This is a genomic window from Ornithinibacillus caprae (assembly GCF_009728145.1).
GTDB lineage: Bacteria > Bacillota > Bacilli > Bacillales > Amphibacillaceae > Ornithinibacillus > Ornithinibacillus caprae.
Genome location: NZ_WOCA01000019.1, coordinates 1 through 57,671, shown reverse-complemented (window position 1 = coordinate 57,671; position 57,671 = coordinate 1). Strand labels below are relative to the sequence as shown.

60 protein-coding genes and 1 riboswitch are annotated in these 57,671 nt (G+C 35.3%); of the genes, 30 read left to right on the top strand and 30 right to left on the bottom strand.

From position 1 onward, the window contains the following. The first annotated feature begins 88 nt into the window (after positions 1–88). The 5 genes from GMD78_RS18155 (at position 89) to GMD78_RS18135 (ending at position 6,141) form a co-directional block, all read left to right on the top strand. Positions 89–1,300 carry an NAD(P)/FAD-dependent oxidoreductase gene (locus GMD78_RS18155; RefSeq protein WP_155670934.1) on the top strand — a complete coding sequence of 404 codons (1,212 nt, stop codon included), beginning with the start codon at positions 89–91 and terminating at the stop codon, positions 1,298–1,300. A 240-nt stretch (positions 1,301–1,540) separates the two neighbouring features. Then, positions 1,541–2,407 carry a VanW family protein gene (locus GMD78_RS18150; protein ID WP_155670932.1) on the top strand — a complete coding sequence of 289 codons (867 nt, stop codon included), beginning with the start codon at positions 1,541–1,543 and terminating at the stop codon, positions 2,405–2,407. A gap of 115 nt (positions 2,408–2,522) precedes the next feature. Beyond that, entirely contained in the window at positions 2,523–3,107 is a 585-nt protein-coding gene (locus tag GMD78_RS18145; protein WP_196493861.1) for a nitroreductase family protein, read from the top strand. Between the two features lie 11 nt (positions 3,108–3,118). Next, positions 3,119–4,114, top strand: coding sequence for an ABC transporter substrate-binding protein (locus GMD78_RS18140; RefSeq protein WP_155670928.1), 996 nt, complete (start codon positions 3,119–3,121; stop codon positions 4,112–4,114). Positions 4,115–4,119: 5 nt separating this feature from the next. Further along, positions 4,120–6,141: an iron ABC transporter permease gene (locus GMD78_RS18135; RefSeq protein ID WP_155670926.1), complete on the top strand. Its 2,022-nt coding sequence runs from the start codon at positions 4,120–4,122 to the stop codon at positions 6,139–6,141. A gap of 60 nt (positions 6,142–6,201) precedes the next feature. Here GMD78_RS18135 and GMD78_RS18130 read toward each other — a convergent pair whose 3' ends face one another. Further along, positions 6,202–6,738, bottom strand: coding sequence for a YceI family protein (locus GMD78_RS18130; protein ID WP_155670924.1), 537 nt, complete (start codon positions 6,736–6,738; stop codon positions 6,202–6,204). A gap of 545 nt (positions 6,739–7,283) precedes the next feature. Between GMD78_RS18130 and GMD78_RS18125 the strand changes: the two genes are divergently transcribed. The 10 genes from GMD78_RS18125 (at position 7,284) to GMD78_RS18085 (ending at position 17,547) form a co-directional block, all read left to right on the top strand. Then, the gene (locus tag GMD78_RS18125; RefSeq protein WP_155670922.1) at positions 7,284–9,074 is read left to right on the top strand and encodes a M3 family oligoendopeptidase; all 1,791 of its coding nucleotides are present in this window, start codon (positions 7,284–7,286) and stop codon (positions 9,072–9,074) included. Between the two features lie 157 nt (positions 9,075–9,231). Further along, positions 9,232–9,336: riboswitch (TPP riboswitch) on the top strand. 120 nt (positions 9,337–9,456) lie between these two features. Beyond that, on the top strand, positions 9,457–10,032 hold the full coding sequence (gene thiT, locus GMD78_RS18120) for an energy-coupled thiamine transporter ThiT (RefSeq protein WP_155670920.1): 576 nt from the start codon (positions 9,457–9,459) through the stop codon (positions 10,030–10,032). A 194-nt stretch (positions 10,033–10,226) separates the two neighbouring features. Further along, positions 10,227–10,364 (top strand): hypothetical protein, encoded by a 138-nt coding sequence (locus GMD78_RS21435; protein ID WP_196493860.1) that lies wholly within the window; start codon positions 10,227–10,229, stop codon positions 10,362–10,364. Between the two features lie 29 nt (positions 10,365–10,393). Beyond that, positions 10,394–11,095 carry a hypothetical protein gene (locus GMD78_RS18115; protein WP_155670918.1) on the top strand — a complete coding sequence of 234 codons (702 nt, stop codon included), beginning with the start codon at positions 10,394–10,396 and terminating at the stop codon, positions 11,093–11,095. A gap of 66 nt (positions 11,096–11,161) precedes the next feature. Continuing rightward, positions 11,162–11,656, top strand: coding sequence for a hypothetical protein (locus GMD78_RS18110; RefSeq protein WP_155670916.1), 495 nt, complete (start codon positions 11,162–11,164; stop codon positions 11,654–11,656). 111 nt (positions 11,657–11,767) lie between these two features. Next, the gene (locus tag GMD78_RS18105) at positions 11,768–13,183 is read left to right on the top strand and encodes a hypothetical protein (protein WP_343042427.1); all 1,416 of its coding nucleotides are present in this window, start codon (positions 11,768–11,770) and stop codon (positions 13,181–13,183) included. Between the two features lie 322 nt (positions 13,184–13,505). Further along, positions 13,506–15,257, top strand: coding sequence for a carbon starvation CstA family protein (locus tag GMD78_RS18100; protein ID WP_155670914.1), 1,752 nt, complete (start codon positions 13,506–13,508; stop codon positions 15,255–15,257). 70 nt (positions 15,258–15,327) lie between these two features. Further along, on the top strand, positions 15,328–15,585 hold the full coding sequence (locus GMD78_RS18095) for a cory-CC-star protein (RefSeq protein WP_155670912.1): 258 nt from the start codon (positions 15,328–15,330) through the stop codon (positions 15,583–15,585). Between the two features lie 31 nt (positions 15,586–15,616). Further along, the gene (locus GMD78_RS18090) at positions 15,617–16,567 is read left to right on the top strand and encodes an ArsA family ATPase (protein WP_246187696.1); all 951 of its coding nucleotides are present in this window, start codon (positions 15,617–15,619) and stop codon (positions 16,565–16,567) included. Continuing rightward, positions 16,564–17,547, top strand: a complete 984-nt coding sequence (locus tag GMD78_RS18085) for a zinc-binding dehydrogenase (RefSeq protein ID WP_155670910.1) — start codon at positions 16,564–16,566, stop codon at positions 17,545–17,547. The genes GMD78_RS18090 and GMD78_RS18085 overlap by 4 nt, the downstream gene beginning before the upstream one ends. 28 nt (positions 17,548–17,575) lie before the next feature. Here the strand turns inward: GMD78_RS18085 and GMD78_RS18080 are convergent, their stop codons facing one another. From GMD78_RS18080 to GMD78_RS18020, 13 genes are all read right to left on the bottom strand, one after another. Further along, positions 17,576–17,734, bottom strand: coding sequence for a hypothetical protein (locus GMD78_RS18080; RefSeq protein ID WP_155670908.1), 159 nt, complete (start codon positions 17,732–17,734; stop codon positions 17,576–17,578). A 1-nt stretch (position 17,735) separates the two neighbouring features. Next, positions 17,736–19,007, bottom strand: coding sequence for a Ger(x)C family spore germination protein (locus GMD78_RS18075; protein ID WP_155670905.1), 1,272 nt, complete (start codon positions 19,005–19,007; stop codon positions 17,736–17,738). Next, complete coding sequence (locus GMD78_RS18070; RefSeq protein WP_155670903.1) at positions 18,982–20,091, bottom strand: GerAB/ArcD/ProY family transporter; 1,110 nt, start codon at positions 20,089–20,091, stop codon at positions 18,982–18,984. The genes GMD78_RS18075 and GMD78_RS18070 overlap by 26 nt, the downstream gene beginning before the upstream one ends. An 11-nt stretch (positions 20,092–20,102) precedes the next feature. Then, entirely contained in the window at positions 20,103–21,626 is a 1,524-nt protein-coding gene (locus GMD78_RS18065) for a spore germination protein (protein ID WP_155670901.1), read from the bottom strand. A gap of 109 nt (positions 21,627–21,735) precedes the next feature. Continuing rightward, positions 21,736–22,593 carry a DUF421 domain-containing protein gene (locus tag GMD78_RS18060; RefSeq protein WP_155670899.1) on the bottom strand — a complete coding sequence of 286 codons (858 nt, stop codon included), beginning with the start codon at positions 22,591–22,593 and terminating at the stop codon, positions 21,736–21,738. 15 nt (positions 22,594–22,608) lie between these two features. Further along, the gene (locus GMD78_RS18055; protein ID WP_155670897.1) at positions 22,609–22,812 is read right to left on the bottom strand and encodes a DUF1657 domain-containing protein; all 204 of its coding nucleotides are present in this window, start codon (positions 22,810–22,812) and stop codon (positions 22,609–22,611) included. A gap of 52 nt (positions 22,813–22,864) precedes the next feature. After that, the gene (gene spoVAE / locus GMD78_RS18050; protein WP_155670895.1) at positions 22,865–23,215 is read right to left on the bottom strand and encodes a stage V sporulation protein AE; all 351 of its coding nucleotides are present in this window, start codon (positions 23,213–23,215) and stop codon (positions 22,865–22,867) included. Beyond that, a complete protein-coding gene (spoVAD, locus tag GMD78_RS18045; RefSeq protein ID WP_155670893.1) occupies positions 23,212–24,228 on the bottom strand; it encodes a stage V sporulation protein AD in 1,017 nt (338 codons plus the stop codon). The genes spoVAE and spoVAD overlap by 4 nt, the downstream gene beginning before the upstream one ends. Beyond that, the gene (gene spoVAC / locus GMD78_RS18040; RefSeq protein WP_155670891.1) at positions 24,228–24,707 is read right to left on the bottom strand and encodes a stage V sporulation protein AC; all 480 of its coding nucleotides are present in this window, start codon (positions 24,705–24,707) and stop codon (positions 24,228–24,230) included. Before spoVAC ends, spoVAD begins: the two co-directional genes overlap by 1 nt. Positions 24,708–24,727: 20 nt before the next feature. Then, positions 24,728–25,189, bottom strand: coding sequence for a hypothetical protein (locus GMD78_RS18035; RefSeq protein WP_155670889.1), 462 nt, complete (start codon positions 25,187–25,189; stop codon positions 24,728–24,730). 79 nt (positions 25,190–25,268) lie between these two features. Next, on the bottom strand, positions 25,269–25,475 hold the full coding sequence (locus GMD78_RS18030; protein WP_155670887.1) for a DUF1657 domain-containing protein: 207 nt from the start codon (positions 25,473–25,475) through the stop codon (positions 25,269–25,271). Positions 25,476–25,592: 117 nt separating this feature from the next. Next, positions 25,593–26,336 (bottom strand): oxygen-insensitive NADPH nitroreductase, encoded by a 744-nt coding sequence (gene nfsA / locus GMD78_RS18025; protein ID WP_155670885.1) that lies wholly within the window; start codon positions 26,334–26,336, stop codon positions 25,593–25,595. A gap of 142 nt (positions 26,337–26,478) precedes the next feature. Beyond that, entirely contained in the window at positions 26,479–27,081 is a 603-nt protein-coding gene (locus tag GMD78_RS18020; RefSeq protein WP_155670883.1) for a hypothetical protein, read from the bottom strand. Positions 27,082–27,460: 379 nt separating this feature from the next. Between GMD78_RS18020 and GMD78_RS18015 the strand changes: the two genes are divergently transcribed. Continuing rightward, positions 27,461–27,874: a YwpF-like family protein gene (locus GMD78_RS18015; protein ID WP_343042426.1), complete on the top strand. Its 414-nt coding sequence runs from the start codon at positions 27,461–27,463 to the stop codon at positions 27,872–27,874. A gap of 44 nt (positions 27,875–27,918) precedes the next feature. Here the strand turns inward: GMD78_RS18015 and GMD78_RS18010 are convergent, their stop codons facing one another. The 3 genes from GMD78_RS18010 to GMD78_RS18000 all read right to left on the bottom strand — a co-directional run bounded on the left by GMD78_RS18010 (position 27,919) and on the right by GMD78_RS18000 (position 31,855). Beyond that, complete coding sequence (locus GMD78_RS18010; RefSeq protein WP_155670964.1) at positions 27,919–29,241, bottom strand: (Fe-S)-binding protein; 1,323 nt, start codon at positions 29,239–29,241, stop codon at positions 27,919–27,921. Beyond that, entirely contained in the window at positions 29,241–30,653 is a 1,413-nt protein-coding gene (gene glcD / locus GMD78_RS18005) for a glycolate oxidase subunit GlcD (RefSeq protein WP_155670881.1), read from the bottom strand. The genes GMD78_RS18010 and glcD overlap by 1 nt, the downstream gene beginning before the upstream one ends. 92 nt (positions 30,654–30,745) lie before the next feature. Continuing rightward, complete coding sequence (locus GMD78_RS18000) at positions 30,746–31,855, bottom strand: CdaR family transcriptional regulator (RefSeq protein ID WP_155670879.1); 1,110 nt, start codon at positions 31,853–31,855, stop codon at positions 30,746–30,748. 200 nt (positions 31,856–32,055) lie between these two features. Here GMD78_RS18000 and GMD78_RS17995 point away from each other — a divergent pair, with 200 nt between their 5' ends. Both GMD78_RS17995 and GMD78_RS17990 read left to right on the top strand, forming a co-directional pair. Continuing rightward, the gene (locus GMD78_RS17995) at positions 32,056–33,420 is read left to right on the top strand and encodes a TrkH family potassium uptake protein (protein WP_155670877.1); all 1,365 of its coding nucleotides are present in this window, start codon (positions 32,056–32,058) and stop codon (positions 33,418–33,420) included. A 36-nt stretch (positions 33,421–33,456) separates the two neighbouring features. Further along, complete coding sequence (locus GMD78_RS17990) at positions 33,457–35,403, top strand: EAL domain-containing protein (protein WP_155670875.1); 1,947 nt, start codon at positions 33,457–33,459, stop codon at positions 35,401–35,403. Positions 35,404–35,634: 231 nt separating this feature from the next. On the opposite strand, the gene GMD78_RS17985 is transcribed toward GMD78_RS17990, so the two are convergent. The 3 genes from GMD78_RS17985 to lepB all read right to left on the bottom strand — a co-directional run bounded on the left by GMD78_RS17985 (position 35,635) and on the right by lepB (position 38,881). Then, the gene (locus tag GMD78_RS17985; RefSeq protein ID WP_155670873.1) at positions 35,635–36,780 is read right to left on the bottom strand and encodes a S1C family serine protease; all 1,146 of its coding nucleotides are present in this window, start codon (positions 36,778–36,780) and stop codon (positions 35,635–35,637) included. Between the two features lie 15 nt (positions 36,781–36,795). Beyond that, positions 36,796–37,959 carry a zinc ribbon domain-containing protein gene (locus tag GMD78_RS17980; RefSeq protein ID WP_155670871.1) on the bottom strand — a complete coding sequence of 388 codons (1,164 nt, stop codon included), beginning with the start codon at positions 37,957–37,959 and terminating at the stop codon, positions 36,796–36,798. Between the two features lie 388 nt (positions 37,960–38,347). Further along, positions 38,348–38,881: a signal peptidase I gene (gene lepB / locus GMD78_RS17975; protein WP_425495063.1), complete on the bottom strand. Its 534-nt coding sequence runs from the start codon at positions 38,879–38,881 to the stop codon at positions 38,348–38,350. Positions 38,882–39,121: 240 nt separating this feature from the next. On the opposite strand from lepB, the gene GMD78_RS17970 reads away from it, so the two are divergent. Beyond that, positions 39,122–39,298, top strand: coding sequence for an aspartyl-phosphate phosphatase Spo0E family protein (locus GMD78_RS17970; RefSeq protein ID WP_155670867.1), 177 nt, complete (start codon positions 39,122–39,124; stop codon positions 39,296–39,298). Positions 39,299–39,356: 58 nt separating this feature from the next. Here GMD78_RS17970 and GMD78_RS17965 read toward each other — a convergent pair whose 3' ends face one another. From GMD78_RS17965 to GMD78_RS17955, 3 genes are all read right to left on the bottom strand, one after another. Continuing rightward, the gene (locus GMD78_RS17965) at positions 39,357–40,520 is read right to left on the bottom strand and encodes an aminotransferase A (RefSeq protein ID WP_155670865.1); all 1,164 of its coding nucleotides are present in this window, start codon (positions 40,518–40,520) and stop codon (positions 39,357–39,359) included. Between the two features lie 146 nt (positions 40,521–40,666). Then, positions 40,667–41,362, bottom strand: a complete 696-nt coding sequence (ric, locus tag GMD78_RS17960) for an iron-sulfur cluster repair di-iron protein (protein ID WP_155670863.1) — start codon at positions 41,360–41,362, stop codon at positions 40,667–40,669. Between the two features lie 68 nt (positions 41,363–41,430). Next, positions 41,431–42,351, bottom strand: a complete 921-nt coding sequence (locus tag GMD78_RS17955) for a DMT family transporter (RefSeq protein ID WP_155670861.1) — start codon at positions 42,349–42,351, stop codon at positions 41,431–41,433. A 145-nt stretch (positions 42,352–42,496) separates the two neighbouring features. Here GMD78_RS17955 and GMD78_RS17950 point away from each other — a divergent pair, with 145 nt between their 5' ends. Beyond that, a complete protein-coding gene (locus GMD78_RS17950) occupies positions 42,497–42,862 on the top strand; it encodes a hypothetical protein (RefSeq protein ID WP_155670859.1) in 366 nt (121 codons plus the stop codon). A 28-nt stretch (positions 42,863–42,890) separates the two neighbouring features. On the opposite strand, the gene GMD78_RS17945 is transcribed toward GMD78_RS17950, so the two are convergent. The 3 genes from GMD78_RS17945 to GMD78_RS17935 form a co-directional block, all read right to left on the bottom strand. After that, positions 42,891–43,364, bottom strand: a complete 474-nt coding sequence (locus GMD78_RS17945) for a YkyB family protein (RefSeq protein WP_155670857.1) — start codon at positions 43,362–43,364, stop codon at positions 42,891–42,893. Positions 43,365–43,521: 157 nt separating this feature from the next. Continuing rightward, positions 43,522–44,103 carry an SCO family protein gene (locus GMD78_RS17940; RefSeq protein WP_155670856.1) on the bottom strand — a complete coding sequence of 194 codons (582 nt, stop codon included), beginning with the start codon at positions 44,101–44,103 and terminating at the stop codon, positions 43,522–43,524. Between the two features lie 508 nt (positions 44,104–44,611). After that, positions 44,612–45,463 carry a metallophosphoesterase gene (locus tag GMD78_RS17935; protein ID WP_155670855.1) on the bottom strand — a complete coding sequence of 284 codons (852 nt, stop codon included), beginning with the start codon at positions 45,461–45,463 and terminating at the stop codon, positions 44,612–44,614. Between the two features lie 146 nt (positions 45,464–45,609). On the opposite strand from GMD78_RS17935, the gene fadH reads away from it, so the two are divergent. Continuing rightward, complete coding sequence (fadH, locus tag GMD78_RS17930) at positions 45,610–46,377, top strand: 2,4-dienoyl-CoA reductase (protein WP_155670853.1); 768 nt, start codon at positions 45,610–45,612, stop codon at positions 46,375–46,377. A gap of 30 nt (positions 46,378–46,407) precedes the next feature. On the opposite strand, the gene trhA is transcribed toward fadH, so the two are convergent. The 3 genes from trhA to GMD78_RS17915 form a co-directional block, all read right to left on the bottom strand. Then, positions 46,408–47,043 carry a PAQR family membrane homeostasis protein TrhA gene (gene trhA, locus GMD78_RS17925; RefSeq protein WP_155670851.1) on the bottom strand — a complete coding sequence of 212 codons (636 nt, stop codon included), beginning with the start codon at positions 47,041–47,043 and terminating at the stop codon, positions 46,408–46,410. A 65-nt stretch (positions 47,044–47,108) separates the two neighbouring features. Continuing rightward, complete coding sequence (locus GMD78_RS17920; RefSeq protein ID WP_155670849.1) at positions 47,109–48,017, bottom strand: cation diffusion facilitator family transporter; 909 nt, start codon at positions 48,015–48,017, stop codon at positions 47,109–47,111. Beyond that, positions 48,017–48,331, bottom strand: a complete 315-nt coding sequence (locus GMD78_RS17915) for an ArsR/SmtB family transcription factor (protein WP_155670847.1) — start codon at positions 48,329–48,331, stop codon at positions 48,017–48,019. Before GMD78_RS17915 ends, GMD78_RS17920 begins: the two co-directional genes overlap by 1 nt. 189 nt (positions 48,332–48,520) lie before the next feature. On the opposite strand from GMD78_RS17915, the gene cbpB reads away from it, so the two are divergent. The 9 genes from cbpB (at position 48,521) to GMD78_RS17870 (ending at position 57,477) form a co-directional block, all read left to right on the top strand. Continuing rightward, positions 48,521–48,976: a cyclic-di-AMP-binding protein CbpB gene (gene cbpB / locus GMD78_RS17910; RefSeq protein ID WP_155670845.1), complete on the top strand. Its 456-nt coding sequence runs from the start codon at positions 48,521–48,523 to the stop codon at positions 48,974–48,976. 451 nt (positions 48,977–49,427) lie between these two features. Further along, entirely contained in the window at positions 49,428–50,144 is a 717-nt protein-coding gene (dapD, locus tag GMD78_RS17905; RefSeq protein WP_155670843.1) for a 2,3,4,5-tetrahydropyridine-2,6-dicarboxylate N-acetyltransferase, read from the top strand. A gap of 12 nt (positions 50,145–50,156) precedes the next feature. Then, on the top strand, positions 50,157–51,278 hold the full coding sequence (locus GMD78_RS17900) for an N-acetyldiaminopimelate deacetylase (protein WP_155670841.1): 1,122 nt from the start codon (positions 50,157–50,159) through the stop codon (positions 51,276–51,278). 75 nt (positions 51,279–51,353) lie between these two features. Further along, positions 51,354–51,596: a YkuS family protein gene (locus tag GMD78_RS17895; RefSeq protein WP_155670839.1), complete on the top strand. Its 243-nt coding sequence runs from the start codon at positions 51,354–51,356 to the stop codon at positions 51,594–51,596. A 200-nt stretch (positions 51,597–51,796) separates the two neighbouring features. Then, positions 51,797–52,339 (top strand): peroxiredoxin, encoded by a 543-nt coding sequence (locus GMD78_RS17890; protein WP_155670837.1) that lies wholly within the window; start codon positions 51,797–51,799, stop codon positions 52,337–52,339. Positions 52,340–52,461: 122 nt separating this feature from the next. Next, complete coding sequence (locus tag GMD78_RS17885) at positions 52,462–52,914, top strand: TlpA family protein disulfide reductase (RefSeq protein WP_155670835.1); 453 nt, start codon at positions 52,462–52,464, stop codon at positions 52,912–52,914. 173 nt (positions 52,915–53,087) lie between these two features. Further along, on the top strand, positions 53,088–54,839 hold the full coding sequence (locus tag GMD78_RS17880) for an ABC transporter ATP-binding protein (RefSeq protein ID WP_155670833.1): 1,752 nt from the start codon (positions 53,088–53,090) through the stop codon (positions 54,837–54,839). 13 nt (positions 54,840–54,852) lie between these two features. Further along, positions 54,853–56,691, top strand: a complete 1,839-nt coding sequence (locus GMD78_RS17875) for an ABC transporter ATP-binding protein (protein WP_155670831.1) — start codon at positions 54,853–54,855, stop codon at positions 56,689–56,691. Positions 56,692–56,808: 117 nt separating this feature from the next. Then, entirely contained in the window at positions 56,809–57,477 is a 669-nt protein-coding gene (locus tag GMD78_RS17870; protein ID WP_155670829.1) for a potassium channel family protein, read from the top strand. 102 nt (positions 57,478–57,579) lie between these two features. Here GMD78_RS17870 and GMD78_RS17865 read toward each other — a convergent pair. Further along, on the bottom strand, positions 57,580–57,671 hold a 92-nt coding region (locus GMD78_RS17865; RefSeq protein WP_155670827.1), incomplete at its 5' end, for an IS3 family transposase.

Below are 57,671 nucleotides of genomic sequence, written 5' to 3'. Positions count from 1 at the left end.
ATATTGGTATTCATTGGAAATTAGCACACATATCTTTACAGTTAAGAGAATGTAGTATAACTATTAAAATTAGAAAGGATGGGAATGAATGAATTCTAAACCGAAAATAGTTGTCCTAGGTGCAGGCTATGCTGGTATGATGACGACTAAAAAATTGATGCAGAAACTACATCCAGAAGAAGCAGATATTGTATTAATAAATAAACATAATTACCATTATCAAACTACTTGGTTACATGAGGTTGCTGCTGGTACGATTAACCACAATCTAGCAAGAATCATGATTAGTGATATTATTGATCCTAATCGCGTCCGTTTGATATATGACAGTGTAGTTGAAGTTAAACGGGAACAGCAGCAAGTTGTTCTAGAAAATAGTGAAGTGAATTATGACTATCTAGTTATTTCCCTTGGATTTGAAACAAACACATTTGGGATTAAAGGGATGGAGGAGCACGCCTTTTTCATTCAAGACATCGACTCAAGTCAATTAATACGTGAACATATTGAATATCAATTTGCTCAGTACAAAAATAGTGAAGCAAAAGAGGATCACAGTCTAACGATCTTAGTTGGTGGAGGCGGCTTTACTGGTGTGGAGTTTGTAGGAGAACTAGCAGAACGCGTTCCGCAGCTTTGTAGAAAATATGATATTGACCGCAATATCCCCAAAATTATCAATGTAGAGGCTTCTCCATCGATATTACCAGGGTTTGACGAAGAGTTAGTTGCTTATGCGAAAAAATCATTGGAATCCCGAGGTGTTGAGTTCAGAGAAGGTGCCAAAATTCAATCCTGCACGAAAGAAGGATTTATTGTTGGTGAAGGAAATGAATTAATTAAAGCAGGTACTGTTGTTTGGACTGGTGGGGTTACCGGGAATTCAGTATTAGGTAATTCTGGTTTTGAATTAACTCGTGGAAAAGTAACGGTAAATAGTGATTTACGTGCACCCGGAGAGGAAAATATATTTGTCCTAGGTGACTGTGCTTGGGTAATGAATGAAAAAGAGGGTCGTCCATACCCGCCAACAGCTCAAGCTGCAATGCAGCATGCAACAACATGTGCTAATAATATAAAAGCTTTATTGCATCATCAGCCACTAGAAAACTTTGTCTTTAGTGATAAAGGTACTGTGGCATCCCTTGGTGTCACTGATGCGATGGGAACTGTTTTCGGAGGGACAAAATTATATGGTAAACCTGCAGCAGCCATGAAAAAGGTTGTAGATAATCGTTATCTATTTTTATTGGGTGGTTTAAACTTATTCTTGAAAAAAGGAAAAATTCGTCCATTCTAAAATACAGGACTCCTAAAGGAGGAATAATTAATGAAACGAACTTGTTATTGGATAATTGCTGGACTAGCTTCATTAGTTGGTTATATGTTGGCTAGTAGAAGGATAGAAGATAAACGAGATTTTAGATAATATATTTTAAGCGCTGGTAAAATCGATTCCACGATTTTACCAGCGTTTTTTCTTATACTTTTGTACATGCTTTTACATATCGGATTAATACTAACAAGAGGAGGTGTTGATATGTTGAAAAAAGTTTTTATTTGCATACTTTTGGTCCTATATGTAACTACAACTACGGTAACAGCCAATACTTTAGTCATAAAAGATGAACAGGTTAGTGAAACAATTGTACGTGATCATTTTTCTATTGATACGGTAGAACCTCTATTTATCGATCAGGATAAGTTGGATATACTTTTTAAACGGATCGAAGAACAAGTATATCAAGAACCGAAGAATGCTTATATTAACGATCGAGAGGAAATCATTCCTGAAAAACCAGGGTTAGCTCTAGATCGGAGGAAGCTATATGAGCGGTTTCATGACTTTTTTTATTCAGATGTGTCTTTTCAAATAAGTGTACCCCAAAAAAAGATTTATCCTAGGATAGATGGGGAGTTGTTATCTGAGATACGTAATCATTTATTGGGAAGTTATACGACTTATTTTAAGAAAAGTAATAAGGAAAGATCTCATAACATTGAACTTGCTGCAGAAGCAATTAATAATACGGTTGTTTTTCCAGGTGAAGAATTTTCATTTAATAAAGTGGTTGGGAAACGGACAAAAGAAAGAGGCTATAAACGAGCTCCTGTCATTGTAAGGGGTGAATTGTCGGAGGACATCGGAGGTGGTATTTGTCAGGTATCATCAACGTTATTTAATGCAGTTGATTTAGAGGGTATATCGATATTAGAGCGTTATTCTCATAGTAGAAATGTGCCGTATGTTCCACCTGGTAAAGATGCAACAGTTAGCTGGTGGGGGCCGGACTTTACATTTAAAAATGAATATAACCATCCAATCTTAATACGTGCTAAAGCAAATGAAGGGAGAATTATTATTCGAGTATTTTCTTCAGAATCCGTCGAAAGTAAAGCAGAATAAGGATACATCGCGTGTGATATTCAACAAAATTTTTATTGACATATGTATCATATGTATATAATATAAATGATAAAGATTCTCATTATCATTTAAGTAGGTGAGTGAAATTAATTTAGTGGATATTATCAGGGGTAGAAGAACTATATTAGATTATAAACCTAAGAAAGTAGAACGAGATTTATTAGTAGAGCTGCTAAGTCATGCTTCCTACGCCCCAAATCATCATATGAAAGAGCCGTGGAAACTTAAAATATATGAGGACGAGGCTCGATCTGTTTTTGGTGAAAAGGTAGTAGATAGTTACATAAGATTAGGTTTGTTAAAAACGTTGAATGAGGAGAAGTTAAGGAAAGCTCGAAAAGCGTATGATCGCTTTTTTAATTCTGTTCCACACCATATTCTTTTTTATATGGACAAGGAAGATGATGGTGGTTATATAGATGATGAGAATTATGCAGCTATCTGTGCATTCATACAAAATTTTCAATTATTAGCTTGGGAAAAAGGGATAGGAACGATGTGGACTGCAAAGGAAACATTACGGGATGAAGTATTCATACGTGATATTGGTTTAAATCCTCATAACCAACGTTTAGTTGCAGTTGTTCAGGTTGGTTATCCGAACAAATTACCTAAAGGGAAAGAGAGAACACCAATTACAGAATCCATGGAGTGGATTCAAACATCAACCATTAGATAGGAGAAATGAAAATGAAAAAATTAATCAGTCTATTGTTTATGATTGCGTTAACATTACTGGTAGCATGTGGTGGAAACGATACCACAGAGGATGACGAAACAAATGATACAAATACAGATCAAGATCGTACAGTAACCATTGAGGATGCAATAGGAGAACAAACGATCACAGGAATACCTGAAAACATTGTAGTATTGGAATGGTCGTATGCAGAGCACTTACTTGCTTTAGGAATTCAACCAGCAGGGGTTGCTGATTTAGATGGTTTTCATCAGTGGGTGAATATTGATGCAGAATTTGATGAAAGTGTAGAGGATGTTGGTACACGTCAAGAACCTAATTTGGAGGCAATTTCAAGACTTAACCCCGATTTAATTATTGCGGTGGATTTTAGACATGAACAGTTTTTAGATAGTTTAGGAGATATAGCACCTGTCGTTACGTTTGCTCCATATGGAGAAGAGGCGATTCAGGATCATTATCAAAATATGATTGATGAGTTCCAAACCGTTGCTACAATCGTTGATCAGGAAGAAGAGGCTGAAAGCGTGTTAGCTGACTTGGAACAATTTTTGGAAGATCAAAAAGAACGTGTTGTAGAAGCAGACTTAGAAGGCGCAACATATATCGCAACCCAGGCATACTCTGCCCAAAACACACCCGTAATTCGACTCTTTACGGATAATTCCATGGTAGCTCAAGTAATGAATAATTTAGGGTTTGAAAATGCGTATGAATCTGATACAGTTGAAGTATACGGCTATAGTGAAGTAAACGTTGAAGCATTACAAAATTTCCAAGAGGAAAACCTTCAATTCCTATATATTGTACAAGAAGATGACAATATCTTTGAAAATCAACTAAAAGGAAATCCAGTATGGGAAAATCTGAGCTTTGTTCAAGAAGGTAATACACATCAATTACCAGGAGATACGTGGACATTTGGTGGTACATTATCAGCGAAAGTACTTACAGAAACATTAGTCGATGCTATGGTAAATGAGTGATCTAAATGAATGCAAAAGTTAATCAAATATTGACAGCGGTTCTTACCTTTGGTGGTGGAACCGCGCTTTTATGCCTTTTTATATTTATACATATTAATCAAGGAAATGTGTCTATACCAGTTGATGCTATATTGGCGGCAATTTTCAACCCTCAAGATATATTAGAACATCATACGGTAAGATATTTACGCTTACCAAGGGCCATGATGGGAGTTATTGCAGGAGGGGCACTTGCTGTTGCGGGTGTTGTTTTACAAACTGTAACCAAAAACCCACTAGCTTCAGCAAGTACACTTGGGATTCATTCTGGTACTTATTTTGCTGTCGTATGTGCTACTGTATTATTCCCTACCGCATTAATAGGGAATGGAATTGTTGCTGCATTTTTAGGTGGAATATCTACCTTCCTACTCGTATTTATTTTATCTGGAGGAAATAATGCCTCTCCCGTTCGGATGGTATTAGCAGGAATGATTGTAACCTTCTTGTTTTCATCACTAACAAGTGTCTTACAAATCTTCTATGAAAATGAGACGGCAGGATTGTTTCTGTGGGGATCTGGTACGCTTATACAAAACAATTGGAGCGGTGTACAGTTTTCATTGCCAATAGTTACTATAGGTTTTTTTGTGTTACTCGCTATGTCTTATAAATTAGATACGCTGACACTAGGTGATGATGTTGCAATAGCGTTAGGTCAACAAGTTAGCCGAATTAAATTCATTTCTGTGATTCTTGCAGTTTTATTAACATCAGTTACCGTTAGTGTAGTTGGACCGATTGGTTTTGTTGGATTAGTAGCACCGCATATTATTAAGTTAATCGGATATCGAAAACATTTTCCTTTACTTGTTGCTTCCTTTATTTGGGGAGCAAATGTCTTACTACTTGCAGATATTTTGGCGCGTATCATCGATCCATCATTTTCTGAACTTCCAGTTGGTGCAATCACAGCGTTAATTGGAGCCCCGTGGCTAATTTATTTGGTATTACGTATGAAGAAGCATAAATATGGGTCCGAAAACGCTTCTATTATTGCTGGAAAAACAACGATGAGGCTACCTCTAAAGGTTGTCGTACCAATACTATTATTCGTTATTTTTGTTACATTGCTTATTAGCATGGCTTCGGGAAATTATGGTTTTGAACCGATCGTAACGATGCAAGCATTATTTGGTGAAAATGAATTTATGAAAAATCTGGTGTTAAATTTACGATTACCACGTGCATTAGTAGCCTTACTTAGTGGGATGATCCTTGCTGTTAGTGGATTGATTTTTCAAGGAGTGCTTCGAAATCCACTTGCAGATCCTTCGGTGATTGGAATAACATCTGGTGCAGGCGTCGGAGCACTTTTAACAATGTATGTAGTCGGTGTCTCAGCGATTTGGATTCCAGTAGGAGCGATGATTGGGTCAATTGTATTTTTTATTTTTGTAATGCTTTTAGCAATTCGAGCAGCATTTCAGCCAGCAATTTTAGCATTACTAGGTATTGGAGTGTCTGCTTTTGGATCAGCAATCATTCAAATATTAGTTGTACAAGCGGATATGGGAGTGGCATCAGCACTTACATGGCTATCAGGGACAACCTATGCAAGGGGATGGTCTGAACTAGCTCAGTATTTAATTTGGCCAGTAATTATTCTTTTCCCTATCCTACTAATGCGTATTCGCCGATTAGACACGTTATCGTTAGGTGACGAAGCTGCTACGGGTTTAGGTTTATCTGTAATGTCTACGAGATTTCAATTAGCATTATTAGCAACATTATTAGCTTCATTTAGTGTTGCTGCTGTTGGTGCGATCGGATTTGTTGGCTTAATTGCACCGCATTTTGCAAGGCTATTAGTAGGGCCATCAAATCAACGGCTCCTTCCTGTCACCATGTTAATAGGGGGACTATTACTAGTAATAGCAGATGTTTTAAGTCGTACGTTATTAGCACCGAATGAAATTCCATCAGGAATATTAGTAGCAATTATTGGTGCTCCGTATTTCTTATGGTTGATGAAGCGGAGTGGATAATCTATAGTAATAGAAATTATAGATCATAAGAAAAGGCGCATCTTACCATGCGCCTTTTCATTATGCTTGTTTATGTGCTTCAATTTCAAAGTTGATTTTAACTTCTTCTCCTACTAGAACTCCACCAGTTTCAACAGCAACATTCCACGTTAGACCAAAGTCTTTACGATTAATTGTGGCTTGACCACTGAATCCAGCAACTTCGTTTCCGCTCATTGGGTCTTTACTTACACCTTCTAGCGTAACATCTACTGTAACAGAATTTGTAGTTCCACGAATCGTCAAGTCTCCAACTAGGTCAAAATTGTTATCAGATTTTTTCTTCACATCTGTAGCAACAAATGTCATTTTAGGATGATTTTCAGCATCAAAGAAATCAGCTGATTTTAAATGGTTGTCACGATCTTCATTTCGTGTATTAATGCTATCTAAATCTACAGTAACCTCAATTTTTGAATCAGTTAAATCATCAAGATCAGCTTCAATTACTGCATCAAATTTTTCAAAAGTACCTTTTACTTTTGAGATCATCATATGTTTTACAGAAAAACCTAACTCACTATGCGCTGCATCTACATTCCAAACTGTTTTTGTCATTGTATTTCCCTCCAAATATAATTTTTAATACGTAAGTTACTTTATGTTACTTAGTATATATTCATAATTAGGAGAAGTCAAGTAAATGTTTTTTGTTTTTAGAGGTTTTCTACCTTTCATCAAAAAGTTTGTAGGGTAAGGGGATTGAACGGAACGCGGCTTCATTTAATACTTAACAGATTCTTATTTTGTTAGATGCGCAAAAGATATCGAATACGCAGAAAAAAGGTTTAGAATACACATTGTTAATGGCCAAGTAACAGCAACGTGATTTCCGCTTTGGGCAGTTGCTTTCACTTCCAGCACAAGGGCGACATCTGTCAAGCTCCTTACAGTCACTGTGAAAGCGAAATGCATTTCCGTAGCGGGGCAAAGCGGCTAACCATAATATTAAGCATTTTAATCAAAAACGAAACACTTTACAAACATCTAATTGGAAAAAATTAGTTAAAAAATATTTCGATTTTCTAAATAAATGTAGTGAAAAATTATAAAGAAATTGTTATTATAGAAAATATACTGATTTTTTTAAAAGGAGAGATTAGATGCAAGGCACGAAAGAATATAGCCAAACATGGGATTTGGATGTGATTTTCCCAGGTGGAAGTGAGTCTAAAGAATTTCAAACATACTTACGTACTGTACAAGATGAGATCAAGAAGCTTGGTACATCTGTTGATGATTTTGATCCGGGTAATAGCGAAACACGCACTACCAAATTAGTGAATATAACGAAGCAATTAGAAAGCACAATGAAAAAGTTACGTGAATCTTTTGCTTTTATTAGCTGTTTAAGTGCACAAAATGTAAAAGACGGAGCAGCAAATTTATTAGTCGGAAAACGTAGTGCATTAAAGGCAGAAATGGATGCAGTGAAAACAAATTTTGACCAAAAGCTTGTAGAACTTGATGATGAAGCTTGGGATGAATTAATTACTGATGAACGTCTTCATGAATTATCTTTTGTGTTAAGTGAAACAAGAAATAAGGCAAAAGAGTTACTATCCGGTGACCAAGAGGTATTAATTAATGACTTAGCTGTGGATGGATATCATGCATGGGGACAAATGTATGAAACAATCGTTGGAAATATGACAGTAGAAATTGAAGAAGATGGACAAGTTAATTCCTATTCTGTTGGACAAGCAGCCAACAAAATGAGTAATCCTGATCGAGAAGTACGTAAACATGTCTTCGAACAAATCAGTAAGGCATGGTCTGATCATGCAGATTTATTTGGACAAACATTGAACCATTTAGCCGGATTCCGTTTGCAGACATATAAACATAGAGGATGGGAAAATGTACTTAAAGAACCATTAGCCATTAACCGTATGGAAGAAGAAACATTACATGCAATGTGGACAGCTATCTCTAATAACAAGCAGCATTTTGTAAAGTTTTTAAATAAAAAAGCTGAATTGTTAGGCTTAGATAAGCTAAGTATTTATGATGTGAATGCCCCAATTTCTAAATCTGTGAAAAAATCTAGTTATACAGAAGGTGCTAACTTTATCGTAGATCACTTCCGTGAATTCAGTCCCAAAATGGCTGACTTTGCTGAAATGGCGTTTGAAAAACGTTGGATTGAAGCAGAAGATCGCCCTGGTAAACGACCGGGTGGATTCTGTACAAGTTTTCCAGATAGTGAACAAACTCGTGTGTTTATGACCTACTCTGGTACTACCTCTAATATTTCAACATTAGCACATGAATTAGGACATGCATATCACCAACATGTAATGAACGATATCCATGGTTTAAATCAAGGCTATGCAATGAATGTTGCAGAAACAGCTTCAACATTTGCAGAAATGATCGTTGCCGATGCATCTGTTAAGAGTGCTCAGAATAAAGAAGAAAAACAAGCATTGCTTGAGGATAAAATTGGACGTAGTGTTGCATTCTTCATGAATATACACGCACGCTTCTTATTTGAAACTCGCTTTTATGAAGAGCGTAAACAAGGATTAGTTTCTGTTGAACGTTTGAATGAATTAATGATAGAAGCGCAAAAAGAAGCATATAGTGATGCACTAGGTGAATATGACCCAAACTTCTGGTCATCTAAATTGCACTTCCATATCACTGGGGTACCTTTCTATAACTTCCCGTATACATTCGGTTACCTATTTAGTCTAGGAATCTATGCGCACGCAGTTGAAAAAGGTGGAAGCTTTGAAGATGACTATATCGCATTACTACGTGATACTGGTAGTATGAAAGTAGAAGACTTAGCGAAGAAGCACTTAAATGTAGATCTAACCAAACCAAATTTCTGGGAAGAAGCAATTGCATTATGTGTAAAAGACGTTGAAGAATTTGTAACTTTATAATTTGAGAGTATCCCCCAATTCTGTGGTGAATTGGGGGTTTTCTTTGTTGCCAAGGTCGATAATTCCAAAAGAGAAGCGCTAGAAAAAGGTCAAATAATCTTTCATTGTAAATATCTGAAAAGTAGGTTACAATACTTGTAGCAAAAAAAGTGAATGTAAAGCCTACAGGGGGAGCCGAATGGCTGAGAGTGAACATGAGTAATGTTCTGACCCTTTGAACCTGTTAGTTAGTACTAGCGTAGGGATGGTGGCTTTTTTGATGGATTAAAAGCAATGTGAGCGGATTCCCCATCAGGAAGCTTCCCCTCGGCATTGCTTTTTTTGTGTTTAAAAATCTAGTAGTAGACTAGATTTTTAGATTACATGAAGGGGAGGAAATTACATGAATTCGAAAAAAACTTTATTTTTAATTGAGGTGGCCATTTTTGCTGCTTTAGCTTTAGTACTTGATATTATTCCATTATCGTTTAAGATTTGGGCGCAAGGTGGGTCTATCTCATTTGCAATGATTCCAATCTTTATTGTAGCATTCCGCTGGGGGATAAAAGGTGGACTGCTTGCGGGCCTTATTTGGGGAGCATTACAAATTCCGTTTGGCGCATGGATTATGCACCCAGTTCAAGGTTTTCTAGATTATATTGTAGCATTTACCGTATTAGGATTTGCTGGTGTCTTTGCTAAGCAAATTAAAGAAGCTCTTAAAGAAGGGCAAACGAAAACCTATCTAACATATATAACATTTGGGATTATCATAGGTTCTATGTTACGATTTGCTGCGCATTTTGTTGCAGGAGTTGTTTTCTTTGCAGAGTATATGCCACCAGAATTTACAAACATCTGGGTATATTCATTAATTTATAATATCTCTTACATTGTGCCGTCAATCATTTTATGTACGGTTGTTGTCTTCTTCTTATTTAATAAGCAACCAAAAGCCTTACTAAGTACGGCAGCATAAAAACAATTCCGCTCACAAAAGGATAGCTTCTCAAGAGGCTATCTTTTTCTTTTGGTAGGGTAAGAAATTTTCTTATCCTACATAATTGCTACTAAGGCATTCATCATAAAGGCTTGGTGAATGCCGAGTTTTATTCCAGACTATTTCATAAATTAGTCATTTATTCTATACTGTGGAAAAAGGAGTGTTTATTAATGCGTGAATTAGTTGGGGAATGTGAGAAATGTGGCAAAGAAGTATACTGTGAAAATGGTTTTTTGAACGGTGTTCACGAAAGTGGAGAATTATTCTGTCAGGAATGTTCAAGTGAAGCGAATTCATCTTCAATATAAATCTTATGTGTTCATGAAGGGGGTATTCCATGGGTAAATTGTCCTCTAAAACGGATGAATTTAATAAAAATCAGCGTAAAAGGATAAAGAACGTCTCTAAAGGATGGATTTCTGCTGTAATTTTGATTAGTGTACTTATTCTTTTCTCTATGTTCTATGATAGTGAAAAATTAACTGATAATATAGCTGAAGAAGATATATTACTGCTTCCCAAGGGAGATGAAGAGGTATTACAGATTGAAATAGGTTTAGTGGGAATTCATGCAGAAAAGTACGACCCATGGTTCAGTGAAGATATTAATGAAGAGGATGTAACAGAGGAAGAGATCCAACCAATTTATCTAAGATATGAACTTGGACTAACTAATTTGTGGGATGACCCACTTGGTAGTATTAAAGGTTTTGATCCAAAGGATAAGATCTATGAAAATGGTGTAAAAGTTCATCTAGAGCCACAGGAAACAATGAAGGATGTGATGGACGAAATGTTTAGATATAACTTATTCACCGAAACAAGTGGTTATCAAGGTAATCCTGTGATTTCTACAATTCGTGGTGGTTGGTATACACTAGCATATGAACTTAATACAGAAAAACAAGAAATTTCCGAAGAAGATAAGGATCGCCTCTTAAGTCATTCAACGGATGTTGATGTTGTAGTTACGTTGAAAAATAAAGAGATTGGACGTTTTTATTTAAAAGATGAAATGCATCAAGTAAATAAAGAGTAGTATTGCTTTTGATAATAGAGAGGGAAGAGTATTGGAATATCGTGTGCAGGTTAGGGAGGTGTAGGAATGAATCAACAAAAACTTTTATTCGGACTCCTTGGGATATTATTTTTTGTGGTAGCAGCTAATCTTGTAATGGGCCAGAATGAACATGAAAAAAATGTTGAACAGGAAGAAGGTGACTATTATAAAAAACTTGATTATAAATATGTCGGTGAGAGTGAACATTGGAGGGGAGAGTATGTAATAGAAGGTGAAGAAGTGATGTTCGAACTAGACGGAAGGATGGAACGGGATTATTGGCATGAGGATGAAAGTTTTGTTGAATATAAAGGAGATATAAATGACTTAAAGTCAGTGGAACATTTGGAAATAAAACTAGGATCTAGGAGTTCTAGGAGTACGTATGAAGATGAATCACCTCAAGACACCGTTTTCAACCTAAGTCATGGTAGTGATGATGTCTTTAATAATCCTGAAAAATCAATAGAAGTTGAAGTTATATGGAATGGACAAAGTGAATCATTTCAATTAGTTCGTGAAGATTTACAACAAGAATGAACCTCAAAGTCTCAGCAATTACTGTTGACTTTGGGGTTTTAATTTTCCTTTCACCGCTTGACATAGTCATGCATAGGCTATAGCACAGTCAACTTAGAAAGGAAGATACATGTGGAACTAACGGTTTCCCATTGGTTATATGGATTATTTACACTGATCATTATTGGGACGATGATTTTTCGTAAAGGGGTCGTATTACCCACATTACTTGGAACATTCATCATTGCTTGGGTGTATAAAGGAAGTTTAATTGATGGGTTTACAGCAATTTTTAATGCCAACTTAGTTGCAGCTCAGGAATTGTTTAGTATCTTTTTAATCATTACCTTCATGTTGGCATTGCTTAATTCCTTAAAGGACTTAGGAGCAGATGTACGTATGATCCAACCGATTCAAAAGATGATGGTAAATGGTCATGTATCATTTTTCGTACTCATTGGGGTTACGTATGTTATTTCTTTGTTCTTCTGGCCAACGCCAGCAGTGCCATTAATTTGTGCGCTGTTAGTACCAGCAGCAATTCGAGCTGGATTACCTGCAATGACTGCTGCGGTTGCGATTGCAATTGCTGGGCAAGGGATGGCACTATCCTCAGATTACATTGTTCAAGTTGCTCCAAGTTTATCTGCGTCTACAACAGAAATTGATGCAGGAGCTGTTGCCGATCAAGCATTAATTTTATCATTAATTGCTGGTGGCGTGGCAATACTACTTGCATACCTGATGTATCGAAAAACAATCCGGTCTAAACATGATGAAAGAAATGAACTTGATTTACAATTGTTACAAACTCAAGAAAGGTCTACTAATAAACCGAAGACTGAACATCTAACCACGTGGAGTAAGATATTCGCGATATTAGTTCCTTTATCTTTACTTGCAGTTGTAGTCTATATGTTATTTAATAAGCTATACTCTGGTAGTGATGGATTAGCAGGTGGAGACGGGGCTGCATTTGTAGGCGGTGTAGCAGTAATTTTATTATTACTTTCAACCATTGCGTTTGGAAAACATCAAGCACTTGATTATATTACCAATCATATTACCGACGGCTTTGTCTTTGCGTTTAAAGCAATGGGACCAGTTATTCCGATTGCAGGTTTCTTTTTCTTAGGAAGTACCGACTTTTCAGGGAATATTTTAGGGGTAGAAGAGGGACCTTCATTCCTTTTTGGTTTAGTAGAAGCAACCCAAAGCTTTTTACCTCAAAGTGCAGTGCTTGCAGCATTTAGTCTGCTAATCATCGGAATTATTTCAGGCTTGGATGGTTCAGGGTTTTCAGGACTTCCATTAACAGGTGCGTTAGCATCATCTTTAGAAACTGCTTCAATCGATGCCACCACTTTAGCAGCAATTGGACAAATGGGGGCAATATGGACTGGTGGAGGAACGCTCGTAGCTTGGTCTTCTTTAATTGCAATTGCTGGATTGTGTGGAGTTTCAGTAATGGATCTCGTACGGAAAAACTTCTTCCCAGTAATAGTAGGTTTAATTGTTATGACAGTGGTAGCAGTATTCATTCTTTAAGTAAAATATTGTAGAATCTAACTCTTCTACGTACTGTAGAAGAGTATTTTCTTGGCGGGAAAAGAATTATACACTTTCCTATTCTGCAAAAGTGCAACTAAGGCATTCACCATAAAGATTTGATGAATACCAAGTTTTCTAACAAGAAAATCGATGAATATTAAAAATATTTACTTTTTGTAATATTTAGTCTACAATAAAAAATGTACTAAAGTTAAACGCTTTCACATAGCGTTTAATTAGGATTAGTCCATAATACATCTTAGACTGACTCTAGTTTTTTAGGTGGCAAATCCACACAAAAATAGGGGAGGTAGAGAAGTTGAATGGTATTTTAATAGCAGTAATCGGTTTGGTAGTTTATGCAATAGGATTTCGATTTTATTCGAAATTTGTTGCAGAAAAGATTTTTCGTTTAGATCCAAACTATGTAACTCCTGCACACCGGTATAAAGATGGAGTTGATTATGTACCTACAAATAAATTTGTCTTGTGGGGTCACCATTTTACATCTGTTGCAGGGGCAGCGCCAATACTTGGACCAGCAGTTGCGGTATATTGGGGCTGGTTACCAGCCTTACTATGGGTTGTATTAGGAACGGTATTTGCAGCTGGGGTACATGATTTTGGAACATTGGTATTATCTGTACGGAATAAGGGGCAATCAGTAGGAACGTTGGCTCATAAATTAATTGGTCAGCGTGCAAAGATCTTGTTTTTATTTATTATTCTTATTCTTGTTCTAATGGTTAACGCGGTGTTCGCTTGGGTAATTTCAAATCTATTTATCTCGTATCCAGCAAGTGTCCTTCCAGTATTTATTCAAATTCCATTAGCTATATGGATTGGATATGCTGTGTACAAACGAAAAGCTAAAATGCTCATTCCATCATTGCTTGCATTAGCGGTAATGTATCTGACAGCTGTTATTGCAAGTAATGTAGATTTCCTGCAAATTGATCTAGTAAGGTATATGGGTGGGGAGGATGGAGCTGGCCTATTTGGACTTGGAGCTGTTTCATCTGCTTTCTTGATCTGGATTGTTATTTTAATGGTGTATGTGTACATTGCGTCTACATTACCAGTATGGAAATTATTGCAGCCAAGGGATTTTATTAATTCTCATCAATTGGTTGTTGGATTATTAATACTATACTTAGGATTATTGTTTACGAATCCTCAAGTAACAGCTCCAGCAATAAATGGAAGTGCTAATGATGTATCCTGGTTCCCACTTCTATTCATTACGATTGCGTGTGGAGCGATATCTGGATTCCATGGGTTGGTTTCTTCTGGTACTTCTTCTAAACAATTAGATAAAGAGACAGATGCTCGTTTTGTTGGATATGGTGGAGCAGTTGGGGAAGGTATTCTAGCATTAGTGGCAATTATTGCTGTTGTAACCTTATTTAATAGTGAAGAAGCATTTGTTGGTGTTTATAGTAGCTTTGGAGATGCGAATGCATCTGGTTTAGGAAATTTTGTTGAGGGGGCAGCTGTTCTTGCGCAAGGTCTAGCTATTCCACCGGAAATCGCAACAACCATCGTATCTATTATCGTTGTAAGCTTTGCAGCGACAACTCTTGATACTTCTGTACGTTTAATGCGTTATATTATTTCTGAGCTTGGTGTAGAGTACAAAATGCCTGCACTAACGAAAACACATGTAGCAACTTCAGTAGCTGTTATTTCCAGCGGAATATTAGTGTTGTTACCTGAGGGGTCTAGAGGATTCGGTTCAGGTGGATATTTACTATGGCCACTTTTCGGAACTTCTAACCAATTACTAGCTGGAATCAGTTTATTATTAATCTCAATTTGGTTAAAACGACTAGGCAGAAACTATGCGGTTACCTTAATACCAATGATATTCTTAATGTTCATGACATTATGGGCTATGTTCCAGCAGGTTGTTTTCCAATGGTCATGGTTTGGTAATGACTCCAACACACTATTATTTGTATTAGGTGCGATTATCTTTGTCTTTGCTGCCTGGATTGTTTTAACGGCTTTCCAAGCATTGGCTGGTAAATTTGATCCACCTATAGATCATGAGAATAAAGATGCGATGTAAGAAATAGCATGAGAAAGGGATCATAAAGATACATGATCCCTTTCTCTATTACATAAATGAGGTGTTGAACATGCTTGATAAAGTAAAAAAGCTTATAGAGTATTATGAAGAGGTTTTGAGCATGCCACATCGACAGGAAATTGCTCGAGAGCTACGTAATGAAGATGATTTATTTTTATTATTACTGTATTCCGAGATGATTGGCATTCCAAATCCGGTTTACTATTATACATTAGAGCTTTATCCATATATGATTGAGAAATTTCATGATTGGCATTTACGTATGGGGATGGAAAAATCTCCATTAACAGGCATCCGTTGCTGCTAGACTTAAAACTTACTAGATGATGAGGTGTGATATGATGCATGATGAATTAGACAAAAAAATTATTTTTGTGGGAGGAAAGGGTGGTGTAGGAAAATCTACATCAGCTGCAGCAATCGCATGGAGAGCGGCACAATCTGGATGTAATACGTTACTAATCTCTACTGATCCTGCCCATAATTTAGGTGATATTTTTGGACAGGATATCGGTGGAAAGATAAAAAAAGTTGCGGACAATCTATCAGCATTAGAGATAGATCCCGATGTTGAAACATCAAATTATATAAAAACGGTAAAAGAAAATATAAAGGGTGTCGTTCACTCTCATATGATGGAAGAGGTCCATCGTCAGTTGGATACTGCCAAGGCTTCTCCTGGAGCGGATGAGGCTGCTTTATTTGATAAGCTTATCTCTATCATTTTAGAAGAAAGTAAGCATTACGATAAATTAATATTTGATACGGCCCCAACTGGTCATACGATTCGTTTACTGTCATTACCAGAATTAATGGGAATCTGGATTGAAGGCTTGCTTCAACGAAGAAGGAAAACCAATGAAAATTACACACAATTGTTAAATGATGGGGAACCAATTGAAGATCCGATATATGATGTATTGCATGAGAGGCAAAAGAGATTTTCTAAAGCTCGTGAAGTTATGCTTAATCCGAAGGTGACGGGTTTTATTTTTGTGTTAAATCCAGAACGCCTTCCAATCCTAGAAACTAAAAAAGCAATCGAATTACTTGATAAATATCATTTACATGTGAAAACATTAATAGTAAATAAAGTGCTGCCTGAACAATTGGATGGGGAATTCTTTTTAAAAAGGAAAGAACATGAAAAGCAATATACTGCAATGATTGAGGACATGTTTATCAAGCAGAACATGATCTATATTCCATTATTTCCATATGATATAACGAGTAAGGAACAATTAGATCAGTTCAGTCAGCATTTCGTAGAGAGGATGAAACAATCATGAAAGCCTTAGTGCATGAATATGGAGAATTAAAAGTAAAGGAAATGCCTGATCCGGTTCCGAAAAAGGGAGAGGTAGTTGTATCTTTAAGGTTTGCCGGTTTAAATCGACGTGATCTTTATATTCCGAACCGTCGTGATGATAATGAAGAAGCGTTGATTATAGGTTCAGATGGGGCTGGTATCATTGAGGCAATCGGTGACGGGGTTATATCGTTTCAAGTTGGAGAAGAAGTAATTATAAATCCTGCCTTACGTTGGTACGAAAATAGTGATGCTCCGCCAGCAGGCTTTGATATTTTAGGAATGCCTGACCATGGTACATTTGCTGAGAAAATTGTATTATCAGCAGAACAGGTAGAAAGAAAGCCAGCATACCTCTCATGGGAGGAGGCAGCCGTTTTAGCCTTACCCGCTTTAACAGGTTATCGTGCACTATTTACTAAAGGCCAAATAAAGCCAGGGGATACCGTCTTTGTACCAGGTGCAGGAAGTGGAGTTGCAACATATGTAATTATGTTTGCTAAAAACATAGGGGCGAAGGTAATTGTGACATCTAGAAGTAAACATAAACGTGAACAGGCATTAGAAATTGGTGCAGATAAGGCAATCGATACAAATAGTGATTGGGTCGAGGAGCTGAAAAATGAAACGATTGATCTAGTAATTGAGAGTATTGGTAGAGCAACTTTCAATCGATCCTTAGAGGTGTTGAAAAAAGGAGGACGTATCGTTACGTTTGGGGCAACTACGGAAGATACGATTACATTTGATCTACGTTCCTTTTTCTATGGTCAATATCAACTGTTTGGCTCTACCATGGGGAGTAGAGAAGAGTTACGTGAGATGCTAAAGCATATGGAAAAAAATGATTCACATCCAGTTGTTGATCGAACCTATTCATTAGATGAAGCACAGGCAGCATTTGAATATCTTGAGCAAAATAAGCAATTTGGAAAAGTAGTATTAAAAATTAGTGAATAAATGCTAGGCTCACTGAGAGCCTAGCGTTTTACCTTAACACAGAGAAAAATGGCGTAATAACGATAGCTACAGCAACAACAAACATAGCAATTGCTCCTACTTTGCTATCCCCCTTCCATAAGGTGATAGAAAAACCAATGGTGTAAGCATTAACTATGAGAATAACAAGCCAAATGATTATGGTCATCTTAATCTCTCACGTCCTTAATGTTTAACATTTCACCTTGTCTACCGAAGTTTCCAAGTCTGACCTCTGTAGACACATTTATTTCTATATCAGGATAGGTTTTCATCCAATCAAATGATTCCCAATCGGAAATCCTTAAAAATTCTTTTCGGGCAACTAATGACCAGCCAAATGGTTCTGTTCCATATTCATCTTGAGTTTTTTTAATTAATTCCTCAAATTTTTTCGTTATTCTGTCTTCAAATGATTCTTTTAACTTGATTCGTTTTTCGCTATCCTTCGCAAAATTTGTACCACTATGATTCGTTAGTACTTCAATGATTACTGGAACCGTGACATCTATACTTGGGGTTTCTTTTTTCAAATTCATATCAAACTTTACTTGTCCATTTGGTCTTATTCTAGTTGCAATTTGATATTCTTCATTAAATGGGTCTGGTAGGTTTGTTAAAATAGCTACAGGATTTTCGGTGGGATGTAATAGAAACATTAGCCTTGTTTCTTCTATTGTGAGGGTATCGATCATGATCCCTTCTTTAAACAAAGCTGAACCAGCATATTGTACTGTATTCGTTTCTCCGCCATATTGCAATTCACCTGCTATAGCTTGTTCTGGGTCTTTATTTTTTCCACTAGAATTGTCATTTTGTTGTGCAGTTCCATAGGCAGCAGCAAATAAATCAGCATCTGCTTCTGTAATTCGGAAAAAGGTTAATAAGTCAGAACTAGGAACCATACCAGCTTTTTTCCCTCGATTAAATAACATTTCAAAATATTCATGGGGTCTTGTTTCAAGTAATGGTTGATTGTCAATCATGAACGAACTTGTTTGTTCCTTAGTAACCAAGATCTTTATGTCTCTTCGGATTTCTCTTTCTTTGGTAGCATCGTAAAGCCAACGTAAGAATTTTTTATTTTTAGCGAAGTCCTCTGATACGACAAGGATACGTAATAAATCATACGTTATTTCCTTAGCAACTACCGTATTTGCTAAATTTCTAGAAGTAATAAAGTCATCTGCAGTAAAACTAATTATTTCTCTAGGAGGTTCCTCCCCAGCAGCACCCCCGCCTTGAGCCAAGGACCCCACTTCAGGGTTGGAAATTAAATAGGTTATCTTCACTCGATTCTCATCTTCCTCATCTTGATCCAGACCTATTGCGACAACATAGGCCATTTTTTCAACTTCTTTTTGATCCCAACATCCACTTAATAATAGGAGGAGAAAGCTAAGTAAACATAGCATTTTAAATAGACTCTTTTGCTTTGTCATGTTTCAGATCTCCTTTAAACTTTGCTACAATCCATATAAGCAACGGTAAAATGATATAAATAGGAGTTGATACATCAATAAGTCTTGCTCTAATTTCAAATATAGATTGAGTAGGGCTCTCTGGTATCGACCCAACAAACACAACTAAAGTTGCCAGTGCAGGAATCGCATATTCAAACTCCTTTATCTTAAATAATCTACCAAAGAGCATGGCTGCGATGTACATATATACAGTAAACCTAACAAAAGAAGCAATAAGCCAAAAAGGAAAAAAGAATGTTTCCATATTTGTTAAAAAACCCAATTGTACGGTACGGATTAATTCATGATAAGGGTAATTAAGCATCATCACGGATTGATAATCAAACATGACCACATAGATCATCATTGCCAACGTAACTTCGGCAACGATAATACATAAGGAAATCCACACCCCTCTATTAAAATCCTTTGTACTTTTAATAAAGGGAACTAGAATAAAAATAAATATGAAATCACCAAAAATGGATAATTTGAGAGAGCTCTCCTTAATTACCTCCCATTCTCCTGGACCTAAAATAGGAAATAGATAAGATGTTTGGCCTTGAAAGAAGGATAAGACTAATGCAATAAGTACAGAGACTTTGATATAAGGGAGTACCGCCCAGGAAATGGAACCTATTTGTTCAAATCCTTTTTTACCCCCGTATGCACATACAGCCATTAGCAAAGCATAAATAGCGATTGTTGGTGTTCGTGAGTAGTACATTGTACCGATAATATCCGTATAAATCGCTGTATCAATGATGAGTGCAAAAAATGATATACCCCATAAAATAAAAATGATGAGAAATCCAATAAATCTACCAAATAAATGATCAATCACTTGAATTAAACCTTTATCTTGGTAACTTGTTACGACTCTGATCAAAAGGGCAATAGGGATAATGGATAAAGCCCCAACGATAAGGGGGGCTATCCAACCGGCATTCTGTAATTCTTCATAGATAATGGCAGGTGTATCGTCTGCTAATTTTGTTCCAGTCATTAATATCGTTAAAGCGATAAATTCCTTTATCCCAATTTTTCCCTTTGACTGTTCCATGAGTGATCACCTTATTTCTTCTTGATATCCTTTGGTTTCACATAACCTGGTCTATACATTTCGTATTGTAATACTCTTCTAAAGATGGTATCTCCAGAGGATACATATTTTGGTGTAAGTGGTGCCAAGTAGGGGACACCAAACGACTTGAGTGATACCAAATAAAATATACCGAATGTAAATAATGCAGCCATACCATAAATACCGAATAAACTCGCAACAAGTAAGAATAAGAAACGAGTTAATCTAATGGAAAAATTCATACTAATATCTCCGACTGCAAACGAACTTAATCCTCCCAATGCAACCACAATTACAACAATTGGGCTGACGATATTAGCTTGTACGGCTGCCTGTCCTAAAATTAGTGCTCCAACAATACCAATTGTTGGTCCAATAGGACTAGGTACCCGTAATCCGGCCTCCCGAATAAGTTCAAAGGCAAGCTCCATAATAATTACTTCGATTGCTGCAGGAAAAGGAACTCTTTCACGAGTTGCTGCGATTGCTAGTAATAAATCTGGGGGGATCATTTCTGCGTGGTAGGTAACTACCCCTACATAAATCGCAGATGTGAACAACGTAATAAATAATGCAATGATTCGTAGTAATCTAGTAAAATTCCCATAATGAAAACGTAAATAATGATCCTCTGATGAATGATAAAATGACCAAAATGTAGCTGGTAACACGAGACAGGCTGGTGAGTTATCCATGATCAATACAATATAGCCATCCTCTATAAACGATGCCGCACGGTCTGGTCTTTCCGTATATAATACGGTTGGAAAGATAGAAAACTTACGCTCTTCTATATGTTGTTCTAATAAACTGAGGTTTTGTATGGCATCCACTTGAAGTGAATTAACTCGTTCTCTAACATTTTCAACTAGCTTTTCATTCGCTAAGTCTTTTTCATATATGATAAATAGATCATTTTTTGAGCGTTCTGTGATGGTAAGTGATTCTACAACTAAGTTTTCATTTTTAATTTTTTTACGGATTAGAGAAATGTTCGTACTTGATTTTTCAGTAAAGGCTTCTTTTGGTCCTTTAACGACCGTCTCATTTTCAGACTTTTCGACACCTCTACCTTCAAAATTGGTTACACTAAATAAATAAGCTTGTGGATCACCCTCGATTATTAATGCAGCACTACCTTTATTGATTTCAGGTAAAATATCCTTTATTACGTTTTTGGTATCAACAGATTGAATAGAAACGATGTCCTCAATCTTACTAGATGTACTATTATTTCTGATTAATGGAGTTAGAATATGTTGATCGATTAATGTTACATCAGTAATGGTCCATATATAAATAAGTGCAGCTTTTTTGCTCATTCCATTGATATGTATATTTCTGATCACGAAGTCTTGATTATCTGGATAAGAGTATATTTCTTTAAAGAAACCAAGCGTTTGTTCTAGGTTCCCATCTAATTGAATCTCTTTACGTAAAATGTCCTCTGTCGATGATTTTTCTGGAACATTTGGTTTCTTGCTATATACTTTTTTTAATAATTTCTTTAACATCCTAACAACTCCACCTAAAGTATCTCCTCTTACGTTTCCACGATATCGCTAAAATTATGTAATGGAAAATAAGAAGAAAGTAACATCCCTCTTTACTTACAGTTGGATGTTACTTTAGGTATGGTTCTACAATATTTAAGGCTTCTTGCAGCTTTTTACTGTTCTTTTCATATAATTGTTTTGACTGTGTATTTTCAGTTGCTAAAGCAAATAGTTCTAGATCAGCTTGACACTTTTTCATCGTCGCTAGTAATAATGGTTTTTGTGTTGGACTCGGAACAGCGATCTTGTCATCATATAAGTCAACGGTTAGTTGACCATGCGTATCTACTTGCCCCAAGAATACATTTTCAATACTAACATTCAATTTATCCAGTTCTGTCTCTAACCAATTGGTATTTAAAGAGAGATTTGCAAGCGGTTCAAGCAGAACTTTACCATCCATTATAACGGTTTGTGGTTCTCGTTCAGGTGCGAGCTTAATGTTTAAGTCTTTTGATGTTAATGGTTGATTTTCCTTTTTAGGTAAAACACTAAGCTTACCAGTCGGTTCTAAAAGAGCAAATTCAACATCAGCAACTTTAAAGATATTTTTTTCGCGTAGACTTTCTAATAAGTCATCTGTAGAAAAATGTTCCTTTTTTAAATTATCCTCCATAATTTTACCGTTTTGAATAACGACAGTACCTTTTCCTTGAGCAAAATTGCGAAAGGATTTGCTTTTCAGAGAAAGTAATTCCACTAAATAGGTAATCATGAACCAAATAAACATAGCTATTAACGCAAAATAGATTGGGCTATCTAATGTACTTACATGAATGGCAACTATTCCACCTAAAACTACACCAGAAATGTACTCGAAAATATTTAATTGGGATAATTGCTTTGTGCCTAGCCATTTGGTCATAAAAAATAGGATAATTAATAAAGAAAAAGCTCTGATCACAATCTGAATCCAGTCTGGCATAACAAGTTATCCTTTCTATTGTTTGTATTGAGGTTCTTCTTGGGATAAGAATATTACTTGTTGATCTAAATCCTGTTTAATTTCCTTCATAATTGCTTGTGCTTTCTTAAACGCTTCGGATGCCTCTATTTCATTTGATTGTAAAGCGAGCGTTTCTAAGCTTGCTTCGATACTTTTTAAACTTGAAAAGCAAGATTTAACTTGGGAACCTACTGTCATTAGTATTACCTCCAAATACATAGGGTGGGGGAGAGGGATATCAGGCTTCCCATTATCCCTTTGGTTTGAAAATTAAAGCACCAATCATACCGAAAATAATTGCTGCAGAGATACCAGAGCTTGTCACTTCAAACATTCCTGTTATTACCCCGATAATTCCGTGTTTTTCGGCTTCTTGCATAGCGCCATGTACTAACGAATTACCGAAGCTCGTAATTGGTACGGTTGCTCCAGCTCCAGCAAAATCAATTAAAGGTTCGTATAAGCCTAGACCATCTAAAATTGCCCCTGCAACAACTAATATACTTAAGGTATGTCCGGGTGTTAATTTAAACACATCAAACATAATTTGGCCTATTACACAAATTAAACCTCCAACAACAAATGCCCAGAAAAATATCATAGTGTATCACTTCCTGATTCAATTGAAACTGCATGGGCGATACAAGGTATAGGATCGTTTTGGTTTACACTTAAAGGAGAGTGTAGAGCTCCTGTTGCCACAACTAATATCTTATTGAGTTCGCCCTTTTTCATTTTGTTAAGAAAATGACCATAGGTTACAACTGTAGAACACGCTGCACCACTGGCTCCAGCTAAAACAGGTTGATCTTCTCGGTAGATTGTAAGACCACAATCTACATATTTATTTTCGTCAATATTGACTCCGTTTTTATGAAACAGGTCTAAGGAGACCTCTCTACCTATATGCCCTAAATCACCGGTAATGATTAAGTCATAATAGGAAGGATCTATCTCTCTCTCTCTCAAATGGTCCGTTATAGTATCAACGGCCGCAGGTGCCATGGCGCCTCCCATGTTAAATGCATCAGACATGCCCATATCTACTACTTTTCCAATGGTAGCAGAAGTTACCACAGGACCAATACCTTCTTTTGCTAATAGTACACAACCTGCTCCGGTAACAGTCCATTGAGCAGTAGGTGGCTTTTGGCCACCATATTCGGTTGGATAACGAAATTGCTTCTCCGTCGCTGCATTATGACTTGAGGCACCACTTAGAATATAGTTTGCTCCATTTCCATTAATAAGAAACGCTGATAGTGCAAGGCTCTCCATCGACGTCGCACAAGCATTGAATAATCCAAAGTACGGAACACCAATTGTTTTAGCGGTAAAGCTCGTAGGTGTTATCTGATTGATTAAATCACCGCCTATAAAAAAGGAAACCTGTTCTTTTTGTATAGGACTGTTTTTTATAGCATGTTGACATGCTTCTTCCATCATCATCTGTTGAGCTTTTTCAAAGGATGCTTGGTTTAGCCACATATCTTCATGAAGAATATCAATATCATTAGGTATTTTCCCTTTTGCCTCAAAAGGACCTCCAACTGTCCCAGAGGAAATGATTACTGGTCTATTTTCAAATATCCACGTTCGATGACCCTGTAGCATTACAATCCACCCCATTGAATAAGGATTGTTTTAATTAATGCAACAACAAATGCTGAAAAAACACCGAATAAAATGACAGATCCCGCCAGTTTAAACATATTGCCACCAACACCAAGGACAAATCCTTCTGTTCGATGTTCGATAGCTGCAGAAATTACCGCATTACCAAATCCGGTTACAGGAACTGCAGAACCAGCACCTGAAAATTGTCCAATACGGTCATAAACTCCAAAACCTGTTAACAGCATGGTTATAAAAATTAATGTTGCTATAGTGGGATTGCCAACTGTTTGTTCGGTAAAGTTAAAAAAATGGATATAAAACGTGGAAATAAGTTGGCCGATAAAACATATAAATCCACCTACAAAGAATGCCTTAATACAGTTCTTTACAATTGGACGCTTAACTTCCCTTTTATCTTGAAAGGATTGATACTGTTGTGCGGAAGGTGGTACGTTCTTTTTTTTCTTATCTGCCATATTACCTTCACTCTTTCTTATTAGGTTTGTTCTTTTGATAAGCTAATAATATCATCTACTTCTTTTTCTAAATCTTTCTTCTTCATGGATCCTTTTTGTAACTTTTCTTCCAGTTTTTTTAATTCTAAAACGATTTTTTGATCTGTTGATAGTTCAACTTCGACTTTTGAAAATTTCTTTTTCAATTCATCTTGCAAATCTTTTCTTGTTTTCGCTAATTGAAATCTTTCATGATGCGGAACTTCTACAGCTATAACAAGTTTTTTGGATGTATTGACTGCATTGACAGATGTTATGTTTTGTTTATTACTTAAATAATCTTTTGCCTGATTTGCTAAATCTTGATTTGTCCCTTTCTTTGTAGAAGATATTTTGGTAATCTCAACGGGTTTTTCTTCATTAGTTCCGAGATTAGAATTTGCTCCACATCCAAATAAAATGAAACAGGACATTGTTAGTATTAGTATCTTTTTATTAAGCATCAGTATTCACCCATTTCTTCGTGCATGGTATAAAATAGGGGGGATGCTACATCCACCCCTATTATGTGAATTTAACTAATTAAAAACCTTTATATTGAGGTTCTTCTTGTTCAATTTGTTGAATTCGTGGTTCAACACTTTGTAAAATGGTTTGGGTTTGCTGTGCAGCATTTTCATAAAGTTGTTTTGCTTGTTTATTTTGAGTCTGTAAAGCAAATTGCTCAAAGCTTGCTTGTGCACTTTTTAGACCTGCAATCGTTTGTTTAATTTGAGTTGAGACTGTCATCTGAATTGACCTCCTTTAAACCCCTCACTGTTTAGCTTCTTTCATCTACTCGTAAATATACTTACTAGATATTTCCTAAAGCATAAAAAAAGATGCCCAGAGGGGACATCTTTACTTTTATCGTTTATTAAAATTTTTATCCTTAACAAATCCTGTAACATCTAATCGTTCTAACTTTTTATATTTCCGCATCATTTGATCAGACCATGTGTCGTTCCTTACATTGGATGAACGGTTGTGGTAATAATGATTTAGTTCTTTATCAAAATTTTGCAGTGATTGGTAGATGCTTTGATTGTTATACTCGTTTTCGTGATAAACTAAATCAAATGGTAATCGAGGCTTTTTTTCTGGTTGTTCATTTGGATAACCGACAGCTAATCCGAATAAAGGTATAACATAGGGAGGGAGATTTAGGATTTTGTTAACTCGGTTTATATCGTTTCTGAGACTTCCGATGTAACAAACCCCAAGCCCAATTGATTCCGCAGCTAGGCATGCATTTTGGGCTGCCAATGCTGTATCTATAATAGCAACCATAAATTGTTCCGTTGTTTCTAGACTTTCTTCAATTGCAGTTTTTTCTTCTGGTGATGCTAATTGGTGGATACGGTGTAAGTCTGCACAAAACACAAACAGATGTCCATTATCCTTGACGTAAGGTTGGCCTGAAATATTAGCAAGTTGTTCCTTAATCCTTTCATCCGTGATACCAATAATGGAATAGGCCATAACATAACTTGAGGTAGAGGCTTGTTGAGCAGATTGAACAATTAAATGGATTTGTTCTTTAGTTAATTGTTGCTTCGTAAATGTTCGAATAGATCGGTGATCAAGAATTGTTTCAATTACTTTATTCATAAAATAACTCCTTTTTTTACTCCAGCTGCGCTTTATATAGTATTGAAGTAGTTGGTTTGAGATCTCCTTGCCAATTGACAATTAATTCTTGAGTAGGTTCAATAATATCTGGAATGGAAACAGAAATCGTCTCATTATCATTTCACTCTGCGGACAAAATTGGCCAACTATAATTTAGAATATAATCATCATTGGTAATATTTTCAAGTTTTACAGCCTTCCATTTTTCAAGGTCTAAGACAACGATATTTGCCATGGGTAGGGGAAGCGATGATTCTCGATGAAATACCAACAATAATTTAGTCTCATCTGGTGATAATTTGACGGAAGATAATGTTGCGAGATCCGCAACTAGATGTCCTGTGTTTTCTTTGCTTTGATCCAATAATAAGTATGAGCATAGCACATGATTGCAAGAAAATTCAAGTAAGTAAACGCTGTTATCAGGTTCTTCATGTATTCGTTGGATATTCATTTCTTTGATTATTTCATCTCGTTTGGAGACAGCATGTAAATATTGACGTAGTATCGGTACTAAATGTAAGTTGATCATTACTACTTCATCTTCTAGGGTAAATTCAATAAATTCATCCGTTTCTTCATCATCATTTGGTTGTTCAATCAATTCTGGGCTATCTTTTGGTTGAGAAGGAGGAGTATCTTTCTTGACAAGAGCTGGTTCACTTTTGGAACAAGCAGTAACAAGTATAATCATACAAAATATAAATGAAAGTTTTTTAATCATCCTAACTCTCCTATACCATAATAAATTAATTATATACTTAATTTATATTTCAGAGATAAAAAAAACATCACTAAGTACGTGATGTTTAGCTACAGCTTTTTAGGGTCCTCTATATTTTTGCGACTTCCTTGTGAAATATATTCCTCGTTTAAGTCATTCGGCTTCCTTCTGTCACGATTATTAGTATTTAAGTTGTAAATTAAAAAGGCTATGAGTAAAACAATTACTATTATAAAAATAAAAACTATTGTCAACGTAATCGCTCCTTTCTATATCATTTAACATACCCTAATGAGAAAATATCATTATATGTATGACAGGAAGTTTGGTAAAATAAAATTAAGCAGGTTCCTTAACAATAATAGGGAGGAGGTTCGAGGTGAAAACATTTAAGTTACAAGCCTTACAAATTTTAGAAAATGAGTATGAAGAATTAGTTAAGAAATCCATAACGTTATATGATGGTTTAATTATAAACAGAGAAGATGAACAAAATCGATGGGTAATAGAAGCATATGTACAATCGGATTATAAGGATTACTTTACCAATTTACGTGATAAAAATGAAGAAATAATGGTAGAGGTGGTTATTACAAAAGAAAGTAATGATCCTGCAACATTTATAACTTCTATTATTGGTATCAATGATATCGGTGGAGAGCGTATCAATGTATTATTTATGGGGACCATTATTGATAAGCGTAAAAGCAAAATTGAAGAAATGCTACGTAAATTAATTGATGAAGGATATCAAGGAGAAGAGTTACTTGAAAAGTTTAAAGAACTAATATAGGAACGCACCAGTTATAGGGTGCATTCCTAATAGTATTTTTTAGCTTAATTTTTTTCCAATGCTCGTAATAAGAAGTCAACGATATGAACTGCTTCCATCTCTTCCCGCAAACCTTCTCGGTCGATACCTAACTTCATTTGTAAAAGACAACCAGGGTTAGCAGTGACGATTGTTTTCGCTTTAGTTTTCTTTGTTTGTTCCATTTTATAGTCGAGAATTTGCATGGACATCTCGGATTCCACAATATTATAAATCCCTGCTGAGCCACAACATCTGCTTGCATCCTGCATTTCAACGTAGGTTACACCTTTAATAGATTGTAGCAACTGACGTGGCTCCATAAAGGTTTTCTGACCATTTTTCAAATGACAAGAATCCTGATACGTAACTATTTGTTCATCTACTTGTAAGTCAAGTTTATGAAATTCTAATTCGATTAATATACTTGAAATGTCTTTGATCTTTTCTGAAAAAGCAGCAGCTCGTTCAGCCCAGTATGGATCATCGTTTAATAGATGACCATAATCAACTAGAAAAGCCCCACAGCCACCGGCGTTTGTAATAATATAATCGACTTCTGATTCTTCAAATGCTTGAATATTTTTTTTCGCCATTTTTTTTGCTTTATTTCTTTCTCCACTATGGCCATGCAATGCTCCACAACAGCCTTGTGTATCGGGAACAACGATTTCACATCCGGCATGTTGGAGTAGCTTTGTTGTGGAATCGTTGGTTGAAAGAAAGACGGTGTCCATTAAACAACCTGCAAAAAAAGCAACTTTTTTCTTTTTTTCTGCAAATGCTGGTATATGTCTAGTTCGGTTTTTCATTTCCTTTTTCTTAGGAATTGCTGGTAACACTTTTTCCATTGCTTGTAAATTTGCAGGTAAGATTTTCATTGCTCCGGTATTTCTTGCTAGTTTTTGAAGGCCAGAACGTTGATAAAATCCAACTAAACTAGTAAACCCAATCATTCTCTTTTGATGGGGAAAGAGTTGGTCGAATACCAGGTGTCGAACTGTCTTTTCCGGTATGGATTGCTTTTTGTTTTGATAAATAATATCTCTAGCTTGCTCCAATAGATGACCATACTTTACACCAGATGGACAAACTGGTTCACAGGCCCTGCAACCTAAACAAAGATCTAAAGAGCGTTTCACATCTTCATCAGGTTCGAGGTCTCCGTCAACGACTGCTTTCATCATAGCAATTCTTCCACGAGGAGAGTGTGCTTCATCTTTTCCTGACTCAATATAGGTAGGGCAGCTAGGTAAACAAAATCCACAGCGCATACAGTTTAACAATTCATCGTAATCCATTTTTTCTTTAAATTCATGTTGAATGTTTTGCTTTTCTATAGTTTTCATCACCTAGCTACCACCACTCTTTTTCGTTCCGATTTTGCGAATATTTTACCAGGATTCATAATGTTGTTTGGGTCCAAGGAATGTTTGATCTGTTTCATAGCTTCGACTCCAGCACTTCCAACTTTTAAGTGTAAATAAGCAGATTTCATCGCACCAACACCATGCTCCCCAGTAATAGTTCCCCCAAGTTCAATCGCTTTATGAAATATCTCCTCAAAAGCTTTTTCTACGCGTTCAATTTCTTCTTCATTACGGATATCGGTTAAACAAGTAGGGTGTAAATTACCATCCCCAGCATGGCCAAAAGTGCAGATTTTAACATGATGTTTTTGGGCAATTTCTTCGATTGCTTTGACCATATTGGCTATTTCAGATCGTGGAACCGTAGCATCTTCAAGGATAGTAGTTGGTTTCAAGCGTGCTAATGCGGAAAGAGCAGCCCTTCTAGCAGTTGTTAGTGCTTCAGCTTCTTCATAGGTTTTAGCAATAGAAACTTCTACCGCATTATTTTCTCGACAGATGTCTGCGATTTTATTCATATCTTTCTCAACAATTGCAGGGGATCCATCTTGTTCGATCAATAAAACCGCTTTTACTTCAGTAGGAAGTCCGATTTGAGCAAAGTCTTCCACTACTTGTAAGGTAGGTTGATCTAAAAACTCAAGTGTTGCAGGTATTATTCGATTGGCGATGATCGCAGATACAGATCTCGCGGCTGCATCAAGATCTTGGTATAATGCTAACATTGTTTTTTTCGTTTCTGGCTTTGGTATTAATTTCAAAGTAGCTTCTGTAATAATTCCAAGCGTTCCTTCTGAGCCAACAAATAATCTAGTTAAGTCATATCCAGCTACATCTTTAGCCAATTTTCCTCCTGTACGAATGATATCTCCATTAGGTAGCACGATTTCTAATCCCAATACATAGTCACGTGTAACTCCGTACTTTAAACCACGTAATCCCCCAGAATTTTCATTTATATTACCGCCGATTTGAGAGATTTTCATGGAACTAGGATCTGGAGGATAAAACAATCCTTTTGATTCAACAAATTCAATTAAATCCTTTGTAATAATCCCAGGTTGAGTCGTAATGGTTAAATTTTCTTCATCGATTTCAAGAATTTGATCCATATGTTTAAACAATAAGACAATTCCACCTTCTAGAGGAGTTGTTCCGGCGCTTAGGTTGGTACCTGACCCCCTTGGTACAATAGGGATATGGTGTTTATTACAAAGTATTATTATTTCCGACACTTCTTTGGTGTTTCTTGGTGATACGATTGCATCTGGTGGGGATTGAAATTGCGGGGTAGCATCATAGGAATATACTAGTAAACTTGATTTCTTACAATCTACATTTTCACTACCAACAATTTTCTGCAGGGTCTTGATTATATTTTCCGTAAGCATCATTTAGCTCCTAACTTTTTTATTTTCATTTTATAGAATCAATCACTAGAATTATATAGATGATAATACAAAAAAAAGACGAAAAAACAATATTAATTTGTTTTTTCATCTAAATAGTAAAGTGCAGTATAAAACGACGCAATGGAATAGGTATCTCTTGGATTAAGATTCGTTAGCTGATGAATTTGTTTCAATCGATAATGTAGTGTGTTTATGTGTATATGCAACTCTAATGAAGTATTTTTCACATGGAGATTATTGTTTAGATAAGCTCTAAGTGTGTTTAGTAATTCAGGTTCTTTTTTTAGAGGTGTAATAATACGATTGATAAATTCAACTTTTATGGATTCATCTACATCATCTAAACAAATTTCTAATAATAGATCTTCATAAAAAATGATACTATTGGTATTCATTGCGACTCTTAAAGCTTTTTCAGCCCTTTGGTAAGAAGGTTTGATTGCTTTTGTATCAAAAACTGTACCAACACCGATGGATAATTTACTACCATAGTTAGACTCGGCATAGGACTTAAAGGAATCTAGGGCTGAAAGTAAGTAGTTCGCTGAAGCATTACGTTGCTTTTCTTCTGTAACCATTAGTAATCGATCATTTCCCCATCTGACTACTGTACTATCTAGCGTTAATTCCAACCAGTTTATTAATTCATTCATATTGTGAGCATCATTGTTTTGATGAATATATATTAATGTACAGAGTAGTTTGGATTTTAGGTTAATTCCTAAAACTTCAGCACGTTGAATAAAATCTTGAGGTACGGTCTCTAGCTGTACCCAATCAAGAAAAAATACTTCTAAAGCTCTTGCAGCCCATTCAGATTCATGGATATACATACTTTCTCGAATTAGCAACTCTGTCATTTTTTTCATTAAGGAGGCGAAGGGTATGATCTCAGTTGGATTTCCAGTAATACCAATCACACCGATTACTTCTTTATGAATGGTTATTGGCAAATTAACTCCAGGTTTAATTCCTTTCATGCTCTTTTGATGCTCACTAGTTAAAATCGTTACCGTGTTCTTTTCTATCGTTTGCTTTGCACCTTCATGAAAGTCTCCAATACGTGTGGTGTCAGTACTCGCAATAATGGTTGCTTCTTTATCTACTATAATAATATTCTCATCGATTAGTTTCTTTGTTTCGTCAATAATTTTCGTTCCTAATTCAGCTGTTAATTCCATGATCAACCTCCTGAACACAAAATATTTAGGGGTGAAAGCTCATAAAATTTTAAATTTTTTCATATTACTTTATATTCTTCTCTATTAATTGTATAGTGAATATGTAATTTTGTCGAAAATAGAGGAAATTCTTGTCTAGAACTGCTATAATAATAACCAATCTAGCCGATATAAGAATAGGCACTTAAGGAGTATTAGTTATGTTTAGTTCGAATTTCTTCTTTCGATGGATACAGAATTTGTCTCCAGTTCGAATGATCTTTCTTTTTTATTTTCTTGCAGCAGTTGTATCTACTGCATTATTAGCATTACCCGTAGCGTATCAAAAAGGAGTAAGCATACCATTTATCGATGTAGTATTTACTGCTATAAGTGCTTTAAGTGTAACTGGTTTAAGTACGATTACAGTTGCAGACACACTGAGTACAACTGGTATTATTATTTTAGCCCTTATTATGCAGTTAGGTGCAGTTGGAGTAATGGCGATAGGTACTTCTATTTGGCTCATTTTAGGCAAGAAAATTGGTTTAAAAGAACGTAGATTGATTATGACCGATCAGAATCAAACAACATTCGAAGGAATGGTTCGTCTAATCAAACAAATTTTTCTTGTATTATTAACCATTGAATTGATTGGATTCCTTATTCTAGGTACATATTACTTGCAGTACTTTCCTACAGCTGGAGAAGCTTATTTAAATGGTTTTTTTAGTACCATTAGTGGTATAACAAATGGTGGATTTGATATTACTGGCGAGTCCTTAGTGCCGTTTCAAAACGATTATTTTGTGCAATTTGTACATATTCTATTGATCGTTTTCGGAGCTATCGGATTTCCAGTTTTAATAGAAGTGAAAGATTTTTTATTTGCGAAATATGATAAGAGAAATTTTATGCGTTTTAGTTTATTTACAAAACTAACGACTACGACCTTTTTGTTTTTAATTGTTATTGGAACATTATTTATTTACTTATTTGACATGGGGAATTTCTTTGCTGATAAAACCTGGCATGAGGCGTTGTTCTATGCGTTGTTTCAATCTGTAACTACTAGAAGTGGGGGATTATCAACCATGGATGTTAGCCAGCTAACGGAGCAAAATCATATATTTATGTCTTTCCTTATGTTTATAGGTGCTTCACCTAGTAGTGCCGGTGGTGGGATACGAACAACAACATTTGCATTAGTTGTTATTTTCATCATAACGTATGCTAGAGGTGGAAATAGTATACGTATATTTAAACGAGAAGTACATGAATCTGATTTAATGAAGGCTGTAACGGTAACGTTAATGGCGATTATGACAGTATTTATATCGGTATTAATGATATCAATAGTCGAGCCGTTTACCCTTGCCGAAATCTTATTTGAAATAACATCAGCTTTCGGTACAGTAGGGCTGTCATTAGGTATTACTGGAGAATTGACAACGTTTAGTAAAATTCTTCTTATGATCTTAATGTTTATTGGTAGGGTAGGGATTATTACTTTTTTATTTATGTTTAAAAATAATAAACAAAACGGAAAATTCCATTATCCAAAAGAAAGAATCATTATTGGATAATTATGGTTTGATTGAAGGAGTTAGGAGATAAAATCTATGACAAATGGTAAAACAGTACTACCTATGCATAATCGAATATTATCCTCCTTAAAGGAAGCTGTCCTTTTTGTACAAGATGACGGAGAAATAATTGAAACAAATAACAAGGCTAATTCTGTCTTGGGTTTGGAAAGCCTACAGGGCATATCGATATTTGACTTCATAGACTTTGATTTACTTAAGGAATCCAATGAGGTTCATCTTTTAATGGATCAAAGAAACAAAAAGGGAAGTTTGCTAGAAGTAAAATCAATTCTAGTTTCTAATAATGTATTTTGTCTAATCGTACATCCATTGTCTTTACAAGATAAGTCAGAAGAGATTAAAAAGTATATAAATGAAAATACATTTGCTGATAAAGAAGGTATTGTTATGTTTGGGGAACATCATATTATTGATTGTGATCCTAACTTTGCAACTATGTTTGGGTATTCTGTTTCTGAGATGAAAGGGATGGAAATTACTCGTCTCATTGATCAAAAGAGTATTGTAAAGCTCAGTAATCAGAATTCAGTTAACCCATATGAATTAATTGGAATACAGAAGGATGGATCAAAATTCCATGTTGAAGTCATTGATTATCCATACAATAACCAAGGATCCATTATCCAAGTAGCAAGTTTCAAAGATATTACAGAGCGTGTTATGAATGAAAATCAGATTGAGTATATGGCTTACTATGATGAATTAACAGATCTTCCAAACCGTAATTTTTTTAACAAAGTATTAAAAGAGGCCGTTGATGAGGCAAAAAAATCGGGTGAAATATTAGCTGTTTACTTCATTGATTTGGATTACTTTAAGGAAATAAATGATACCTTAGGGTACTCTTTTGGAGATAAATTATTAACAGCATGTGGAGAAAGGTTAAAATCCTTCTTAGATATGAACACCTTTATTGCTAGAATGAGCGGTGATGAATTTCTAATTCTACACCGACTTGCATCCACGAAAGAGGCGGCAGTTGATCTAGCAGAAGAGATAATAGCTGCGTTTGAAAAACCAATTAAAATTGAAGATTATGAAATTTATACTTCTATAAGTATAGGGATTAGTATTTTTCCAGAGAATGGTACGAATGCGAATGATTTGATCAAACATGCTGATTCGGCAATGTATGTTATTAAAGAGAAACATCGTAATAATTATAATTTGTTTGATTCATCTATCTCTGAAAACTTTAAAATGCGTTTAACGATGGAAACAGAATTACGGAAGGCACTAAGAGAAGGGCAATTTGAGCTACATTATCAACCTCAAAAAAATCTTAGTTCAGGAAAAGTGGTAGGGTTAGAAGCTTTATTAAGATGGAATCACCCACAAAAAGGATATATTGCACCGGCTGAGTTTATTCCGCTGGCTGAAAAAACAGGCTTAATCATTGAAATTGGTGATTGGGTATTGTATGAAGCCTGTAAGCAGAATAAAGTGTGGCAGGATAAAGGGTATGATCCTGTTACGGTGAGTGTTAATTTATCTGCGAAGCAGTTCCATCAAAGAAGTCTGGTTGATAAAATTAAAGAAATTTTGGCTGAAACAGGTCTTTCTCCATATTACCTAGAGCTTGAGATAACGGAAAGTATGGCTATGTCTAATGAAGATTATATATTAAAGACATTAAAGGACTTAAGAGATTTGGGTGTACTTGTATCGATTGATGATTTCGGTACTGGATATTCATCTTTTAAATACTTAAGCTTATTCCCAATTACTAAGTTGAAAATAGATAAAATGTTCTTAAAGGATGAACAAAGAGAAAATAAAGCAATCGTTAAATCCATTATTCATATGTCTCATTCCCTAAATATGAAAGTGATCGCTGAAGGAGTGGAGACAATGGAACAATTTAACTTCTTAACACAGGAAAGATGTGATGAAATGCAAGGGTTTTATTTCAGTAAACCTTTACCACCAAAGCAGTTAACGAAGTTTTTCCGTGTGTGATAAATTAGAAAACTTGGCTTTTGCCAAACCTTTATGGCAAAAGCCTTAGTTGCACTTTTGCAGCATAAGAAAGCATATAATTTCTTATCTGCCAAAAAGGCACGATCATCTCTTTTTAGATGATCGTGCCTTTTATATAACCTGAATAAAAAAATGTATCCACACATCCTTGAAAGATTAGGGGAATTTTAAAGGTAACAATGCTATTACAGTATTTCTTATCCAGTAGATCTAAGATTCAGTCTCTTCAATATTTATGTTTATTATTTTTAATTGATCATTTTCATAACCAATTGTGAATCGATAGGTTTTATCTTCTGTGTGTAATTCTTCTTCGTCGGGTAACTTTCTTTTAATTGTAACACTAAAGGTAGTATTTAATTGGTTGTCATCCGTTAACTTACTTGTCATATTTTCGTACGTTAAATCTACTATTTGAATATAGCCCTCCCTAAAGTTTGAATACGATGTGGAAGACTGCATGGAATCACCTAAAAGCGAATAGGCACTTACATAATCTCTAATCAAAATACTGTCTAAGAAGTATTCGACGATATAGTTGGCATCTTCTTTAAATTGTTCGGGATCCAATGAATTGATCATATCCTCAGTACTAGTAAAATGCAGTTGTTCATTTTGGGCTTCATTGGACCAGGTTTCTATTTGTGTTATTACATCGTTTATTGGAATGCTAAAACCTAATGTACCGTCATCTGTACCGACAGAATTAATTCCAATTACTTTTCCGGTTTCTCGATTTAGAAGTGGTCCGCCACTATTTCCTTGCGTAATCTGGGCTGAGATTTGGTATGCATTCGTATAATTAAATCCTTCCACAGAAAAATTTCGTTCGGTACCAGATATAATTCCAAGGGTTACGGTGTTTTGAAAGCCATGTGGACTTCCAAGAGCAATTACTTCATCCCCAATTTCAGTTGGATTATCGGTTTCAATAGGGAGCCCGCTTTCTCCAGCTAACTGGGGGACACGAATTACTGCAATATCTGTATCTTCACCAATACCAATCACAGCAGCAGGATAAATACGAGCATTTGCTGTACGTACGTAGATAATCTCCGCATCTTGAATAACATGTGCATTCGTAATAATATCTCCTCGATCATTATAAAGGAATCCTGAGCCTGTTAATGTGCTCAATTCGTTTTGCGCTTCAATTTGAACGACGTTTTTTTCTGTTTGGTGAATAATATTCTTTAAATTTTGTGGTTGTGAATCAATCTCCACCTTACTAATGATTGGGTTATTAACAGATATCTCTTGTTCATTCCAATTCATGTACATGGTTAAGATGATCGTTAATCCAATTATTCCAATGATTATTGCTAGGATAATTGGTGGATATCGTTTTTGACGCATGGATTAATCACTCCATTAATAATTTAGATACCAAGTTATTGTATTAACGTCTATGTCAATTTTCTCTATATCTTCTTGAATGTCATAGTGTGTAAACTCAAATTTACCTGTTTCTTGGGGATAGAGTGTATCTGGATAGACGTACACTTCATTTGATAAAAATTCATTTTCGTTATTGTCAAGTAGAGAATAATCTACTAGGACAGAATTTACTGGGTCAGAAGCAATGCTTTTTACCTCACCTTTAACAACGATATTACCTTGTTGATCCGTTTCAATTTTCACAGAGACAAGCTCAATCGCATCGGTTTCATTAATTTCGCGTTCCTCTGCTTCTACGTTGATTGCTTGCTCTATACGTTGCTCTTGAGTTACTTCAAAAGAGAGCTTTTCTTTTTCTATAGTTGTTTTTAAACTTCCAAGCTTTTCTGATTCTGGTGCATATTTTAAACCATCTTCAACGATAGTTTGTGCATCTGTAAATTGTTTGTTTGATACATGTTCACTAGCTTTTGAAAATGTAAAATCAATGATTTGATTACGTATGCTTTCAACAATTTTCTCTGCTTCGTTTTGCTTAATAGCGTCTGCTTCCCAAAGTAATGTTTTTAATTCATCAATAGTCGGATTTTGAGAAAGAATACTTTTAAGCTGCTCAACTTTAATTTCATTTCGATGAAGGATTAGTTCATCTACTAAATTATTAACTGCACTACCATCGTAATTTTTTAATGATCTTTCCGCATCATCTAATACAGAAAGTGCTTCTTGAAAATTTTCTTTCTCTAATTCAGAATCAGCAGCTGAAATAGCTTTTTTAACAGTAGTAGCATCATCTACAAAGCTTAGTGCATTTTCTGCTTGTGCAAAGTTTTGCTTTCGTTGTAGAGCACTTTTAAAGTACTCTCTAGCTTCCTCATATTCACTATTAGCTAAGAATTTTTCACCTTGTTCGTAATATTCTTTTGCTTGGGAGGATTGGTTTTGTAAATATAGGTAAAGAATACTTGTGGAAATAAATAGTATGATTACGGTAATAATAGGGATATACCATAATCGATTCAATCGTTTCTTTACTTCTAAACGATGATTAAGGTCATCTGGAAGTTCCTTACCACAAGTAATACAATATAATTCATTTTCCTTAACACCTGACCCACAGTACGGGCAGTGAAGCATAGAATCACCTTCTCTTATGAAAATAGCAATTTTGCTAGATTGTCACTGAAGTTTCACTTCATTTTATCATATTTTTCTTTATTTAGGGGAGGAATCTTGGTATGATAATAAAGGATAGGTTTGCTAAGTGAATTTACCTAGGATTTATTTATACAGGATGAATCATGTTTGTAAAAGACAAGTTTTCTACGGTAAAATCTCACTGAATAATCTTTTAAATTATACATAAAGTAGTTCAAGGAGGTGCAGCTTAATGGGAGTTTGGGAAGTTGCTTTTGGAATTATTTGTTTCGGAATTTTAGCTATAAATATAGGGTACTGCATATTAGATAATGAAAAATAGAAATAGAAAAGGTCCAAACAAAGGTGTTTGGACCTTGTTATAGACTTATCTAGTTCTAGACATCTCAGATAAGGGGAAGATGACTAATTCTGATCTTCCAATTATTTCTTCTTCAGTAATAAACCCTAAACCATTCCTACTATCTTTGCTAATTGCACGATGGTCACCCATTACGAAATAGCTATCCTTTGGTATTTCAATCGGCCCGAAATTTCCTGTATGATTAATTGCATCTTCTGTTAGAAAATTTTGCTCGTACTGTTCGTTATTTATGTACAGCTTATGGTCTCTAATTTCTATGATTTCTCCTGGTAACCCAATTACCCGTTTCACATAGTTTTTCTGTGGTCTTTGTATAATAACAATATCCCCGCGTGCAGGTTCACCAACTAAATATACAAATTTATTAAATACAACCCGTTCTCCATTTTCGAGGGTTGGGTCCATACTGTCACCTTCAACGATTGATGTGGCAAATAAAAAATTTCTAATAATAACAGCAAGAATAATAGCAATAATGATAGCTTTAAGCCATTCAATCCATTCGTTTTTCTCTTTTACATTTGCCAAAAAAGACATTCCTTTCTCTAATAACAAAGCAATTAATGATTAAATATCGGTAATTATAGGAAATAATTTCTCATTTTAATTCTATTTATCTGTGTGATATTATTATACCAACTTTAACTATATAGCATAATAAAGAAGTAATAAAGAGCTTAACAAATATTTGCAAATAATTAACAATAACATGTTCTTCCTTGTATAACTGTGCTAAAGTAGTATTAATTACTTAAAGGAGGTTCCTTTAACTTTAACATGTATGATACTGACAAACTCCTCACCCAAATAGAAACATTGCGTAATCAAATGACAGAAGTTGCATTATCCAAAGGTATTACAAGTCTAGAATCTATTACCTTAAGTCAAGAACTAGATCGATTGTTAAACATATACAATGAAATAAAGACAAATGATAAAGAAAAGAATAGATAAACTATCCTTGAAAGTAACGGGAGGGGGGGATTACGAGTGTGTATTCACCCCAATGCATTTATCGTAATTCTTCATTTTGTAAGAATTCTTCTATTCGATCTAATCCTCTTGTTAACGTATCCATATCATATGCGTACGAAAGACGCATATATCCTTCCCCTAAGCTAGAGAAACTACTTCCAGGTACTAAGGCAACCTTCCCCTTGCGAACTAATTGTAAACCTAGTTCAAATGAATTCATTTTTTCAATTGGAAATTTTGGTAGAAAGTAAAAGGCACCAGCTGGCTTATCCACAGGTAGTCCCATTTTAACCAATCTCTCATGAACATAATCACGTCTATGTTTATAAGCTTCTCGCATCATAATCGCATCTTGCTTCCCATTTGTTAAAGCCTCTAGTGCAGCATACTGGCTAATTGATGTAGCACAGGATACGTTATATTGATGAACCTTGATCATGTGTTTAGTTAACCATTCTGGGGCAAGTGTGTATCCAATTCGAAATCCTGTCATTGCATGTGATTTTGATACGCCGTTAACAACGATGGTTTGATCTCTAATATCCGCAAAACTAGCGATCGAAACATGCTTGTGATCATAGACAAGCTCACTATATATTTCATCTGCTAGAATGAATATATCCTTGTCCTTGATGACAGAAACAATTTCCTGTAGTTCATTCGTTGTGAATGATGCGCCAGTAGGGTTTGATGGATAGGGGATGACTACACATTTTGTGTGATCTGTAATATGTTCCTCGAGTTTTGATTTTGTAAGTTTGAAATTATCCTTAGTTGTATCGACATGAACTGCTTTTCCACCTGCTAACGTTATTAATGGTTCATAGCCAGGATAAATAGGACCTGGTAGGATCACTTCATCTCCAGGGTTGAGAATGGTTCTAAATGTTATGTCGATAGCTTGTGAAGCTCCGGTAGTGACAATGATTTCTGAATCAGGATTATAGCTAAGTGCATAATTTGTTTCTTGAAACTTAGATATTGCTTGTCGTAATTCTAAGATTCCTGCATTTGGCGTATAGGATGTTTTATTCTCATTCAATGCGAGAACTGCTGCATTTTTTATATGTTCAGGCGTATAAAAGTCAGGTTGTCCAATTGTCAGTGAAATAATATCTTTTTCATCTGCAACCATATTAAAAAACTTTCTTATACCTGATATTTCAATATCCAATACTTGTTTGTTAAGTAAATGTTGCAAAAGGATACCCTCCATTATGTATGTATTTACAATTGTTGCTCCTAATAAGAAAAAGGTGAAAATATCATATTTATCATAACATAAAATTAGGGATAATAAGGAGATAAAAACAGGGGGATGTGGAAATCCGCCCTGTCTATTCATTCTTATAGATTTTTAAATAGAACATTGTTTTCTAAATGAATATGTTGGAATGTATCCGATTCTAAATCTGCTAAACGTGCATAGGTAATTCGATACGAATTGCAAGCATTTACAGGTGGAGAAAAGTCATCCGTGATCTCTCTCATTCGTTTAAGAATATCTCCAGCTGCGTCATGTTCTTCCTCTAATCCACCATTTGCAATATGGATTTTTTCTAGAAGCTCTGCGTTTGGACTTGTTTCATATTCTTTTATAAGCGGGAATACCTCTGTCTCTTCTTTAGCAGTATGTTCTTCTAATTCTAGCTTCAATTCATGGAATAATCGGTGTAATTCCTTTAAGTGTGGGTCTGTCTCTCCGTGTACGCGAAAAATCTTTGTTACGAATTGACCTAAAGGAGCAAGTTCTTCGTCCAAATATGCATGATGTGTATGGATAATATGATCAATCAACTTAGAGGGAGCGATCGCGTCCCAATCTGTTATCTCATGGTCTTCTTTTTGCCATTTTTCATAGGCGGTATTCAATTCTGTTAAGACAGAAGACGCTTCTATATTTTTTTCAATAAATACCTCGGAAAGCGGGCGATCACCACCACAACAAAAGTCAATTCGACGTTGTTTGAATAAATCACTTGCCTTTGGAAACACTTTAATAATTTCAGCTGGTGTATGTTCTGCAGTAAATGAGTTCATCATTTAACCTCCTAATTGAGTATGGTTAAATGATAATCGTTTTCAATATAAAGTGGCGTGACATAGCTCACTTAAATCACACTTTTTTTCTTGTTTAATTGAATATTTCTTGATGATTTTTGCTTGTTTGATAGTTGGATTAATATGACAGCACCGATAATACAAGCCATTCCAACCATTTGCACCAGAGTAAATGATTCCTTGAATATAAAAATACCGATTAGTGTTGCTACAACGGGTTCAATAGTGGTAAGGATAGACGCTTTAGATGCTTCGGTTTGCTGCAATCCATATGTATATATGATATAGGCAAAAGCAGTCGGTAAAAACCCTAATCCAAATGTATATAGTAGAACGGTAGGGTCTGCTAGTAAGTAGAATTTTTCCGCATATGGAAAAAAAGGTATTAGTGTAATCGATGCTATAATAAAGGTAAACGTTGTAATCGATAAACTAGTATATTTCTTCAATGCAAATTTGCTAAATATACTATATAATGCGTAGCCAATTCCTGATCCTAAACCAAACAAAATACTACCTAGTTGAATTGCTTGTAAATTTAAAGGGATTAACCCTACTACAAAACAAGTACCAATTAATGTGATAACTAAGGCAGTTACTTTCGTTTTGGTTAATGCCTCTTTAAAGAAGAAAAAGGATAAAATGGTAACGAAAGCTGGAGCAGTATACAGTAAAGCTGTAGCAACAGGTATCGTTGATAATTCAATAGCAGTAAACATGCAATAATTAAAAAAGATAATACTTAAAATTCCTGTACCTACAAAATATTTAAGGTCTGATGTAGTTTTTAGTTTTAATTTCTTAGGGGAAAATATAAGTAAGTAACTAACCAGTAGAATAGCTGATGACCAAGCTCTAAGGGTAACCACTTCCATTGGTGTAAATCCTAAAGCATATAAGTTTTTTACATACCAGCCAATGGTCCCCCAAAGTGCGGCACCTAATATAATAAATAGAAAAGCTTTATTCAAAAGTAATACCCACCTTCCAAACATAACCATTAAACACATTATACCAAACTAATATAATATTTGGTAAATTTTGATACATGTATATATTCATGTGAAAAGGTTTATGCTTTAAGTAAAAGTATGATAAGGAAAGTAGTTGATCCAGGTGTTTGCAAGTAAGGTATTTATTATTAAAATGGCACATTTGAGATCATTAGGATTGACAGAAGAGATCTTGTTTTCGTTGTTAATTTTAGTTGGAATAATAGCTAGTTATATGGTAATTAAACCAATAACGACTTTTCTCATTTCATTAAAATCTACCAGGTTACTGAGTTATTTACTTAGTAGTCTCGTATTTATTGTGCTATTTTTTATTGTTGTCTTCTTTATAGGGGAAATCCAGTTTATAACATTTCGGTTATTTAAATTTGCATTACAAGCTCTTGCGGTATTTGGTGGGATGTTACTAATTATGCATGTGTACCAACAATTACTTCATAAAAAAGGTATGAAAAAAAGCGTACGTTAATTTTGTACGCTTTTTTATGGTGATCAAGCTAACGGTAGGTTTTTTTGGTAGGTGGCCATTCCATTTTCCCTAGCGAGGAAGGTGTGAAATAGGCAGAAGAATATTCTTTTTGCTTAGGACGCTTCTTATTTGGTTTCCAGTTAATATACTGATATATAATTCTCTTAGCCTGTGATAAAGACATTTTGGTTTGAGGATTTCGATAGTTTTGGTCGAGTGTACCTAAATGTTCCAATTCTTTGAAGTCTTCTTTGGCTGGAGGAATATGAAAGTAATACTGGTCCACTTTAACAAGGAGTGTGGAGTGCTGGTTACTAAATCTTGGGTGCTCTGAAAAGTGAAGTCCTATTTTTTCTGCTCGTTTTTCTTGGAGAAGACGCTTAATGGATTCTTTTTTAATATAATATAAATGACCAGGTTCAGGAGCTGTTTTTGCATGGCGATTTATCGTATAAATCGCTTTTGCAAGATCACTAAGCGGAACCTCGTTTTCTTGACTCATTTTTTTACCTCCTTCCATTTTGTTACTTGTTTCTATACTATACGATTGCTTGTCCACTTTCAAGAACAAATAGTTGAGAAAAATTATATAAAAAGGTTGTTTTCTAAAAGAGTGTTGCTATAATCAAGGAATATAAAAAAGAGCATTTAGAATGCTCTTAATTCAGGCTCTTAATATCATTTACTATTTCATCAATTTGTTCCTGTTCTAATAAATATCCGTTATAGCTCTTTTCTGCATTTCCTTCTCGTGTTACTAAGTAGAAACTAACACCGTGTATGAATTCGGTATCTGTTAATTGGTTTGCAGTTGTCTTAAAGGATTCCCTTGCAAACTCTTCGATGGTGTTTAAATCATACCCAGTTAAAAAGGTCCATTGGTCAAACTTAATTCCTCGAACTTCTCCATATTCTCTTAACACCTCAGGGGTATCAGTCTCAGGATCTACACTAAATGACACGAACTCAACATCATTAATACCCTCATCATTTAAAGCACGTTCAATTTTTTGTTTGTTATACGTCATTTGTGGACATTCTGTTTCACAAGAGGTGTAGATGAAATCAGCTAGCCATATTTTCCCTTCTAAATCTTGCTTACTAACTTCCTCACCATCCTGATTAATAAAAGTGAAATCATTTATTTCATAGGAAAAATCAGGTTCGAAATTAGATCCGCATGCACTTAAAAGAAAAATGAATAACACATAAGTAAATAGTACTTTTAATTTTGATAACATATGTATTCCTCCAAGTAGTTATAAATCGATATAAGTGTAGCATGATTGGAACTAGAATACTATTGAATCACTCATGAAAAAAGAGGGAAGACGAAGCTCCCTCTTTCAGTTAGACAAGAATGGATGAGCATTCTTACGTGTAACTAAGGTTTTTTCTATCAAGGATTGGCAACGACCCAGTTTCAAATACATTAATAGTATTTAGGGAAATATGGTGGATTACTGTAATCATAAATATAAAGCGGTGATGGAAAATCATATGGAGATCTTCCAATAATTGAGTCTTCCATTAATGGTTCGCATGCATAATTTGTAGGGAAGGGATGAGGAGGAAGAAATCTCTCATTTGGATGAATATCAATAAGATGATAGTCAGGCAGAGATATATAGTCTTTTGATAAAAACAATGAAATCTCCCTTTCAATCAATATAGGTTCTCGTCATACTATATGCCAAGATTCATGAAAGGGAGACTGTCATGCTTGTCTTAAATTATTGAGATTATTTTTTATTCGTTTTTTAAGGTGTACACATGTATTTCTGGCTTACACAGAAAGCGATAGGGTACCCTAGTCGTTCCAATTCCGCTGTTAACATAAAGTACTAGATCGCTTGAGTCAAACGTATATTTGCCTTGAACATATTTTTCAGCATAGGACGGAGTGTATAGGTGTCCAATAAGTGGAAGTCGTACCTGGCCTCCATGGCTATGCCCAGATAATTGTATGTCAATCGGGTATTTTTTAGCTATATCAGCAAAATCAGGCTCGTGTGCTAACAAAATCGTAAAAAGATCGGGATTAGCTTGCTCTAGTGTTTCGTTTAGATTTGGTCTTCCTAACATAACGTCATCTATTCCGGCTAACAAGATTCTATCATTATTTTTTTCAATTAGTTGATGCGTGTTTTGAAGGAGCTGAAATCCAGCTTCATCCATGACATTTTTAATGATATCTGTTCCATAACCACCATGATCATGATTACCATATATCCAGTATTTACCGTAAGGAGCTTTTAAAGAATCCAATAATTCGGTAAGATTATTATCCCAATTATATCGATCTGGTGCATCAACTAAATCTCCTGTGAATACGATTAGATCGGGGTTTAGGTCATTTATTTTGGTAATTAATTCGGTGAATTGCTCTAATGTATACTGGAATCCAATATGCGTATCAGAAAATTGGACAATCCTGAAGTTATCATATGTACTTGGAATAATATTAGATTTTATTGTTTCCGTGTGTATGTTAAGAGCTTTTGGCTCAATATCTCTTGCGTAGTAATAGGTTCCTCCACTGATCCCTATCAAGGCTAACGTACTGCCAAATAATTTTTTTAGAAAAGAACGTCTGTTCATATTGCCAACCTTTCTTTATCCTCCATATGCTTATTAAAATTATAGCATGAAATAGGATAGGAAAAATATAATGTTATCTTACTTTTGACCATGAATTGTATAAGCAATATTATGAATAATAAGTAATCAAAAAAGGGGAGAGTTAGATGAAGGGAAAAACAGTTATTGTAACAGGTAGTTCAAGTGGTATGGGAAAGTATATGGCAAAAAAGTTTGCAGATGAAGGTGCTAATGTTGTATTAACTGGTAGAACAGAGGAGAAGTTAGTCAATGTTAAACAAGAATTGATGGAAACAGCTACAGGTGAAATACTTTTCATTCCTATGGATGTTAGAAATCCAGAAGATGTGGAACGGCTTGTGAAGGATACGGTTCATATATTTGGTGGTATTGATCATTTAGTTAACAATGCTGCTGGTAACTTTATTTGTCCTGCAGAAGATCTTTCTGTAAATGGTTGGAACTCTGTTATTGATATTGTTTTAAATGGTACATTTTATTGTAGTAGAGAAGTAGGTAAGTATTGGATTGAGAACAAAAAGAAAGGATCTATACTAAATATGGTTGCTACATATGCATGGAATGCTGGTGCAGGCGTGATCCATTCCTCAGCTGCCAAAGCAGGAGTTCTTAATATGACAAGGACATTAGCAGTTGAATGGGGGACAAAATATGGTATTCGTGTCAATGCTATTGCCCCTGGACCGATTGAGCGTACTGGTGGTGCGGATAAATTATTTCAATCTGAAGCAGCAGCTAAAAGAACGTTACAATCTGTTCCGCTAAACCGCTTAGGAAAGCCAGAAGAAATAGCTGATTTAGCATACTTCCTATTGTCCGATAAAGCATCTTATATTAATGGTGAAGTGGTTACAATGGATGGCGGTCAATGGTTGAATAAATTTCCGTTCTAAACATAAAGCGTGCTATTTGGTAGCACGCTTTTAAATTACATAATAAAACACCGTGAAAAAGTGGAATGCAGAACCTACTAAAACGAATAAATGCCATACAGCGTGGTGGTAAGGAAATCCACGCCAAATGTAAAAGATTGTTCCGATCGTATAAAATAACCCACCAGTTACTAATAGGGTGACACCGGTATCGTGCATCATGGTGGTAAGTGGCTCCCATGCAATAATAATTAGCCATCCCATTAGAATATAGAATATGGTTGAAAGTATGATGAATCTTTTAACGTAGAATACTTTAAATATAATGCCAATTATTGCAATCCCCCAAACTATGATAAATAACGTCCATCCAATCTCTCCTCGTAAATGAACTAATAAAAAAGGGGTATATGAACCTGCAATAAACAAGTAGATTGTTGCGTGATCAAAAATGAGAAATAGATCCTTCCATTTTCCTTTTGGTAAACTATGAACAATTGTGGAAGCAAGATACATCATGAGCATGGTAATTCCAAATATAGTTACGGATACAATTTGCCATAAATCTCCTGTTATCTTTGCATAGCTGATTAGTAATATGAGACCGATCATGCTTAATACAGCGCCTATTCCATGTGTAATTGCATGGACAATCTCTTCCTTTTTAGAAAAAGAATAGACTTTCATTCAAAAAACTCCATTTCGATGATGATACAGGTTAGTATGTTACGTTATTTGGTAAACATACAAGTTCAATCACAGAAGTTACACGTATTTCGAAATGTTGAATTTACCCCTTCTATTTGTAATGTACAATGAGAAATGTGAAATTTAATTTTGATTAAATCGGTTGCTTGATATAGGATTTCGTCTCGATCAACGCTCTCGTCAACCACGATATGACAGCTCATCGTAGGAAATTCGGATGTAATGGACCAAACATGAACATCATGAACGTCTTTTACGCCATCTATTTGAAGTAATTCCTGTATAATTGAATCGATGTCGATGTGTGCGGGTTTCCCTTCCATCAGAATATTAATTGCGTCTCTAGTAATTCGAACCCCAGAAAATATTATTAGAATTGCCACAAGTACACTTGCAATTGGATCAGCGATGTTCCAACCAAATGCAAAGATTAATATCCCAGCTATGATTGCTCCTATGGACCCCAATAAGTCACCTAATACATGAAAGAGTGCACTTCTAATATTCAAATTTTCACTCGATCCCCCGCGTATTAAAAGCCAAGCTACCACAATATTAACAATCAATCCAATGATCGCGATAAACATCATATTGGCACTAACAGTAGGCGGTGTAACAAAACGGTGAAATGCTTCATAAAATATATAAACAGAAATTGCAATAAGTGTAAGTCCATTTATAAATGCTGCTATAATTTCAAATCGTTTGTAGCCGTAAGTCTTTTGTTGATTAGATTTACGTTCGCCTATCTTAAAAGCAAGCAAACTTAACCCAAGAGCTGCTGCGTCACTTAACATATGACCTGCGTCTGATAGTAGAGCAAGGCTATTTGTAAGTATTCCACCAATAACTTCAACAATCATAAACGTTAAAATGGCCAAAAAGCTCCAAAAAAGAACTCTTTTATTGTTTGTATGATGATGGGAATGTTGGTGATCATGTTGGTGTCCCATTATTTAACCTCCTGGTCCGTATGATGGATGTGATCAATGGTTTGCTCAAGTAGATTCATGACATGGTAATCATCTGGTGAATAATAATACATTTGCTTTTCTCTTCTATTTTTAACTAAACGAAGCTGCTTTAAATATTTCAATTGATGAGAAATTGTTGATTGCTGCATATTTAATTTTTTGGAGATTTCATTCACCGATAATTCTTCATGAAAAAGAAGGTACAGTATTTTAATTCTTGTAGGGTCAGACAATGCTTTGAAGGTTTGTGAAACATTCAATATGGTATCGTCATCTAGTGGTTTATAAGTCATAATAGTCAACTCCTATGATAATATGATCATATGTTCATATTAAGAGAAGTGTTACATAAATTCAAATAAAAGATAACATACTTTAAATTTTTTCTTCACTCAATTTATGGTAAACTATGGGTAGAGCTTAAAAACTCCTTTTTGAAGGGTAAGTTGGTTTGACGATATAGAATAAAAGGAGCGTTTGTTATGAGCATGATAGAAGAAAAGGAATTAACGGCAATTACTGTTGAAGATTTAATGATTTCATCTGAGAAAGTTGCCCATGTCCAAGTGAATAATCCTTTAGAACACGCATTATTAGTTTTGGTAAAATCTGGATACTCGGCTGTGCCTGTTTTAGATTCATCGTATAAACTAGTAGGAACAATTGGGAAAACAATTATTCTAAATCAAATTCTTGGACTAGAACGGTTTGAAATGGAACGTTTATCAGAGATGCAAGTAAAGGAGATTATGCACACAGATATTCCGCGCCTTTCAAGGAAAGATAGTTTTATGGATGGATTAAATGCTGTTATTAATTATCCATTTGTTTGTGTCGAGGATGAAGAGGGATTTTTCGATGGGATTTTGACTCGACGAGCAATATTAAAACATATTAGAAAAGATGTATATACTACGAAATACCAGTTAGGAAATTAAGTAACAATACCAAAACGTCCTTTAAGTGAGGGCGTTTTTTTATTACATTTGAATAATTGGTTATCATAATCAACGGAGCAGATCACCTGTTAAATGTGAAAAAGTAATTCTGGTGGTGAACTGAAATTTAATACTGTTAGAAACAGATTAAGTGTAAAATTTTAAATATTGGCTTGAGAGTTTACCTCGCTCCGTAGATTCACTTCCAGCACAAGGGCGACATCTGTTCAAGCTCCTTTTCGTCGCTTTCACAGTGTCTACTTTGCCTTTTCCTGAGTATTTTCGGACAATAAGTTACTTCGTATTCTACATCAATTATTCAGTAAGATTCATCCTGGTTAATGCAGCAATCGTTTAGAAATGCCAATTATAAAAAAATTATACTAATTGTTGCTTGTAGAATAAGTGTTTGCTAAAGTTAAAAAGAATAACATTTCTAGGAGGAATTCGAATGAATATGATGGATGCAAACGAAATTATAAGTTTTATCTCTAATAGTAAAAAGAGTACACCTGTAAAGGTATACATAAAAGGTGACAACTTGAACTCGTTATCATATGAAGGTATCCAAGCTTTTGTGGAACAACAAAGCGGCGTACTTTTTGGAGAATGGAAAGCTATTTCTACCTTTTTAGATCAAAATAAGGAAATTATTACAGATTATGTTGTAGAAAATGATCGTCGTAATTCTGCAATTCCTTTATTAGATCTTAAAAATATCAATGCACGTATTGAACCAGGTGCTATTATTCGTGACCAAGTTGAAATTGGTGATGGTGTAGTAATCATGATGGGTGCAAGTATTAATATTGGCGCTGTTATTGGTGAGGGTACAATGATTGATATGAATGCTGTACTAGGTGGACGTGCAACAGTAGGAAAAAACTGTCATATTGGAGCAGGAACTGTATTAGCTGGAGTTATTGAACCTCCATCAGCAAAACCAGTAGTCGTTGAAGATGATGTAGTCATTGGTGCCAATGTAGTTGTATTAGAAGGAGTTACGATTGGTAAAGGTGCTATTGTAGCGGCTGGTGCGATTGTTACCAAGGATGTTGCCCCTAATACACTAGTTGCCGGAACCCCTGCAAAAGTTCTTAAGGAAATTGATGAGGGTACGAAGTCAAAAACAGAAATTAAGCATGAACTACGTAAATTAGATAACTAAGTAGGCGATACGATGAGTCTAAACTTACAACAAATTAGACGTGAGCTACACCAAATTCCTGAATTAGGGTTTCAAGAGTTCAAAACACAAGCATATTTATTAGAACAAATAAAGTCAATGTCTAATGAACGAGTATTAATCCAAGAGTGGAGAACTGGGATTTTAGTCAAGGTATCAGGACTCAATCCATCAAAGGTTATAGGGTATCGATGTGATATTGATGGACTTCCAATAACAGAAGCGACAGATTACGAATTTCAATCCAAGCATGAAGGAAGTATGCATGCATGTGGTCATGATTTCCATATGACAATAGCACTTGGTGCATTACAAGAGCTAATTGATCATCCAATTCAAGATGATGCCGTATTTCTCTTTCAGCCCGCAGAGGAAGGTCCAGGTGGGGCGTTACCAATGATGCAATCTGAGGAATTCAGTAAGTGGAAGCCTGATTGTATTTTTGCATTACATATTGCACCAGAAATGCCTGTTGGTACTGTTTCAAGTAAACCCGGACTATTATTCGCGAATACAAGTGAATTGTTCTTAGATTTTGTTGGAAAAGGCGGACATGCTGCTTATCCACACTTAACAAAGGATATGACAGTAGCAGCAGGTAGCTTTATTTCACAAATACAGGGAATTATTTCAAGAAATATAGATCCATTGGATAGTGCTGTATTAACGATTGGGAAAATGGAGAGTGGTCATGTGCAAAATGCAATAGCGGAGACTGCTCGTTTAGAGGGGACCATACGAACACTTCGGGCGGAAACGATGGATCTAATCAAGGAAAGATTAGAATCAATCATTCGCGGTTTCGAAATTAGCTATGACTGTTCCATTTCAATTGATTACGGTGCTAATTATTATCAAGTTTATAATAATGAACAGTATGTTCAATCGTTTGAGAATGCCATGAACATTGCTGGAATTACCTACAAAAATGCTAATAAAGCAATGACAGGGGAAGACTTTGGGTACATGCTTAAGGAGATTCCAGGGTTTATGTTTTGGCTGGGAGTTGATTCTCCTTTTGGTCTCCACCATAATCAGCTACAACCTAATGAAGATGCATTATCAGTTGGTGTCAAAGCAGTAATTCAGACCTTTCAACAGATAGCTAGTAAGTAATATTGTTGGTGCATATCTTTTCAACTTCAGGTGATACTAACTATGAAAATATGCATAGTTAGAGGAGTGAATAGTATGGCACGTATTGGTGTAGAAGGAACACTTACTGACGTAAAAGAAGCTCTAATGGAGATGGGTCATGAAGTAATTGATTTACGTTCAGAGGCAGATACAGCTCACTGTGATTGCTGTGTAATTTCTGGACAGGATAAAGATGTAATGGGAATGGCGGATACAAGCATTGCTGGTCCTGTTATTAGTGCAGAAGGTCAAAATGCAGAGCAAATTTGCCAAATGGTCAATGATAAACTAAGCTAATCGATATGAAGGCTTTTTCTTTCACAAAGAAGAAGCCTTCGTTTTTTGACAAGAGGTTTAGAAACCGTTCTTCATGTCCATACTGATTTGTGACAAAATAAGGAAAAAACTTGAAAGTCAAACGTAAATGATTGACTTAGTTAATAAATTCACATAAAATTTTGGATGGTGTAAAAAATATAGTTTTGGAGTGATTACATATGGCAGAAAGAATGGTAGGTAAACAAGCACCACGTTTTGAAATGGAAGCAGTATTGCCAAACAAAGAGTTTGGGAAGGTTAGTTTAGAAGATATTATGAAGGAAGACAAATGGACAGTTCTTTTCTTCTATCCAATGGACTTCACATTCGTATGTCCTACTGAAATCACAGCAATGTCTGATCGTTATGATGAATTTGAAGATCTAGATGCTGAGGTTATCGGAGTATCTACGGATACAATTCATACACATAAAGCTTGGATTAATACGTCTCGTGATGAAAATGGTTTAGGAGACTTAGCATATCCATTAGCAGCAGATACGAATCATGTTGTTTCAAAAGATTACGGAGTCTTAATTGAAGATGAAGGTATTGCATTACGTGGACTATTCATCATTAACCCAGAAGGTGAACTTCAATATCAAACGGTATTCCATAACAATATTGGTCGTGATGTTGATGAAACACTACGTGTATTACAAGCGTTACAAACTGGTGGACTTTGCCCTGCAAACTGGAAACCAGGTCAAGAAACATTATAAGTTATTGGAAATTATTTAACCAAACTTGAATATGATACAGAAGCTGACGCACTATCTTAAATATGTTTATAACAGTGTTTAAGTCAGCTTCTTTTTAATAGTCCAGTGGGAGGTAAACATACATGAAGTTAAGAGATCAAATGCCAGAGCTTGAAGGCGCGACAACTTGGTATAATAGTAAACCAATAACAAAAGATGACTTATTAGGTGGAAAACCGACCTTGATTCATTTCTGGTCTGTTAGTTGTGGTCTTTGTAAAGAAGCAATGCCTAATGTAAACGAGTTCCGTGATGAATACGCAGATGAATTAAATGTAATCGCAGTTCATATGCCACGTTCTGAAAAAGATTTAGATTTAGACCAAGTAAAAGAAGTAGCTGCTGAACATGATATTTCGCAGCCCATTTTCGTAGATAGTGCACATAAGTTAACAGATGCCTTCGATAATCAATACGTTCCAGCTTATTATGTTTTTGATGCTGAAGGAAAGTTAAGACACTTCCAAGCTGGAGGCGGTGGCATGAAAATGTTGCGAAAACGTGTTAACCGTGTATTGGGGAAGGCAGTTAAATAAGTTTGCGAATAATCCTGACTAGTGTCAGGGTTATTTTTTTTGTTTAATTTTATTCTTTTTTAACGTAATTAAAAAAATTTTAAAAAATTAAGTCAAAGATATAGCAATTTATTTCGGTAACCGTTATATTAGTAATTACGGTAAATAAATTACTTCAAGGGGGAGGGACTGTTTTGGATACGTTTAAAAAATTAAAAAGGTTTTATTGGCCACACAAAAAATATTTTTTCAATTCTTTATTTTTCTTGTTTTTTGTAACGGCAATTACTGTTGTGTATCCAATTATTCTTCAATTAACAATTGATGAAGTGGTGGCTGAGGAAAGGTATTCCTTAATTCCATACATTGCAATCGGATTTCTAGTTCTCATGTTTATAAAAAGTATTTCAACATATCTTCATCAATATTTAGGAGACTTGTTCGGTATAACAACCGTATTTCATGTTAGAAATTCTTTGTATAAGAAGCTGCAAGTACTTTCTTTTAAGTACTATGATAATGCTAAAACAGGGGATATTATGTCTCGGTTAACAGCTGATGTAGAAGGGTTTCGTTTCTTTCTATCGGCAGGATTTGCTGAGCTAATTCGCATTATTTTACTAATCGGATTGAGCTTAAGTGTCATGTTTTACTATTCTGTACCACTTGCGCTAGTTACAATGGCTGCCATGCCATTCTTAGTGGTCGTAGTACTTAGGTTTGATAAAAAGGTTCATCCAGCCTTTCGTGGAATTCGTAAATCATTTGGAAGATTAAATACGAGAGTACAAGAAAATATTAGTGGGATGCAGACTGTAAAATCATTATCACGAGAAGATTTTGAAATTGGGCGTTTCTCTGGAAGTAATGATAACTATCGTCAAAACTATCTTAAAACATCTAATATTTGGGCGAAGTTCTTCCCGTTAATGGAGTTCATTGGTAACTTCTGTGCTGTTGCATTGCTTGCATTTGGTGGTTACTTAGTTATATCAGACCAACTTCAACTGGGTGCATTAGTGGCTTTCTTTAGTTTAGTTTGGTATATCATGGGTCCGCTGATGAACCTTGGTTTCGTAGTTAACCAATTCTCTCAGGCAAAAGCTTCAGGGGAAAGACTTCTAGAGATTCTAGAAGGTAAAGAGGACATTGTTGAAAAGGAAAATGCAATTGATACACCGATTAATGGTCATGTAACATTTAACGATGTTACATTAACGTATGTGAAGGACGATGATGAAGCGTTAAAAGATATTAGCTTTGATGCACCACAGGGTAAAGTAATTGGATTAATTGGTTCAACAGGTTCAGGTAAAACTAGTATTACACAACTTATTACACGCTTCTACGAGCCTGAAAAAGGGGAAGTATTACTAGATGGCCGACCAGTATCTGATTATAAAATTAAAACGTTAAGAAAACACATTGGTTTTGTGTTACAAGAATCGTTCCTTTTTTCTACAACGATTCGTGAAAACATTGCTTATGGTAATCCAGATGTTACCGACGAACAAATAATTGATGCAGCAAAACGCGCACAAGCACATGACTTTATTATGGAGATGCCTAAAGGATATGATACATTACTTGGAGAACGAGGGATGGGGCTTTCTGGAGGGCAAAAGCAACGTATTGCAATTGCAAGAGCGATCTGTATTAATCCTAGTATCTTAGTACTAGATGATGCAACTTCTGCAGTTGATATGGAAACAGAATTCAAGATTCAGAAGGCTCTGAAAGAAGTAATGCGTGGAAGAACGTCCTTTATTATTGCTCATCGTATATCTTCTTTAAAACATGCAGATGAGATATTGGTTCTTGAAGAAGGAAAAATTGTTGAGCGTGGAACACATGATGAATTAGTAGAAAATAATGGTCCGTATCAACGTATTTATGATATCCAATATCAAGACCGTGATGCGATCATGAATGCTTCAACGGTGTAAGGGGGGGAGAAATATGTCAGAGATAGCTCAGGATAAAAAGGATCGTCATTTGAAAAGGTTTCATTATACCATCGATCAAGCAATTGAAAAGCCATTTAACTGGCTACAAATATGGCGTTTATTAACATATCTGAAGCCATATGCAAAAACCTATTTATTAGGTGCAATTATCGCAATGATTGTATCTACTGCTGTTCGACTAATTGTTCCAATTATTATAGGTAAGGTTGCAATTGATGTTGCCCTAGAAAATAAAGATGCAACTCTACTCACTTATTTAGTTCTAGGTATTGGATTATTATATTTACTGAACTATGTCGGAAATATATTTCGAATAAAATGGGTTAACATACTAGGACAAAATGTAATATATGATTTACGCCAGCATTTATTTACTCATGTTCAGCGATTGTCTCATCGATTTTTTGATAATCGTTCAGCAGGATCGATCCTAGTTCGAATTATGAATGATACGAATTCACTTCAAGAATTATTTACAAATGGGATAATCAATTTGTTAATGGATATTGCAACATTATTAGGGATTATAGTCATTTTATTTGCACTAAGTCCTAAGCTAGCATTAGCTGTAATGATAGTATTACCATTAATGTTTTATATTTCAACAAAACTGAGACGTAATATTCGACGTTCATGGCAGGATGTACGTATTCAGCAATCCCGTATGAATTCGCATTTAAACGAAAGTATTCAAGGAATTCGTATTACCCAATCTTTCTCTCAAGAAAAAGAAAACACAGAGTTCTTTAATGGAGTAAATACAGATAGTTATCAAAGCTGGAGAACAGCTTCTAAGAAAAGTGCTATGTTTCGTCCATTTGTTGAAATGAGTAATGCAATCGGTACAGTTATTCTGATTACGTATGGTGCTCATCTAATAATTCTAGGCGAGGGTAATGGTGGTATTACAGCAGGTACGTTTGTATCGTTTGCCTTCTTCTTAGGGATGTTCTGGGATCCTATTTCTAGACTAGGTCAAGTATATAATCAATTACTCATGGCAATGGCTTCATCTGAACGTATTTTTGAATATTTAGATGAACAACCAAATGTGGAAGAAGCAGAAAATGCTTATGAATTTGACGAGATGAAAGGTCATATCGAATTTGATAAGGTTCAGTTCTCTTATGATCATGAACGTATTGCTTTACATGAAATTTCATTGGAAATTAAAGCAGGGGAGACAATTGCCTTAGTCGGTCACACTGGAAGTGGTAAGTCGACAATTGCCAATTTAATTAGTCGATTCTATGATCCGACAAGTGGCACCGTTAAAGTAGACGGTCATAATTTAAGAGATGTAAAATTAAGTAGTTTACGTCAACATATTAGTGTTGTTTTACAGGATACATTCATTTTCTCCGGTACAATTATGGAGAATATTCGTTTCGGTCGTCCAGATGCATCTGATGAAGAGGTCATTGAAGCAGCTAAAGTTGTTGGTGCAAATGACTTTATTGACCGTTTAGCAGATGGATATCAAACGGAGGTAGAAGAAAGAGGGAATATCCTCTCAGCAGGTGAAAGACAATTATTATCATTTGCTCGTGCCTTACTAGCAAATCCAAGCATTATTATTTTGGATGAAGCAACAGCAAGTATTGATACAGAAACAGAAGTTAAGATTCAACATGCATTACGCAAACTACTGAAAGGGAGAACAGCAATTATTATTGCTCATCGACTATCAACGATCCGTGAATCTGATAATATCTTTGTTTTAGAACATGGTAAGATCTTAGAAAACGGTAATCACGAGGAATTGATGGAACAAAAAGGTGAGTATTATGATCTAGTTAAATCCCAATTTCAAATGTTAGATGCTATGTAATATAAGGAAGCAATCTTTGTTAAAGAGATTGCTTCTTTTCACTTTTCTTGTTACAGTAAAATGGTATAAAGTGATGTAATTTACTTAAATAGTAGGATTTATCTTGGAGGAAATGCGATGAAACGAGAATTTGCCGTAATAGGATTGGGACGATTTGGTGGTAGTATTTGTCGAGAGTTAAGTAAGGAAGGGATGGAAGTCTTAGCAATAGATAGTGATGAAGATAAGGTAAATGAATTTAAAAACATTGCCTCACATGCAGTTATTGCAGATTCCACAGATGAAGCAACTTTAAAAGATTTAGGAATAAAAAATATCGACCATGTAATTGTCGCAATAGGAGATAATATTCAGGCCAGTATTTTAACTACGGTTATTTTACATGACCTAGGTATTAAACGAATAACTGTAAAAGCCCAAAATGATTATCATGAAAAAATATTAAATAAAATTGGAGCAGACCATGTTGTCCATCCAGAAAGGGATATGGGTAAACGGATTGCACATAGTATTATTTCTAATAATATATTAGACTATCTTGAGCTATCAGATGATCACAGCATTGTCGAAGTGAAAGCTGGTCGAAAGATTATCGGAAAATCATTAATTGAGTTGGATATTCGAGCAAGGTATGGTTGTAACGTTGTTGCAATTAAACAAGGAAAACATATTAATGTATCACCTGCAGCTGATGAGATTTTAAGAGAAGACGATATATTAATTGTTATCGGAGCAGATAAAGATATTTCACGATTTGAAAAACAGTTAGTAATTGATGATGACTAATACTAATACGGAGTTGTTTAGTAACAAGGACTATACTATTCAATAATAGAAAAGACACATCCAATAGTGAAGTGACCCCATAAAGTTAGACAGAATATTTCACTAGGCAGCTGGTTGGGCATGAGTTCGATATTTTATCGGGCTCATGCCCTTCAATTTTGCCTTAATTCGCTTGTTATTATAGTAATCTATAT

What these genes read in the sequence shown, in the direction of transcription:
- GMD78_RS17900 (WP_155670841.1), top strand. Translation starts at nt 50,157, where the DNA reads ATGAGTCTAAACTTACAACAAATTAGACGTGAGCTACACCAAATTCCT.
- GMD78_RS17980 (WP_155670871.1), bottom strand. Translation starts at nt 37,959, where the DNA reads ATGCTTCACTGCCCGTACTGTGGGTCAGGTGTTAAGGAAAATGAATTA.
- spoVAE (WP_155670895.1), bottom strand. Translation starts at nt 23,215, where the DNA reads ATGATATTTTTCTGGGCATTTGTTGTTGGAGGTTTAATTTGTGTAATA.
- GMD78_RS18000 (WP_155670879.1), bottom strand. Translation starts at nt 31,855, where the DNA reads ATGGAATTAACAGCTGAATTAGGAACGAAAATTATTGACGAAACAAAG.
- GMD78_RS18115 (WP_155670918.1), top strand. Translation starts at nt 10,394, where the DNA reads ATGGGTAAATTGTCCTCTAAAACGGATGAATTTAATAAAAATCAGCGT.
- GMD78_RS17920 (WP_155670849.1), bottom strand. Translation starts at nt 48,017, where the DNA reads ATGGGACACCAACATGATCACCAACATTCCCATCATCATACAAACAAT.
- GMD78_RS18130 (WP_155670924.1), bottom strand. Translation starts at nt 6,738, where the DNA reads ATGACAAAAACAGTTTGGAATGTAGATGCAGCGCATAGTGAGTTAGGT.
- GMD78_RS17940 (WP_155670856.1), bottom strand. Translation starts at nt 44,103, where the DNA reads ATGTTATCAAAATTAAAAGTACTATTTACTTATGTGTTATTCATTTTT.
- GMD78_RS18055 (WP_155670897.1), bottom strand. Translation starts at nt 22,812, where the DNA reads ATGACAGTAGGTTCCCAAGTTAAATCTTGCTTTTCAAGTTTAAAAAGT.
- GMD78_RS18080 (WP_155670908.1), bottom strand. Translation starts at nt 17,734, where the DNA reads ATGACCATAATCATTTGGCTTGTTATTCTCATAGTTAATGCTTACACC.
- GMD78_RS21435 (WP_196493860.1), top strand. Translation starts at nt 10,227, where the DNA reads ATGCGTGAATTAGTTGGGGAATGTGAGAAATGTGGCAAAGAAGTATAC.
- GMD78_RS18155 (WP_155670934.1), top strand. Translation starts at nt 89, where the DNA reads ATGAATTCTAAACCGAAAATAGTTGTCCTAGGTGCAGGCTATGCTGGT.
- GMD78_RS17885 (WP_155670835.1), top strand. Translation starts at nt 52,462, where the DNA reads ATGAAGTTAAGAGATCAAATGCCAGAGCTTGAAGGCGCGACAACTTGG.
- GMD78_RS18110 (WP_155670916.1), top strand. Translation starts at nt 11,162, where the DNA reads ATGAATCAACAAAAACTTTTATTCGGACTCCTTGGGATATTATTTTTT.
- GMD78_RS18095 (WP_155670912.1), top strand. Translation starts at nt 15,328, where the DNA reads ATGCTTGATAAAGTAAAAAAGCTTATAGAGTATTATGAAGAGGTTTTG.
- cbpB (WP_155670845.1), top strand. Translation starts at nt 48,521, where the DNA reads ATGAGCATGATAGAAGAAAAGGAATTAACGGCAATTACTGTTGAAGAT.
- GMD78_RS18150 (WP_155670932.1), top strand. Translation starts at nt 1,541, where the DNA reads ATGTTGAAAAAAGTTTTTATTTGCATACTTTTGGTCCTATATGTAACT.
- thiT (WP_155670920.1), top strand. Translation starts at nt 9,457, where the DNA reads ATGAATTCGAAAAAAACTTTATTTTTAATTGAGGTGGCCATTTTTGCT.
- trhA (WP_155670851.1), bottom strand. Translation starts at nt 47,043, where the DNA reads ATGAAAGTCTATTCTTTTTCTAAAAAGGAAGAGATTGTCCATGCAATT.
- GMD78_RS18140 (WP_155670928.1), top strand. Translation starts at nt 3,119, where the DNA reads ATGAAAAAATTAATCAGTCTATTGTTTATGATTGCGTTAACATTACTG.
- GMD78_RS17935 (WP_155670855.1), bottom strand. Translation starts at nt 45,463, where the DNA reads ATGAACAGACGTTCTTTTCTAAAAAAATTATTTGGCAGTACGTTAGCC.
- GMD78_RS17995 (WP_155670877.1), top strand. Translation starts at nt 32,056, where the DNA reads ATGTTTAGTTCGAATTTCTTCTTTCGATGGATACAGAATTTGTCTCCA.
- glcD (WP_155670881.1), bottom strand. Translation starts at nt 30,653, where the DNA reads ATGCTTACGGAAAATATAATCAAGACCCTGCAGAAAATTGTTGGTAGT.
- lepB (WP_425495063.1), bottom strand. Translation starts at nt 38,881, where the DNA reads ATGTCTTTTTTGGCAAATGTAAAAGAGAAAAACGAATGGATTGAATGG.
- GMD78_RS17915 (WP_155670847.1), bottom strand. Translation starts at nt 48,331, where the DNA reads ATGACTTATAAACCACTAGATGACGATACCATATTGAATGTTTCACAA.
- GMD78_RS18020 (WP_155670883.1), bottom strand. Translation starts at nt 27,081, where the DNA reads ATGATTAAAAAACTTTCATTTATATTTTGTATGATTATACTTGTTACT.
- GMD78_RS17985 (WP_155670873.1), bottom strand. Translation starts at nt 36,780, where the DNA reads ATGCGTCAAAAACGATATCCACCAATTATCCTAGCAATAATCATTGGA.
- GMD78_RS17945 (WP_155670857.1), bottom strand. Translation starts at nt 43,364, where the DNA reads ATGAGTCAAGAAAACGAGGTTCCGCTTAGTGATCTTGCAAAAGCGATT.
- fadH (WP_155670853.1), top strand. Translation starts at nt 45,610, where the DNA reads ATGAAGGGAAAAACAGTTATTGTAACAGGTAGTTCAAGTGGTATGGGA.
- GMD78_RS18030 (WP_155670887.1), bottom strand. Translation starts at nt 25,475, where the DNA reads ATGACAGTCTCAACTCAAATTAAACAAACGATTGCAGGTCTAAAAAGT.
- spoVAD (WP_155670893.1), bottom strand. Translation starts at nt 24,228, where the DNA reads ATGCTACAGGGTCATCGAACGTGGATATTTGAAAATAGACCAGTAATC.
- GMD78_RS18125 (WP_155670922.1), top strand. Translation starts at nt 7,284, where the DNA reads ATGCAAGGCACGAAAGAATATAGCCAAACATGGGATTTGGATGTGATT.
- GMD78_RS18065 (WP_155670901.1), bottom strand. Translation starts at nt 21,626, where the DNA reads ATGTTAAAGAAATTATTAAAAAAAGTATATAGCAAGAAACCAAATGTT.
- GMD78_RS18085 (WP_155670910.1), top strand. Translation starts at nt 16,564, where the DNA reads ATGAAAGCCTTAGTGCATGAATATGGAGAATTAAAAGTAAAGGAAATG.
- GMD78_RS17875 (WP_155670831.1), top strand. Translation starts at nt 54,853, where the DNA reads ATGTCAGAGATAGCTCAGGATAAAAAGGATCGTCATTTGAAAAGGTTT.
- GMD78_RS18035 (WP_155670889.1), bottom strand. Translation starts at nt 25,189, where the DNA reads ATGCTTAATAAAAAGATACTAATACTAACAATGTCCTGTTTCATTTTA.
- GMD78_RS17870 (WP_155670829.1), top strand. Translation starts at nt 56,809, where the DNA reads ATGAAACGAGAATTTGCCGTAATAGGATTGGGACGATTTGGTGGTAGT.
- spoVAC (WP_155670891.1), bottom strand. Translation starts at nt 24,707, where the DNA reads ATGGCAGATAAGAAAAAAAAGAACGTACCACCTTCCGCACAACAGTAT.
- GMD78_RS17895 (WP_155670839.1), top strand. Translation starts at nt 51,354, where the DNA reads ATGGCACGTATTGGTGTAGAAGGAACACTTACTGACGTAAAAGAAGCT.
- GMD78_RS18135 (WP_155670926.1), top strand. Translation starts at nt 4,120, where the DNA reads ATGAATGCAAAAGTTAATCAAATATTGACAGCGGTTCTTACCTTTGGT.
- nfsA (WP_155670885.1), bottom strand. Translation starts at nt 26,336, where the DNA reads ATGAATAAAGTAATTGAAACAATTCTTGATCACCGATCTATTCGAACA.
- dapD (WP_155670843.1), top strand. Translation starts at nt 49,428, where the DNA reads ATGAATATGATGGATGCAAACGAAATTATAAGTTTTATCTCTAATAGT.
- GMD78_RS18075 (WP_155670905.1), bottom strand. Translation starts at nt 19,007, where the DNA reads ATGACAAAGCAAAAGAGTCTATTTAAAATGCTATGTTTACTTAGCTTT.
- GMD78_RS18070 (WP_155670903.1), bottom strand. Translation starts at nt 20,091, where the DNA reads ATGGAACAGTCAAAGGGAAAAATTGGGATAAAGGAATTTATCGCTTTA.
- GMD78_RS17890 (WP_155670837.1), top strand. Translation starts at nt 51,797, where the DNA reads ATGGCAGAAAGAATGGTAGGTAAACAAGCACCACGTTTTGAAATGGAA.
- GMD78_RS18010 (WP_155670964.1), bottom strand. Translation starts at nt 29,241, where the DNA reads ATGAAAACTATAGAAAAGCAAAACATTCAACATGAATTTAAAGAAAAA.
- ric (WP_155670863.1), bottom strand. Translation starts at nt 41,362, where the DNA reads ATGATGAACTCATTTACTGCAGAACATACACCAGCTGAAATTATTAAA.
- GMD78_RS18090 (WP_246187696.1), top strand. Translation starts at nt 15,617, where the DNA reads ATGATGCATGATGAATTAGACAAAAAAATTATTTTTGTGGGAGGAAAG.
- GMD78_RS17990 (WP_155670875.1), top strand. Translation starts at nt 33,457, where the DNA reads ATGACAAATGGTAAAACAGTACTACCTATGCATAATCGAATATTATCC.
- GMD78_RS17970 (WP_155670867.1), top strand. Translation starts at nt 39,122, where the DNA reads ATGTATGATACTGACAAACTCCTCACCCAAATAGAAACATTGCGTAAT.
- GMD78_RS18060 (WP_155670899.1), bottom strand. Translation starts at nt 22,593, where the DNA reads ATGCCAGACTGGATTCAGATTGTGATCAGAGCTTTTTCTTTATTAATT.